Here is a 57,671-nt window from a genome sequence, read left to right as displayed (position 1 = left end):
CGCCGCGGAGATCGCCGGCGGCTTCCGGCTGACGACCGATCGCTTCAAGCGCTGCGGCGGCAAGCTTGCCGATACCGAGACCGGCACCGACGACAACAATGGCTGCGCCCAGACCGGCGGCGAGATGAGACAGACCCTCCATGGGATTCCTCCGTTGAAACTGATGAAATGGTGAAGTAACTGTGACTGACGTGTCTGTCAATGCTCCTGGTGAACGGACATTCCGATAAAGAACGCCGAGAGCATCGTGAAGATATATGCCTGAAGAAGGCACACAAAAATCTTGAGCAGCGACATGAAGAGCAGAAATACCAGCGACAGCGGCGCGACCGCCACGGTGTCGAGTCCGAAAATCAGCGCGTAAAAGGCACCGATCACAAGGCCGCCGGACACCATGTTCGCGAAGAGACGGACGGTCAGGGCGAAGGGCTTTGTGAACATGCCCATCACTTCGATTGGTATCATGATGATGTACAGCGGCCACGGCAAACCGTGAGGCACGATGCCTTTCATGTACCCGAAGACGCCGTTGGCACGCATACCGCCGCCGATCATCATAAGAAATGTGATGATGGCGAGTCCTGCTGTCACCGCGATATTGCCTGTCGAGGTCGCGCCGAAAGGCAGCAGACCAACGAGATTCATCGTCGCGATGAAAAAGAAAAATGTAAGAAGAAGCGGAAGATACCGCTTGGTATCATGGCCCAGGAATGGCGCGGCGACTTCGTCGCGAATAAAAACAATCATCGCCTCGATCATGTTGCCGAAGCCCCTGGGAACAGTCTTGCCCGCGTTTTTACGCGCGGCGAGCACGGTCATGAACACCGTGAGCAGACCGGCGATCCACATGTACACGAGGTGACGTGTCGGCGACAGATTCAGCGAAAAACCGGCAATGTTCACCACCCAATTCGTTGGCAGTTCCACCATTGGAAACGGCCATTCGTGGATATAGGGCGTGTTCTCGACCTTGTGCTCGAGAATCGACATCATCTCTTCTTTCGGCGTGAGACTGCTCACGTCGTGCGCGCCCGCATGATGCGCATCGTCACCGTGAGCCGCTACGGCAGCCGCCGTGTCGGATGTCGAATGCTCCCCGTGACCTGGTTCGTTTCCGGCGCGAAGCTGGAAGCTCGCCAGCAACGCGAGAATACCCGCGAGGGCTGTCAGTCGAGTGAAATATCCGGATTGTGTGCGCATGCGTGTGACGGAGATCGATCGGCTTATTTGCGGACCGGAATTCGCGCCGGTTTCAATTGATCGGTTTTGTGGTTGATGTAGAACACCTCGGCGAACAGCGCGATGGTGTAGAACACCATAAAAGAGCCAACGAAGGGGGCGATTCCGACTGGAGTGAACACGAGGAACAGCGCGATTGCAGCCAGGGAAAGAACGAACCGGACTCCCATTCCGGCCAACAGCAAGAGGATAGACATGCTGACGTTCATCCGGAATGCGCGCTCAATGAACACGTATCCCAAAAATGCATTGGTCAGAGCTAAAATACAACTGGCGAGATATTCTGTGTGATGGGGAAGGTCGAAAACATGCAAAAGGGCGTAGAGAAACATCAATAGCGACAGACTGATGAGGAACAGCGACCGCCCGCGCGCTGCTCCTTCACGTCGAGGAAATTTTAACACCTGAAAGCGGGATGTGCGTGCAAACATGAGCTTATTTCTCCTTAAAGAGTGACTGAGCCGACCTGAAAAAGCCGACCATGGCGATAACAACTCCGAGCACCGCCCCGATGACTGTGCATATGGGACGAAGTTCGAGCCACATATCCAGAGCATATCCAATCCCGAAAAACAGAAGGATCGTGCTGACCAACTGCCAACCGATCTGCGTGTACGGAAGCATGCTTCGAAGCGTTTCGCCGAGCCCGTGACCTTCCGTCTGCTGTTTCAAGGGGTGTGTCATTCCGTGGATGTGCGTTGTTTTCTCAGGTTCTGGAAATAGGATATTGCGAATCCATTATCAGAACAGCAGGTGGGGGTGAAAAAGTGCCCGGTTCGAAAAAAAATTCACAAAGGTGCGGGATAAAAGCGCCCTGCACAGGGAGAAGCGTTGAAATGCGCTTTCCTTCGTGCTGCAACGGAGTTCAGTTTCATGCGGGTCCCTCAGGATTTCCGTGGGGATCTGCGGCGCAGACGCGCCATGATTCTGCGCAGCAGCAGTTTCCAGAGCGAGAGGCCCATCGAATGTGAGGCCTGCAGGAGATATTGGATATCGTGCCTGTCCTCGGGAGCGAGATAATCGAGCAGACTGTGCTGTTCGTCGTTTCCGGCCTCGAGCAGTTGCCGCAGAGATGCGGCGACTTTGGCGTCCAGCGCCTCCAGCCGCACTTTTTGTGCGGGGTCCCGCGTATTCTGCAGGAGGTACTGGAGGTGGTCGTGCAGAATGGTCAGCTTGCGCAGCAGATCGAGCAGGGCCTGCTCGTCGCCGCGTTGCAGAAGCATGTCATGCAGATTCTCGAGCGCGTCGATGTGTGTGCCCCCCGCGGGCAGCATCGAGGCCATATCGATGTCGTCAACGGCGACGTAGACTTCGGAGAGGCGCTCGAGTTCATGCCCGTAGCCCACCACAATTTCCTCGGTCATTGCGTCGACCTGACGGTTCATCTCCGCGCGCAGACTCCTGAGCGATTCCTCATATTTCCGGCGGGCGTTCGGGCTCTGCGCATGTTCGAGCTGTCGCGCGAGTTCCCTTTCGCGCGACTGCATGTCGGCGATCAGCCGATGCTGTGCGGTGTCCTCCTCGAAGATGCGGTCGTGAATCAGACTTTTTGACGCGATCAGTTGGGACTTGCCGATTTTTACGGTGTTGATGATGATCTGATCACCGAGCAGCGAGCGGATCGCCTGCTCGTCGAGCGCGCATGCACCGTCGGTGATGACGAGTATTTCGGTTCCAGAGAGCTGCGGCAGACGCGAAATATCCTCGACGGCCTGCGTGATGGCCTTTGACATCGCGGTTCCATTTCCCAGCGTGTGCAGCCGCATGATGAAGCTGAGCAGACTGTGATAACTCTCCCTGTCGCGCGCTTCGTGCAGTTCTCCCACCTTCACGTCGAAGGTCCGCAGGTGGATGTAGCCGAGTTCCTTCAGGTTGTGCGCAAGAACATGGTAGACGATGGCTTTTGCGAGATTGATCCGGTTGCGCATTGCCATGGAACTCGAGGTGTCGAGAAGGATGTACAATTTTTGCTTGCGGCCGTCCGGCCGGTACTCCTCCTCGTCAGGATCGACGGCATAGTAGGTCGGTTCCTTGGGATATGGGACCCACAGCTCCTTTTTTGCGAGTTTCCGCCAGAGCACGTCCTCGGGCAGCAGCCATTGGCTGTTGTACATACGCGAGACATGTTGCGGTGAACGGATGAGTCCCGCCTCGTCCTCTTCCGACGTGGTCAGAATGACCTGCTGATCCTCGCCTGCCTCCTGCGCCTGGGTGCGCAGGGCCGGGCGCGCGAGCGAGAGTGCGGGCGCAAGCCGGGCCGTGAGTGTGTGATTCGCATCCTCGAGCACCCGCGCGATCTCGAACACGGCGGTGAAATCCGGCGGCAGGTTCTCATAGATATGCTCGAAGAACCCGAGGTCCTCCATCAGATCAAAAAAGTGATCGTAGAGCCCGGCCATTATGCCCAGACGTGAGCGATAGGATGGAAGAGTTCGTGTATCTCCCGCTCCTGCGCGTGCCGCAGATCGAGGATCTCCTCGGTCAGCGGTTCAAAGGTCTTGACATATCCCTCCAGCAGGCGCCTGTTGTGCTCGACCGAAGCGTCGGAGATGCCGAGGGTTTCACGCGCCCATTCCTTCAGTGTACGACGTATGGGCAGACCTTCGAGATCGGTAATGGATTGTTTCAAAAGCTCTGGTTCTGCACGCAGGCGGTCGAGCAGATCCTGGAAATCGAGCATACGCGTGATTTGCTCGAAGGCGCGCGCGGCTCCGAGCTGATGCAGAATCGTATCATACGACTTGAGGAACAGTTCCTTCTGCTCCTGCAGGCCGACGGTCGTGTGCAGATACCAGAGTTTCGCCACGTCCTCCTTGACGACTTCCTCCCTGCCATGCAGGAAGGCGCTGGCGCGGAGCATGTCCAGACTTTTTGTGTACGTGCGCGGAGAGATGTAGAAATCCTTGATCTGCTGCTGCTCCCGCGGTTTCTCCTTCAGGAGCCGGTTCCGCTGAGATTCATAGTGCCGCACGACGGAATTCGCAAAAAAGATGACGTCCTTTGGAATACGTATCGCGTTGACGGGATCACGTCCCGTGATAACGAGGGATGTGCGGCAGAGTACGTCGTACGGGATTTTCTCCGTGGGCTCGACCGCGCGGCCCCCATGTTCTATGTAATTTCGGGCGATTTTGTACTGGACGGATCCCACCTTTTTCGGGATGAACAAGGCCTTGTACACAAAGCGGTCGAGGATTGCCTCGGTGATTTCGCTGACGCGCAGGTAATTGGTGGCGGCGATGACACTGTGCACACGTGCCGGCACCTGCTGCACACCGAGGACAAGAGCGCGTTCGTTGAGGGTGGTGAGCAGCGCGCGCAGCGTATAATCATTCGCGTCGAAGATCTCGTCGATGAAGCCGAATTCCGATTCGACGAGCGAGTCGCGCGTGTTGTGTATGATACGCCCCTGTTTCAACTGCTCGATATCGAGTCCCCCGAAATACGTGTCAGGCTGTTGTTCCTTGGAGGCCTGTACCATAAAGACGTGAGCGCCGCTGAACATCGTAAAAATCTGCTGTGCGAGCAGCGACTTTGCCGCACCAGTGCGGCTCTGTATCAGAGCATGCTCGCGCGTGAGTAGCGCGCAGAAGATCTGATCGATGACCTCCGTTCTATTGATGATGCGACGGTTGACAAATTCGATGGCCCGCCGGAATACATCGATGGTCTGGTCGAACTGAAAAGCATGCGGAACTGCCACTCTATCCCCTGCTGAGAGAGTTGAAGGGAAAAATCACAAACACGGAATATACGGCGCGGAGAAATAATCTCGGCGTATTTTTCAATTCTTCGTGCTGGAGAGGCGGACCCGCATTTTCACCCCGCCGGGCCCGCTGAAGAAACGGGTGGGCATTTTTCCGTGTACGGCTTGACACTCGGCAAATCAGGAGCTACTTTCGCTAAAGTTAGGTGAAGCACTTGCAGTTCTGCTTTAAGTCCACCCGAATCACGGACTCGATCAAACATGCGGATATTCCCCCTATTTTTCCTGATGTTCGTCGGTTTGTGCGGGCAGTACACGGCAGACGCGCAAGTTGCCGGCTCATCGGCGGAACAGGACTTTGCCTTCGCAAGCGGCTTGTTTCGAGATAAAAACTATCAGCTTGCTTTCGAAGAGTTTACGGCACTTGTCGCGCGACACCCCGGCAGCGGACTCGCCGTGGATGCCGCCTATTACGCGGCGGAATGTCAATACCAGCAGGGGTATCTGACCGATGCCGATATCGCCTTCCGCATCTTTGTCGAAAAACATCCCCTTGGAAAACTCGCTGATGACGCGATTTTCCGCCGTGGAGAGATCGCATTCCGGCGCGGGGACCATACGGCCGCGCTCGCGCAGTATGACCGCATCCTCAACGACTATCCCGATGCAAACACCGCCCACGAGGCCGCGTACTGGGCCGGAGAGAGTGCCCTGCATCTCCGCGATTTCGACCGCGCTCGGGCACTGTACCGACGCGCCTACGAGCGCCATCCCGAGGGACGGATCCGCGACTATGCCGCTTTTTCGATCGCGTATGTCGACGAACAGGAGGGTCGGATATCACAGGCGCGCAGCGGATACATTTCTTTCCTCGAACAATTCCCTGGCAGCGCGCTTCAACCCACGGCAAAAACGCGAATCGGCGCGTGTGCATTCGCCGAAAAAGACTACCGCGGTACAATTCAATGGCTCGACTCCCTGGCCGACAGTCCCGATCCCGCCAATGCCTCCGAGCGCCTCTTTCTGCGCGCGGAAGCATATTACCAACTCGGCGAGCATCTGCAGGCCTCACGCCTGTACAGCGCGTTTCTCGATGCGTATCCCACCCACGAACGCGCACGCGCCGTGTACTACGCTCTCGGGTGGTGTTATCTCGAATTGAAAAAATACACCGAGGCCGCCGTGGCCTTCGACAGTGCCGCATTGGGCAGTCCCGAACTTGCCGAAGCGGCACTCTTCCGTAAGGGAATGGTATTACGACTTGACGGCAAGGCCGAACAGTCTGCGGCAATTTTCGAGCGGCTCATAGCAGACCGCCCTTCGGGCATGTATGCCGACAATGCCTCTTTCGAACTGGGAATGAATGCGTTCCAGGCCGAGCGATTCACCGATGCACTGGGCCGCTTCGAACGCGTCATCGATCGTATTCCACGAAGCGATGTGCGCACCGATGCCTGGTTCATGGCGGGCGAATCACTCATGAAATTACGACGTCCCGCGGAAGCCGCCGCGATGTTTGCCGCCGCGGCGGCGGATACCGTGGACGCTCCGGTCCGCACCAACGCACGATTCCGGCTTGGCCATGCTCATTTTGAAGCCGGCCGTTTCGCACAGAGCGCGGCCGCATTCGCATCCTTCATTGATTCACACAGCGGCGATACGCGCTCGGCCGAAGCGCGTCTGTGGCTCGGAGAAGCGCTGTTCCACGCGAAGCGCTACAGCGAGGCGGTGCAGGCATACACGGGCGCGTCGCAGAACACACGCGAGCCGGGACTCCGCCAGGACGCACTCTACGGCACAGGCTGGGCACAGTACAGCGCGGGCCGCTACCGAGAGGCGGAGGCAACATTCCTGTCGTTGATCGATACGTATCGCGGCGGACGCAGGGAAGCGGACGCGCTCGTACGACTGGCGGACGCGCAATACGCGCAGAAAAAGTTCTCGGATGCAGCGCGCAACTACCGCAGTGCCGCAAAGAAATTTCCGAAACACATACTCACTCCGTACGCATTACTACAGCAGGGAAACGCCGAGCATCGCAGCGGGGACACCCCCGCGGGTGTCGCGACACTGCGATCGCTGCTCGCCTCACATCCCGGATCCGATGTGGCGGACAAGGCGCAGTTCAGTCTCGCCTGGTTCTACTTCGAGACACGCGATTACGTGAAGGCGATCACCGAATTCCGCGCTCTCGAGGGCTCGTATCCGACCAGCACCCTTGCGCCGCAGGCGCTGTACGCGATCGGGGACTGCTATTATAACATGGGCCGTTACGCCGACGCCGAAACCGCGTACACACGCATCCTGACCCAGCATCCCGACAGCCGGCTCGTGCCGAATGCCCTGGACGGCATCGCACAATGCCGTCAACTGGCCGGCGACCCGAACGCCGAGAAGTTTCCCGCCGAGTGGCTCGAGAAAAATGGGAACGCTCCGGGCGCCGACGACGTGCTGCTTGCGCTTGCGCGCAGAGCATCCGTCGGAGGCGATGCGACCTCAACACGCGCGATGCTGGCGGATTTCATGGCCAAATATCCCGAAAGTCCTCTGCGCAGCGATGCCATGCTTCTGCGCGCCGAGGCCTATCGCGAGGCGCGCCTGTATGACAGCGCCCGCGCGTCCCTCACGCACCTTTTGGATGCGGGCAATGATGCAGCCGTGCTCGAACGCGCCCGCTTCGCATCGGCGCGCATCGCCATCGACGAACAGGATCCCGAAACGGCGCTGGCTCTCTACGATGCGCTTCAGCGACAGGGTCTCATTGCGCATACCACTGCGGAACTTGAATTCGACCGCGGCCGCGCGCATACAATGAACGGCGCCGACGACGCAGCCCTCGCAGCATACGCTGCCGCACGTGCAGCGGCTGACGAACCGACCTTTGCCGACCGCGGTACCATCGAAGCGGCACGTATACTGGCACGGCGCGGTTCGGTCGATACGGCCCTCGCTCTGCTTGCGCCGATTGCGGCATCGAGAATCGACGACGTGGGGGCTGAAGCGCAGTACCGCACGGGCGACCTGCTGGCTAACGCGCAGCGCAGTGCTGAAGCCGAAAAGGCGTGGCTGCGCGTCGGGTATGTGTATCCCGAGTCCGCGGAATGGTCTGGCAAAGCCCTGCTCGATCTCGGTGCCATGTACGAAGCCCGGGACAAGGGCGCGAAGGCGGCGGAAACATACCGGACGCTGATAGCGAAATACCCCGGGACGGCAGCGGCCGGTGAAGCTCAGAACAGATTGGCGAGAGTCCAGTGACCGGCCGCATCCGACTTTGTTTCGTGGCCGGACTCTGCGCCTTTGCAACCTTTGGCGCACCGGCACAGCACAAGCCCCTACCCCCCACAACCGCGCCGGGCATCGACAGCGTAAAGCGACGCACCGAGACCAAGGCGATCGCCCTGCCCGAATACACCATCACCGGCGCCGACATGATACGGCTGCGGGAAGGCGGCAAGGAAGCGCTCGACGCGTTTGATCCATCCGCCCTGGTAGCCCGTGCGGGACGCGGGATTCGCGAGCTGCCGGAAGGCGCACCGGCCCTCACGCAGCCGGTGCTCGAACAACCGCTGCTGCTCGGACGCGCTGTCAATCTTTTTGCCCGCGCAACACTGGGTCTTTTTGCGACACCCGCGCTCGACGTACGCGCGGCGCAACAGTTCGAACACGGTGACGCCTTCGCTCGCGCTGCACTCGAGAGGAGCAACGGCCACACGGACCACGCCGACCGCTCCTCCGCCTCCATCGAAGGCGGAGGCGGTTCGTTTTTGCCCGCCACCCTCCCCGCATTCTTCGCCCGTTCACGCGTCGAAGGTCAGGCGGCGGCAGAGTACCGCACGTACTCACTCTACGGTGACCGCATCGACCCCGGTTCTCCGGCGCTTCTTTTCTCGCGAAAACGGAGCGGTTTCTCCTTTTCCGGCGGCCTGATTTCGCGTCAGAACCGCGTCGTGGATCACGCGTTCAACTTCGGACTCGAACACACAAATATCCGAGAGGCCCTTGCCGTAGCCGACAGTTTCACCGTGCCAGAAGGCCGTTTTGCCGACACGCGGGTCCACGTCTCCGCCCGCGCTCGCACGCTCCTGCGTGGTTTCCCGCTCGAGGGCGGTTTCGAGGCCTCGATCGAATACTTCCGCGCGCCTCTGGGTAGTGCCACAACGCGCCCCTTCTTTCTCGCCGGAAGCGCACGGTCGCAGTGGTGGATTCGACCGGACCTCTCGCTGGACGGCGGACTTGCACTCACGCTCTATCGTGGCTCCAGCAGCGCCGCGCAGGGGCGCATATATCCGGACATCGAGCTCCGATATTACTGGGACGCCGATCTGTCGGTCGCCGCGGCTGTCACGCCGCGCGTCGAGCGTGTAACCTATCGCGGAATCTTCGACGAGAATCCGTACACATCACTCGACGCGGAATTGCGCCACGATGACATCCCTGTCGCGATCGCCCTGTCGGCCCGCTTCGACGACAGGCGACGTCTCGCCTTCGACGTATCCGCGGAGTATCGCGAGTACGCAACACACGGCGTCTTCATCCGCAGTTCCGAACCATACTCCACGCAATGGGACGTCCGCTATCCAGGCCACGCAAGCATTTTCACCGTACACTCCGACGCGCAATGGCAAGCGACCCGCCTCGATCGTGTCGCGGCCTGTGTGGATCTGCGCAGTTCCTACATCCGCGCGCTCGATGCGGCGGTCCCCTACCTTCCGGCGTTCGAATTGCACGCCGTCTATACGCGTGGTTTCGACATCCCACTTGAAGTGCAGGCCGGTTTGCGCCTTGTGGGTTCTCGCACAGCCGATGCCGTTACGCTCGCGAGCGCGGTGCTGGTCGACGTGCGTGCCGAATACCGACTCACACGGTACGCCGCTGCGTACGCTGCAGTGGAGAATATCTTTGGTTCACGATGGGAACGCTATCGCGGCTACAGCGAACGGCCGCTGTTTCTCGCCGCTGGAATAACCGTCCGACTCTGACCCAATGTTGCGCACAGAACACATACTCTACCGCATCTCGCAGGAGCTGTCGTCGCCGATCGAGCAGGTGGCGCTCGCGTACGGATCAATCGTCACGGCGGTACACACGAGTCTCGCCGCGGGACGCCGCGTCGATTGCGGGCGGCTGGGCCTGCTGTCACTGCACGAGGGACAGATCGTGAAAACACACGCGGCGCAGGACGTGACTGACACGCTGCGGTTCGACGTCGTGTTGCGTGAGTACTGCGTGGCCGCCGACTTTCCGGCAGAGGCCGCTGAGCGCGTGCGGGAACAACTGCTGCTCCACGTATCCGATGCGCTCGATCGACGCGAATCCGTGACCCTGCAGGACCTCGGCATATGGCATCCCGCCGCTCGAGACGGCGTGCCGGCGTTTGTGCCCGCTCCCTTAATCGTACCCGAGCTGCCGCGCGGCGGTGCAAGTTCCGTCACAGCCACGGCGTCAAGCGGCACGGTGGATGTATCCCGGCTGATCGCCGAGGTGCATCGTGAGATGGGCTTTGATCCGCCCGGCGACACGCTGGAACCGGGAGCCATCGATGTTGCCGCGCTCATCCGAGTTGTGCGCAACAACCTGCCCGAGCTGCCCGACGACGGAGCCAGCGACACAGGAACATCGCGTCTCCTTCGCTCGCTCGCGACGGAATCACGCGCCAGTGCCACCGGACTCGGATCGGACGGTCCCTTTGTTGAAGCGGAATCCGCCGGCGACTTTGAGCGCAACCGCGAGCAGCTCTTTCATCCGCCCGAGCAGAAGCACAGGCAACGGAAATCCGCGGCCAGTATCCTCGCCATGCTGTTTCTGGTGATCCTCATTGTGGCCGTGGCCTGGTTCGCCGGATTCTTCGACGAAATGTTTTCATCTCCGGTCGTCGGCATGCCGCCCGATGCGGCGCCAAGCGCCATCCACCAATACCCGCAGTCCTTTCCCACCACGGAGCACGTGTCATGACGCTTCTTGATCTTTTCCTTCGCGGAGGAACCATCATGTGGTTCATTCTCGCAAGTTCCATACTGGCACTGTACATCATCGTGCAGAAGTTCATCGTGCTGTCGCGCGCGAAAGTCGACGGCGGCAAATTCATTTTACAGATCCGCAGCGTGCTGCAGGGCGGCGACATCTCCGCGGCGCTGTCGTTGTGCGCGCAAGCAAATACTCCACTCGCGAGCATATTGCGCAGCGGTCTCCTCAAATTGAAGGGCACCTCGCAAGATGTGCGCGACGCCATCGACGCGGCGGCACGCAACGAGGTGTACAAACTCGAGCGTGGACTCGGACTTCTTGCGTCGGTGGCAGGCATCGCCCCCCTCCTCGGTTTCCTCGGCACCGTGACCGGCATGATCGCCGCGTTCCGCGCCGTGGAGTTGAATCAGGGCATCGTGAATCCGACCATGCTTGCCTCGGGCATCTGGGAGGCGCTCATCACAACAGCGTACGGATTGATCGTCGGTATTCCCGCGTATTTCATGTACAACTATTTTGTGAACCGCATCAGCCATTTCGTGTTCGAGACCGAGAATAGCTGCAACGATTTCCTCGACATCGCCGCCGCCGACACCACGCGCGGCGCGCAGCGCTGACACCGGCGTGGCAGGAGATGTCAGCATGAGAATCAGACTTCCGCAGACACACACAACCCTGTCGGCCTTCAGTTACTCGTCGCTGACGGACATCGTACTGTTGTTGCTCATCTTTTTTCTGCTCACCTCGTCGTTCATCGCGACCAAATCCCTGACCGTGAAATTGCCGGATGCGCGGAACGCGCAGGCGACCGAGCAGGGCACGGTGACCGTGACGTTGGAAAAGAGCGGCCGCATTCTGATCAACGACACCGAGACCACGGCGGAGGCCTTCGCGGGGCAACTGCGCGCCCTGCTCACCGAACCCGCGAAACAAACAATCGTGCTTGCGGCGGACAAGGAAGTGCCGTTTCAGAATGCGGTGCGTATCATGGACGAGGCCAGGGGCCTGGGTGTCGCACGGTTTTTCATCTCGACACGCGAGGCGGCGACAGCGCCATGACCGCGCGATCCGACGATAGGACGAGCTGGGCCGTATCCATCGGCACACACGCGCTGCTGTTTCTTCTTGCGCTGCTGCTCACCGTGCAAAATGAGATACCGCCGCCTTCGGAGGTGGAACTGCTTTTTGCCGCTCCTGCCGCCCCCCCTGACGTTGTTGCACCGGCACCAGAAAAACGAATCGCACCCACGACGCCGGCTATCACACCCGCACCAGCACAGCGCCGCAGTGCCGCTCCCGCCCGCACACCCGCGGCACGCACGACACCCCGGACTCCGGCAGCTTCGGCGCAACGCGCACAGCGTACCTCACCCACGGCGCAACGGACGTCGCCGACCTCAGGAGTACAGAGCCCCGCGCAAGGTTCGAACACACCACCCAAGACCGCTCCCGTGCCTCCGCGTCCTCGAAGCATGGATGCCGTCGATTTTGCGGAACGCGGCAGCAGCAGCGGCACGCGCGGTGCAGCAAGCGACATGCAGACGCGATCGAATCCGGGGGTGCCGGCAGGCACCGGTCAGCGCCGCGAAACCACGCTGCCCGGAATCGAGGGGAGCACGCAACAGCGCGACAAACCCGGCACACCCGACGGTTCCGGCACACAAAACACCGGCGAACTGAGCGCCACACCACGCGCCGGCGTGTCGCTGGACTGGGGCGCGGGTGCTTCACGCACACGCATATCGGGCCAGCTCCCGGCATTCCCGCGCGACGCGCAGCGCAGCGCGCAGGTGCGGGCACGTTTCCGCGTCCGCCCCGACGGCAGCGTGTATGCTGTGACCATCGTGCAGAAGGCGGCGCCCGCGTTTGACGACGCAGTGCTCGCGGCAGTGCGCGCGTGGCGCTTCAATCGCCTACCCGCGAACAGCGCTTCGGGCGATCAGGAAGCGACAGGCGTCTTCAACTTCCGCCTGCAGTAGCGCTCAAGCCGCCGGCGTCTGGGGCTCGGCCCGCCGTCCCTTCTTCGACGTGCGGAAATATGTGAGGTACATGACCGCCTCGAGGCAGGTGACGATGAGCAGCGAGATACCGTCGCTGTCGAGCCACGGACCCACGCCCGTGTCGGGAATCAGGAAGCGCACGATGAAACCGGCGATGGTCCACCCCACAGAAAAAATGACTGCAATGAATGCCAGTGTCATGAAGGCGTCGGAGAGTTTGGTCTCGCTGTAACTCTTCGCGAACGCATACGCAGCGCCGACGATATGGATGTAGAACACGGTGATGGGAATCATGGTCAGTACGCATCCTTGCCGAAGAGGACTGCGCGCACCGTCTTGAAGATGATGCGCATGTCGAGGTTGAAGGACCAGTTTTCGATGTAATAGAGATCGTATTTCGTGCGTTCGATGATCGGCACGTCGCCACGCAGGCCGCTGACCTGCGCCCATCCGGTGAGGCCGGTTTTCAGGCGATGGCGTTCCAGATATTTGGGTACGTAATTCTTGAATTGGCTCACGAATTCCGGTCGTTCCGGACGGGGACCCACAACGCTCATGTGGCCAAACAGAATGTTCAGGAATTGTGGTGTCTCATCGAAGCTGAAACGGCGCAGCCATTTGCCGATGCGGGTGATGCGGGGATCGTTCTTGCGCGTCCACGTCGGGCCGCTGGCCGATTCGGCATCGATGCGCATCGTCCGGAATTTGTACAGTCGAAATTCCCTGCCGTCGAGTCCGATCCGCACCTGCGTGTACAGGATGGGCCGTCCCGATTCGATCCACACCAGCACAGCCACAATCGCGGCGAACGGTGCGCAGAGCAGAAGCACAAGAGAACTGAAGGCGATGTCGAAGGCGCGCTTTGCCACGCGCCCCCAGGTCGTCATCGGAACATCCTTCACGCCCAGAAACGGCAGTCCGAAAAATTCATGCACACGCAGCCGCGTGGGTGAAATGCCGATCACTTCCGACTGCAGCATGAGCTGCACGTTAAGCCCGAGCAGCGCGTTCATCACGGTGTTCACCGCGTCGGGATCGGGCGCATCGAGGCACACCACCACGGTCTCGACACGGTATTCCCGCACCACGGAGGTGAGATCGTCCAGTGAACCGAGCCGTGGAATACCGGGCAGATCGAGCCGTTCGTCTTCTCCCGAAACATATCCAATGATCCGATACCCCGCCGCGGGTTGCTGCGACATCCAGAACGCGAGATTCTGCGCTGTAGCGTTTGATCCGTACAGCAGCACGTTCCGAAGCTCACGTCCACGGCGATACAACCAGCGCTCGTACGAGAGCACCATCACTCGTCCGAAAAAAATGAACCCGATGGAAAGCAGCCAGATGATGAGGAACACCAGGCGCGAGTACGAGAAGTCCCGATACAGGAATGCGAGACTCATCACGGCGAGCATCCCGAATCCCGTGCCGCGCACAATCGCAAAAAACTCCGAGCTGAAATCCGCCGCGCGGCGCGCACGGTAGGTTCGTTTCGAATTAAAAAGCAGTATCCATACGGGCGCGACGAGGAGCGCTCCGTAGAGATATCCTTCGAAGGGCGGATATCCTTTCGTGACGGGGATGATGGTGTGCAGCGGACCGATAAATCGCAGTTGAAACGAGGCGACGAAAGCTCCGACTATGGCGGCAAAGTCGCAGGCCACCATCAGGAAAGGGATGAGCAGATCGTTGCGTCGCGAGCCGGTCATGGCAGTGCTGCGGATCCGGGCGCCGCGCCTAAAATTCCACTTTCAGATTCACGGTTGGGAGGAACGGCAGCATGTCGATGCGCTGTCCCGTGGTCTGGTTGTAGTAGAACATGTTCTTGCGGTTGTACACGTTGATGATGCTGCCCTCGGCGATGATGTTCACCCAGCCGAAGCGGAAGGTCTTCGCGACGTTAAAATCGAGACGGTGATACGAGGGAAGACGGCCGCGGTTTTTATCCCCGAGTATCGTGTAGGGCAGCCCCTTTTCGCCGCCGTATCCCGTTCCATCGAAGAGTCCGCCGAACAACAGGCGATCGTAGAAACCCATGATTTGCGTGAAGGGCAGACCAGACCCGAATTCCCAGCGAAGGCCGATGTCCCATCCCCCACCGGGCCGCACACCCGCGAGAAGATTGAGGTTGTGGCGACGGTCGTAGCGCGGCGAGTACGTGAAGTTCCCGACGCTGCGCTCGGTGAAACTGAGCGTGTACGACAGCCAGCCGTAATACACGGGATGCTTCTCCTCGATGAACAACTCGAGGCCGTAGGAACGTCCGTCGGCGGACACAAAATCCGGATCGCTGGCATCGACCTTGTCGCGATTGTATTCGACAAGATTCGCCATGTCCTTGTAATACGCCTGGACGTTGAAATTCAGTCCCGGAACAAAACCCGCGGTGCCATCCACGGCGAAGATAAAGTGGTCCGCGCGCTGCGACGGCATGTCGGACGAGATCGGAATCCATGTTTCGAAGAGCGACACCACGTCGTCCTCGTTGGTGATCGTCATCATGCGCTGGTGCACGCGCGAGTACGAGAGTTTCACCGAATGCGCGGCCGAGACGTCGTAGCCGACGGAGAGGCGCGGTTCGAAAGCGTCGCCGGAATTTGCAGAGAGCACCGAAAACAGATCGGAGCGGATGCCGGCCTCGATGGAGAACGGATTGAGCTGCTTGAGTTTGTACCGGAACCAGATGCCTGTTTCGCTGTTGCGCTCGCTGATCTCGCGGCGGTAATTCGCGGCGTTTGTAAACGAATACTTGTATTCGGGGAAGCGGAACATAAAACCCGCGCCGTACATATCGCCGCTTTGCTGGAAATATGTGACGCCCCCGTTGAAGTACGAGTCGTTCACCTCCGAGGAGCGCGCGGTGACCGAGGAATTCTCGCGCGGACGCAGCTCGCCGTTGAAGGCGCTCATCGAGAAGGTGGTCTCGATGAGGTATTTGTTCTCGAGCACCTGGAACCAGGTAAGACCGTAGGCGCGGTTGTTCCAGAGGTATTCCGGTTCCACGGCCGACGCGGGGCGGATGATATCACCGCTGAGCAGGGAGTGGAAAGAGATGCGCCCGTTCTCGCCGGTGCTGTGGTTCACACGCGCGATAAGATCGTAGAAGTCGAACGGTGTTTCGCTCTTCACGAACTTCTGCAGCATGTCGTCGAGGAAACTCTTGCGGCCGGCAATCATCCACGATCCGTCCCATGGTGTCGGACCCTCGAGCATCACCTTTCCCGCCACGAGACTCGCGTTCAGTTTTCCCGCGAAGCGGTTCTTGTTGCCCTCGCGCGTGCGGATGTTGATGACCGACGAAAGCCGGTTGCCCCATTGCGCGGGGAAGCCGCCCTTCAGTATCTCGGCCTCCTTGATCGCGTCGGCGTCGAAGATCGAAAAGATGCCGAGCGCGTGGAAGGGATTGTAAATCGTCATGCCGTCGAGCACGATGAGGTTCTGATCGCCGCCGCCGCCGCGCACGTAGAACTGGCTGCTGACGTCGCTCGTCGCCACCACGCCTGGCAGCACGGAGAGAGTGCGGAACAGATCCTTCTCGACGATGGTGGGAACGATTTCGATCTCGCGTATGCCGATCGGCTGCGTCGAAATCTCGGTGTCGTAGCGCACATGGCGTTCGGCCACTTGCTCGACGCCCTCCATCATCACGGGATTGGGCGCGAGAAGAAAGTTCGCGGACACGATTTTACCCGCCTCGATGCGTACCTGCCTCTCGACGGTGCGGTATCCGATGATGGTTGCGCGCACTGTGACGGTACCCGCGGGTATGTTGCCGATGAAGTAAAAACCATTGTGGTCGGTCGCGGCTCCCATGCCTTTCGACACGATCACGATGTTGACCAGCGACAGGCGTTCACCGTTCGCCGAGTCGGAAACAAAACCCTTAACGCCCCCCTTCTGGTCCTGGGAACGGAGCAACGGAACAGACACGACAAGAATGAGGAGCAGGAGCGGAATCAGAGATCGAATTTGCATATTGTATCTGCAGTCGTGGCGGCATACAACACAAACATAGCGCCTGCGTGCTCCGTCAGCATCATCTTCGAAGTGTATGGAACTCACCGACGCACAGCTTCACTTTCTCCTCTCGGATCGTTTTGAAGCCGTACATGCGGCGTACGGTCAATTCCATGAAAAATACAGGGATTCACTCAGAATCCAAACGCATCTGCGTGCCGCCTTTCCCGATCTTCCGCCGGCATTGTTCGCCGCGGCGGCCGAGCAGTGGGAGCTGCGCCGGCGCGCGGCAGGGAAAACGGCCCTTGGTCCACGGGCGCTCTACACACGGACGGGAGCGGAGCAAGCATCGTCCGCCTCCGCTGCGTCCTTCCACGCCTCGCTGTTTGCGGGCCGCGAGGTAGTGCGCGAATGGTGCGCGGGTGTCGGCAGCGACACACACGCGTTTGCGCAAGTCTGCGGCGCCGTCCATGCCGTCGAAGCCGATACCGTTACCGCAGCCCTGCTCGAGCACAACATGCACGCTCTCGGTTGCACGCACGTGTCCGTTATCAAAGCGCGCGCGGAAGACGATGCGGCTACGCGTCCCTTCGCTCCGCACGAAGCCCTCTTTGCCGATCCGTCGCGGCGCAGCGACGGCACGCGTCTCATCGATCCCGAACGCATGTCGCCTCCTCTCTCCTTCTGCCGCGCGGCCGCGACAAAAATCACGGCAGTTGTCAAGATCGCGCCCGCTGCGGATATCCGCGACACCTTCTGGAAAAAATGCTTTCTCGCTGTCGGCGACGAGTGCAAGGAACAACTGCTGCTGCGCGGCTTCGACGTGCCGGACGTCTCGGCAGCGGATGCCGTCACTGGTGAACGGTGGTCTCCTTCACATGAAGCTGCATCCGTCCCTGGTCCGACGCGCCCCAAGTATCTCATCGAACCGCATGCAGCGGTGATACGCACGGGGGCTGTAGCGGAGTATTTCCGTGAGCACAAATCCGTCCCCGTTGATCCACGGATCGCGTACGGCATTTCCGCAACGCTGCCTCGCGCCTCGCGCTGGCACACTGCCTTCGAGGTACTCGAGGTTGTGCCCTATCAGCGCCGCCGCGTGCAGGACGCGATCGATGCGCACGACTTCGGTCCGCATACAGAAATCAAAAAGCGCAGCTTCCGCCTCCTGCCCGAACAGATCCGCGCCAGCTTCCGTTTCCGCGGCCACAGCGCCGGCGTGCTGATCTGCACCCGCATAGGCGACACACACGTAGTGTACCTCTGTAGCCGTGTGGATGGAAGCGGCTCTACGTCGAAATAACACCTGTATACAGAACGCCCGCGGAGAACGACTCCCCGCGGGCGTGAATACCAGTTGAATCGTACGCGGTGTTACTTCTTCAGCTCGGCGAACGCTGAGAGGAAATGCGCTGCCGTCGCGAGACCCTTGTCAAACTGCACCAGATCGAACTTCTCGTTCGGAGCGTGCAGGTTGTCGTCGGGGAGGCCGAAACCCAGAAGCACTGCTTCGACGCCGAGTATGTGCTGGAAGTCCGCAACAACAGGAATTGATCCGCCTTCACGCGTGAAGAAGGGCTCCTTCTTGTACACGGCCTTGATCGCAGCCGACGCCGCCTGCATGCCGACCGATTCGATGGGCGTCAACGCGGGATGTCCGTTGTTGTCGTACAGCTTCACATCGAGTTTCACCGTGGGCGGTGCAACACTCTTGACGTAGGCGGTGAAGAGCTTCGCGATTTTCAGCGGATCCTGATTCGCGACGAGCCGCATCGATACCTTTGCATGCGCTTGCGCGGGGAGCACCGTCTTCACGCCCGGTCCCGTGTGACCGCCCCAGATGCCGTTCACTTCGAAGGTCGGACGCGAGCCCGTGCGCTCGACAGTGGTGTACCCCTGTTCGCCGTGCGGCATGGTGGCGCCGATCGACTTCGCCCACTTTTTGTCGTCGTGTGGAAGTTTTGCAAGCGCCGCACGCTCCTTCTTGGTCAGAGGCACAACGTCCTCGTAGAAACCGGGTATCTTGATCTTGCCGGACTTCGGATCCTTGCATGCGACGAGGATTTCCGACAGCACCTGGATGGGATTCGCGACGCCGCCACCGAAGGTGCCGCTGTGCATGTCGCCCTTCGCCGAGGTGACGGTCATCTCGAGATAGGTGAGACCGCGCAGACCGTAGGTGATGCTCGGCTCCTTGACACCCATCATGTGAGTATCGGAGATCAGAATAACATCGCAGGCGAGCATCTTCTTGTTCTTCTTGACGAAGTCCGCCAGGTTCGTGCTCCCGATTTCCTCCTCGCCCTCGACGATGAACTTCACGTTGACGGGAAGCGCGCCATGCGTCTTCATGAACGCTTCGACGGCTTTGAAGTGGATGAACACCTGCCCCTTGTCGTCGGCTGATCCGCGCGCAAAGATTTTTCCATCGCGCATTACCGGCTCAAAGGGCGGCGAATTCCACAGCTCCAACGGCTCCGCGGGCTGCACATCGTAGTGCCCGTAAATAAGAACCGTCGGTGCGCCCTTCGCGCCGAGCCACTCGCCGGTCACGACCGGATGGCCCTTCGTGGGATGCACTGTCACGTTCTGCATGCCGATGTTTTTGAGCTGTGCTTCGACAAACGCCGCGGCGCGGGCGATGTCGGGTTTGCGCTCGTCGCTCGTGCTGATGCTCGGAATGGAAAGGAAGGTAACGAGGTCCGCAAGAAACGCGTCGCGGTTCGCCGCAAAAAACGCGAGGATGTCTTTCATGCAATGCTCCGATGATGTATGGGGTGCAGTATCCGATGCGCGGAAGAATCGAAACACAAACTACGACATTGTCCGCTCCTGCAAAACACCGTCAATTGAAGTAGAAACGGAACCGGATCGAGGTGGAGATATTCAGATACGATTCGGACACCTCGGAATACGTGCTGGAAAGCGGGTCCTCCTCTCCGATGATGATATAGCTCCAGTGTACGGCGGTCCCGACACTGAACCGTTTCGCAAAGGAGTATTCACCGCCCAGCACGAAACCGAGCAGCGTGTTCGATTGGGATGTGGTGCTCTCCTTGGAGCCCGGCGAGGAGGGTTTGCTTTTTGTAGACGTGGGCGCAAGAGCAAATTCCGGCCCGAGATACAGGGAGACGTTTTCCGCTCCGCCGACTCTGTCGATGAAGTAGTGCACGCCGGCGCCGAGACGCATCTGTGTGAATGACGCGGTGCTTGTCGTTTTATCGAAATATATGCGCTCGTGCGAGCCGGACAGGTACCCCACCTCCGGTTCGATGCGGAAATTTTTTGTCAGGAACACAGGGACGCAGACTGTCGCGAAAGACCACGGCGTGTACGCATGCTCCTGGTCGATGGCATACACTAGGACAGACTGCGACATACTTACACCAAAACCGACACGAATATCCGATTCCTGTGCCTGCGACACCACGGAACCAAGCATACATGCAACAATGAGGACCATCATGACACGTACCATGTGCACCTCGAATTTCAGTAGAAGGATACAGTGAGTATTCGTAACGTTACTCACATTGCGGGCCACAATCAACGCGTGGGAACACGCATTTCCGCGGACATCCGAAATTTCGTCAACAGATGACGCCGCCGCCGAGCACGTCGTCGCCGTCGTAGAAAACGGCCGACTGTCCGGGTGTAATGGCGCGACGCGGGGCGTCGAACACGATACGCAGCGTGCCGTCTGCGTGCGGATGCAGTGTCGCGGACGCTCCCTCGTCCTTGTACCGGATCTTCACACGGGCGCGCAGCGGTGCATCGGGGAACGACCGCTTCTGCATGACAACATCACGCGCGGTGAACGTATCCGTGTACAGATCCGCATCACGGCCCACAGTGACGCGGTTCGACTGCGGATCGATGCCCGTCACATACACAGGCTCGCCGACTGCCACATTCAAACCCCGCCGCTGGCCTATCGTATAAAACGGATATCCGTCGTGTTTCCCGATCACGCGCCCGTCAAACACCACATCACCGTCCCGGACCTTCCCCTGGAGCCCGTCCACGCGCTCCTTCAGAAATCGCGCGTAGTTATTGTCGGACACAAAACAGATCTCGTAACTCTCGCCTTTCCGCGCCGTGTGCAGTCCGAAACGCTGTGCATGCAAGCGCGCCTCGTCCTTGGTGAGACCGCCGAGGGGGAAAAGCGTTCGCGCGAGACTGTCCTGCGACAGCGCCCATAACGCGTACGACTGATCCTTCGACGCGTCGATTCCGCGTGTGATCCAGTGGCGTCCCCCATCGGCGTCGGATCCGACACGTGCGTAGTGCCCCATGGCCACGCGGTCCGCGCCCAGTCCCAGCGATTTTCGGATCAGTTGCTCCCATTTGATTCCACGATTGCAGAGCACGCAGGGATTGGGCGTCGTTCCCGCGAGATAGGCATCCACAAAGGGATTGATGACCTGCTCCATAAACGCGGCGGAAAAATCGAACACATAGTGCGGGATGCCGAGACGTGCGCACACACGGCGGGCATCGTTTATCCCGTCGAGCGAACAACAGCTCGACTCGTTCGCCGTGTTGCCGCCCACATCCTCGAATGCATGTGTCTTGAGGGTGACGCCTATAACCTCATAGCCCTGCTCCACAAGCAATGCCGCGGCCACCGACGAATCCACGCCACCCGACATTCCGACCACAACACGATTGTTCATCACCGTCTGCTTTCTTTTGAGTCAACGTCTTCAGAAGCTCAACACACGGGTGGCTGCAAGTTGTTCCGCAGCGCCGTCGCGGTTACACACCGCCCCGTGTACCGGCAACATGCGCCGCCACTGCGTCGGCCGCAAAAAAGCCGCCACGCACGGCGCTTTCGATGGTTGCCGGCAGGCCGGTGCCTATCCAGTCTCCCGCGAGAAAGAGACCGGCTTCCTCGGTGAGAGCGGCAGGCCGCAGTGTTTCAAGTCCGGGCGATGGCCGGAACGTCGCGGCGCGCTCGCGAATGACGAGCATTCGATGAACGGCACGCGCGGCTGTCTGACCGAACACCGCGGCAATGTCGCGGCGTACGCGGCTCTCCCACTGCGCATTGTCGTCGTCACAGAGCGTGTCGGCGGCCGAAACAGTACAGGTCGACAGCCAGTGGCCATCGGGCGCGCGTCCCTTGTCGAACACCCATTGCACCACCGTGTCGAGCAGCCCCATGATCGGTTCGGTGCTGAGGCGTTCGCGGGACCAAATGTACACCGAGACGATCGGCGAGGGCACAAACGCCGGACACAAGGTTGCGGCCGCCGAGCCGAGCGCGGAGCGCTCCAGAAGGGCACGCGTATCCCACGGAGGCATGGCGAGTACAATGGATTTGGACTCCATCTGCCGTCCGTCCGCGAAGATCAGAGTCCATCCCGAGGCATCACGACGCAGCATTTCGACGCGCGTGTGAGTGAATACGCGCGTTGCGTGCGCTTCGAGGAATGCGGCTGCGGGATCAGCGAACGTGCCGGAAAGGCCGCCTGTGCAGAACAGCAATGCCGACGCTTCGGCGGCACTAAGAAACACCTCGCGCAGTACTCTCGTGAGCAGGGCGGCCGAGGAGTGCGCGGGCCGCGCGTTCAACGTCGCAAGTATCACGGGTTCCCAGAACGCCGACATGGCGTGTGCACCCTGTCCCAGGTCCAGCAGCCACTTGGCGGCGGTGATACCGTCGAGACGCGCGGGATCGGTGTTGCGCAAGACGGCAGCCACCCGCAACACACCAGCCTTGTCGCGCACGCCGAGGAAGTTGTACCCGAGAAAGGCCTGTGCCATACCGAAGGGATGCGGCAGTGATCCCGTCCGTAAAACAGCCCTTCCCCCGCGTGTGTCGCGGAACGGAATACTCATGCGGTCGACTCGCCGCAGTGTGCCGGATGAACCGATCAGTTCCAGGAATTGCAACGTCGACGTATAACAGCCCATCATGAGATGCTGGCCGTTGTCGAGCACCGCGCCGGAGGCGGCATCCGTAAAGGAACGCGCGCGACCGCCGAGATAGGGCCTTCCCTCGACAAGCGCCGCCGTAAATCCGCGACCGGACAGTGAGACCGCGGCCGCAAGGCCGGAAAGTCCGCCGCCGATGACGGCAACGTCGATCATGCGCCGGCGATGGTCCCGAGTGCGGGCCTGCTGAAATACTCGCGCATCGCGATCACAAGTTTGGAGAGAGAGGAGATGGAAATCTTCTCCTCGAACACCGCGTACGAGCGTTGCTCGATCTTGTCGAGGATGCGGTAGTAGATGCGATCCATGATGCGCGCCGAAAAAAATGCGCGGTGGTCCTCTTCCGCCAGCGAGGCGCGCGCCTTTTCGTAATACCGCCTTGCGCGCTCGGCCTCGTAGTGCATGAGCTTGACGAAGTTCTCGTTGTAGACCGACGCAAACAGCTCGTCCTCCGTGTACCCGAAGCGTTCGAAGTCCTCCAGCGGAATGTAGATGCGGTCGCGCAAGGCGTCGCTGCGTACGTCGCGCACGATGTTGGTCAATTGCAGGGCGATGCCGAGGTCGATCGCGTACTGCAGCGTGCGCTTGTTTTTATATCCGAAAATTTCGCTGCACATGAGCCCGACTGTCGACGCGACGCGATAGCAGTATTGCTCGAGATCCTCGAAAGTGTCGTAGCGCTTCTGTTCGAGGTCCATGCGCATGCCGCGTATGAGTTCAAAAAAATGCGCGGCGGGGATATTAAAACGTCCGGCAATGACATTCAGTTTGTTGAGCAGAGGATAGACGCTTTCATTGCGGAAACCCATTTCGAGTTCGTACGTCCATCGCGCAAGCTTGTCGTGTTTGGCCTGCTCGTCGTTGCCCTCGTCGACGATGTCGTCGGTGCAGCGGCAGAAGGCGTACACGGTGTTGATCGCCTCGCGTTTCGGCTCGGGCAGCAGAGAAAACGATATCATAAAATTCGTTTTGCTCTGGCGCGTAATGATGTCCGCGACATCCCTGTCGTGCACGGGTCACCTGTGTGGAATAAGACGTAGCGCTGCGCGGAAAAGTATAGACACGTATTCTGCTTTTGTGAGTGTGGGTCGATTCTCAAATGCAGTATAGTCTCCGCGGGCAATTTTGTCAAGTATGCGGGAGCCCCCGAGCCAGACGGCGCGGATCTCGAGAGCGGGCAGTCCGCGCAGATGCGAAAAGAGTGGCAGTGCGCTGTCGAAGAACAGCCGTGTGCGTTCCACCTGGCGGCGCAGCACGTCGCGCAGCGCGGGCGGCTTGGCCGCGCCGGGCAGGCAATGCTCGGCCGAGAGTCCGGCCGCGCGCAGATCCTCGAGCGGAATGTAGATGCGTCCGCGTGCCGCATCGATCGAGACGTCCTGCCAGAAATTGGCGAGTTGCAGACCGGTGCACAACGCATCGGATGCCGCACAGGCAGCGGGATCCGACACACCGAACAGCGCCAGCATGATACGGCCGACAGGATTCGCTGACCGGCGGCAGTAATCGAGCAACAACGGGAAACTCTCGTAGCGTGTTGTGGTGCAGTCCTGCCTGAACGCATCGAGGAGATCGCGGAACAGCGCGCCGTCGATATCGAAGCACCGGATCGTGTGGTGCAACGCGGGGAAAATGTCGGATGCAAGCCGGTCTATTTCATCGCGTTGTGCGGCGTAGGGCAGGCCGCCCGTGTCCGAGTCGAGATAATCTTCCCAGCGGTTAAGCGCCGCAAGCCGCGCAGCCGTATCAACATCGCCTTCATCGGCGAAATCGTCCGCCGCACGGGCGAAGGCATAGACGGCCGCAACATGCGGACGCAGGCGTCGCGGGAGCAGCACCGACGCCACGGGAAAATTCTCGTAGTGGCTGCGCGCGACCTGTGTACAAGCTGCGTACGAGTGTGCAAGTGCGCGGTATATGTCCGAACTTTTTTCCACGTCGCAATATAGCGGGGAGCGGCACGCTGCGCGACGGACTCTGCAACAATCCCGCTCTTTTTTCGATATTAGAGGATTACCCCCAGCACGGAATCGATATATGAAACCGTTCCCGCCCAGAGATCCCCTGCCCCGCTCCATTTTTATCATCGCAGCGGCGGTGGCGACGGCACATGTGGCCCTGTCGTTCTCGCCGTGGTATGAAATGTTCCGCGACGAATTCTATTATCTGGCCTGCGCGGCGCGCCTCGATGCGGGGTACGTCGATCATCCTCCGCTTTCGGTATGGATGCTTGCGGGTGTTCGCGCGATGCTTGGTGATTCCGTCGCCGCCGTGCGGCTGCTGCCCGCGCTGGCGGCCGGCGCAACGACTGCTGTGGCGGGAATGCTCGCGCGCGCGATGGGCGCGCAAAGGACCGGCATGGTGCTCGCCGCCCTCTTCGCCGCGGGTGTTCCCATCTTGCACGCGCTCGCAAGTTTTTATTCGATGAACGCTTTCGAACCGCTGCTCTGGGGCATCACGTTGTTATGCCTGTTCCGTGCTCTCGATCGGCAACGGCCACGGGACTGGATGTGGCTGGGCCTGCTTCTGGGCATCGGGCTTATGAATAAACACACGATGATACTGCTTCCCGCAGCCTTGCTTCCCGCGCTCCTGCTCACCGGGCAACGCCGGGTGCTCGGCACGAAGGGGCCGTGGATCGCCGCCGCCATCACATGCTGCATCGTTCTGCCGAACATCCTCTGGCAATGGGCGTACGGCTTTCCCTCGCTCGAATTCTATGCCAACGCGACCAAGTACAAGAACATCCCGACCTCGCCTCTCGAAATGGTTTTTCTTCAGTCCATGGTGGGCAATATCTTCTTTCTTCCCGTCTGGATCGCCGGAGTGTGGTGGCTGTTTATCCATGACAGCGGAAGGTGGCGCTTCCTCGGGTGGACCGTGATCGCCACCTACCTGATTTTTCTCGCGACCCAATCAAGCCGTCCCGACCGCATCGCGGGAATCTACGTGTTGTGCGCCGCGGCAGGCGGCGCTGCACTCGGCGCCCGACTCGCTCAACGCGCAGCTCTCGCGCGCACTGGGGCCATCGCGGCGATCACCCTCGCGGGAATTGTCATGCTCCCGCTTGTTCTGCCGCTCTTCCCTCCCGTCACACAATCCCGCGTCATGGGGCTCGCGGGTATGAACCGACAATTCGAGAAGGGCCAGCGCGCACCCCTGCCGCAACATCTTGCGGATCGATTCGGCTGGCGCGACATGGCGGCGAATATTGCGAACGCCTGCGCGCTTCTCACGCCCGAGGAGCGTGCCGTCGCCGCCATAGGCGCAAGCAATTACGGCGAGGCCGGCGCACTCGAGTATTATCGCGAGGAGTACAGTCTCCCGCCGACACTCGCGACACACAATTCGTATTTCCACTGGGGGCCGGGCGCCACGAGCGGCGAGGTGATGATCATGATCGGCACCTCCGAGGAGGAATTGCACGAGATGTTCGAGGACGTGCAGAACACCTGGATCATACACTGGGGCGGCTTCGCGATGGGTTTCGAAAACGACCTTCCCATCTACATCTGCCGCAGGCCGCGTGTGCCGCTCAAGGAACTCTGGCCGAAACTCAAGAAATACGTCTGAGTCCCGGATCAGGCCTCGTGCCGTGTGACAATCGAATCCCGCGGCACGAGGCAGTCGTGCGTCCGCCGTTCGAGCTGTGAAAGCTCGAGAATGTCGTATCGCTCGGCGCGTGCAAACGCGCGGTTGGCCTCGGTGACATCGCGCGTGTTTTGCATACAGGGAAATCGGCCTGCCTCGCCGCAGAGATAGGCGCGGGTTCTGCCCTTCTCGCGCGCCGCGTGGCTCACAACACGCTGCGGATCGGTGACGCCCAGCGCGCCGCCGAGTGTTGCGCCGCTGCGGTTGAGCACGAGGTACGAGTACTTGAGCGAGAGTTTCACCGTACCCGTCGCGCGATCGAGTTCCTCGATCCAGGCCGGACGTTCCCAGCCGTCGTCCGCATGACACCAGTCCTTTTCGGCGTCGAGGGCGGGGCAGACTCCCTGTCTGAAACACGGCGCGGCGATGGTCCACCCGTCCGCCGCGGCACGCGTACGCAGATGCAGAAGCGCGCGCGAGGCGGTGCGAAGCGCTGGTTCGAGCAGCAGCACACTGCCTCCGGGCGCGAGGCGCTCCGTACAGATTTCGAGCAGCCGGTCGCCCGGATCGGACAATTCGTTGAGCGTGTTTGCGACGATGATGAGATCGTAGGAGCCCGCGTCGGTATAGCGGTCGATGTCGCAGAGACGTGTGGATGCGTGGAGCGCACCGTCGAAAACATTTGCGGACAGCCAGCGCGCGCTCTCGTCGGCGAGCGTGAGCGCGGCGCGCGAGACGTCGACAAGCGTGATGTCGAGAGGCACGGGACGCGGTTCGGAACGGTCGGGGCGCAGCCAGGCGGCGAGTCCCCAGAGGCCCGTGCCCGTGCCCGCACCCAAATCCAGCACACGCAGGACGTCGCGTCGCGGCGCCGCGTCCATACGTGCGATTTCGCGCAGCGCCCTGTGCAGTTTCAACATGTTCGCCGTGCCGAAATACACGGCGTAGGCGCGCAGCGCTGTGTCGTCGTTCAGATACGGGCGCGCCGCGCCGGGCGCCTCGTCGTCGAGGCGATTGAACATCGACGACAGGCGTGTGATCGGTTCGGCGAGCGCGCGCAGGCGGCGCCCCTCGAGTGTATCGGCGCCGAACAGCGCGCGCAACAGATCGGAGTGCCAGGACGGGATTCGAAGCATGATATGGTTCCGTGCTGAGGAAGGTGGCGTGATGTTTTTGTGCACGCAGCCGCTGCGTGTGAGATGTTGCTCAATGTTGGCAGAGCGGCCGAGAATGCCAAACGGTGCCGCGGATTTTGCCGTCCGCGACTTTGTGCGCATCTTGCACGATCCGCCTTCGGGCGGCTCACACAATTCGGAGTTGCATGCCTGTTTCTCTCTTCATGTGGATTTCTTTCATCGTGATCGTGCTGGTCATGCTGGCCATCGATCTGAAAATTTTCCACCGGCAGGCCCATCAGGTGCAGCTCCGCGAAGCGGTGATATGGAGCATCGTCTGGATCGTGGTGTCACTGGCTTTCGCCGCGGGGGTGTATGTCGAGCTGGGGCAGGAACCCGCCACGAAGTTCCTGACCGGGTATCTGGTCGAGAAGGCGCTGAGCATGGACAACCTCTTTGTCTTCCTCGTCATCTTCTCGTATTTCGGCGTGCCCGGCGAGTATCAGCACACCGTCCTCTTCTGGGGCATACTCGGCGCGCTGGTGTTCCGCGCGGTGTTCATCGCGGCGGGAGTCACACTCATTCAGTCGCTTTCCTGGAGCATCTACGTGCTGGGCGCCTTCCTGGTGTATACCGGCATTCAACTGGCGCTGAACAAGGACAAGGAATTCCATCCCGAAAAAAACGTCGGGATACGCCTGTTCAAACGCTTCTTCCCCGTGACATCCGAGTATCATGGCGGCGCATTTTTTGTGCGCCTGAACGGTGTTCTGACCGCCACCCCGCTCTTGATCACGCTGATCGTGGTGGAGACGACCGACGTGGTTTTTGCCACCGACTCCATTCCCGCGATACTGGGCATCACCACCGACACCTTCCTCGTGTACAGCTCGAACATCTTCGCCATACTCGGATTACGCGCAATGTATTTTGTGCTTGCGGGCATCATGGGACTGTTCCGTTTCCTGCACTACGGACTATCGCTCATCCTCATCTTTGTCGGAATCAAGATGTTTGCGGGCGACATGCTTCACATGTCGGTGCTTCTTGAGCTGGGCATCGTTGTGGGGATACTCGCCGCGTCGGTGTTGATCTCGCTGTTGATACCGGCGCCGCGGGACGAGACTCCGTCATAGGCCGAAACATCCGCGATTGTTCGGTCACTCGTCCATGGGAAGATCGAAGAGCACGAGTTCCGCCGTCTCCTGCGCCGATATCGCGAGATTGATCTCGTCGCGGACCATAGCCGCGTCCCCAGTCCCTAATATCAAGCCATTCACCGTTGCCGCACCGGCGGCAATAAAGACGTAGGCGCCGCGGCCCGCCTCGAGCGTGTGCTCCACCGTGTTTCCGGCTTCGAGCGACGAAACAAACATCGACGCGTGCTGATGCATGGCCAGCGCATCGCCGCGGGCATCACCATCGACAACACGCAGCAGCGTATTCCGGCGCCGCGCCGCGTCAAACGTGCGCTGATCGTACGACGGCGCAAGGCCGCGCTTGTAGGGCAGCAGCCAGATTTGCAGCAGATGCAGTTCCTTATCGGCCGAGCGGTTGTATTCGGAGTGCACCACGCCCGTACCCGCGCTCATGCGCTGCACGTCACCCGCGCGAATCACGCTGTGTGTGCCCGTGCTGTCGCGGTGCTCCACCTCGCCCGCCAGCACGTAGGTGATGATCTCCATATTGTCGTGCGGGTGCATGCCAAAGCCCGTGCCCGGTGCGACAAAATCGTCGTTCAACACACGCAGGGGGCCAAAATGTATGTGTTCTGGATCGTAATAGCGATTAAACGAAAAACTGTGATAACTCGTCAGCCACCCCATGCGGGTGCTTCCGCGTTCGCCCGCCTTCCGTATCGTAATCATGTGCTCAGCTCCATTCATGCGCGTGTTATTACTTCAAATTCAAAACACATGGCAGAAAAAAAGAGTTCCTACGGATGCGGGGCGAGTCCGAGACCGAGTTTTTTCAGGAGGCGCGCGAGTTCTTCCTGTTCCTTGTGACTGAGGGTTGCGGCAAGATCCGCGATATACGCGGCGTGCGGCGGAAAGATCGACTGGAAGAGGCGCTGCCCTTTTGTCGTGAGCCGCACCGTCACGGAGCGCCGGTCGTTGCCGCTCTGCACGCGTTCGACGAGACCTGCCTTTTCGAGGTTATCCACCACACAAGTCATGTTCCCGCCGCTGACGAGCATCTTGCGCGAGAGTTCGCCGATGGGCATGGCGCCGAGGTGGCCGAGGCATTCGAGCGCACCGAACTGCGGCTGTGTCAGACCCGACTCGCGAATCTGCTGCACAGTCAGCCGGTTGAACGTGGCGTAGGCGCGGGCAAGTTTCACCCACATGTCGAGCGCGCGATCGGCGTCGGAGCCGTATTGTTTTGTTGTTTTCACTGTGCCGGATTGGAAGCGCGGAACATAGCACAGGTAGATGTGAGAGTCAAATCTCGCTCATTGCGCACGGCAGCCCGGTTGTGGATGCGTCCGCTACGAGACGCCCCATTGACGGTGCCCCGTGAAACAATAACACCTTGGACATGGCGCGACAATCACGCCATAATCACGGGTGATTGCCGCGAGGATCCGTTGTGCAGGAGAGTGCGATGGAGCATCAGGTCACCGACAGCGAGCGTGCAGCCCGCCGTGATCCTGCTTGCACAGTGCCTGGAGTCCGTCTAGTTCTGCGAGTGGAGTCCGATGACGTTCCCTTCCGTGTCGGAAAAGATGGCAATAAATCCATGCTCCCCTATCGACATTTTGTCGCTGACCACAGTTCCCCCGTTTGTTATGACCCGCGCGAGGATCACCGCACAATCCTCACAGGAGAAGTACACCAGCGTGCTTCCGCCGGAAGGAGTGTTGGGCATTTTCACCAGTGCACCTGAGGCACCATACGCTGTCATCGACGACGGGAAGGAGCACATCTCCATCCCGGGGAAGCCCTCCGGATCGGGATTCCCCATCGGCGTCATCTGCCATTGGAAAATCGTCTCGTAGAACGCTGTCGCCCGCGCCATATCCTGCACGTATATCTCGAACCAACCAACTGGATTATATTCCATGATCACTCCGTTTCGCTGTAGATATTGGGATAGGTGATATCCATCATAGTCATTTTCCTCCACGAAATCCACTGTGATTTCGTCTGGTCTGAACGAAGCGCGACGCCCACGGGAGTAGGAGCATGACGGTTTAATATACTGCTGCAGCACACACGCCTTCCCTGATGCGAGCGACACCCGTGTTTCCGATTCGAGCACGAAGCCCGCATGGGTCGCGTAGCGGATCAACTCCGACGGCTCCACGAGCCGCATGATGGGTGCAAGCGCATGCAGACTCTCATACGGCGAGGGCGATATTTCTTCGAGACCCGCGACTGGCAATTGCAGGAGCGCACAGAGTCGGCCTCCGGGACGACAGATGCGCGCAAGATTCGCCAGCGCCGCCGGAGGCGCGACGTATTCGAACACAAGCGCTGCATAGATAAGTTCGACCGGCGCGCAGGGCGGGGGCGCTTCCTGAATGTCGGCAACATACAATTCGAGTCCGGCAATGCGGCCGCCGTAACGCGACAACGCTGCCGCGATAAACGCGGGATTGATATCGACACCGACAACACGGCGCATCTCCGGAGTGACACGGTCGAAGCCATTGCCGCCTGCGCAGCCGATCACCGCAACGGAGTCGGGCTTATGGCACCGTACAAGCGCCTCGAATTCGGCCGCGATCATCCCCGCCTGTGCAATAGAGGACATCGCCATGTGGGACTCGTAATCCGAGAGTGGTATGTCGAGCCAGGGATTGTTCATGCGCGATACATCACAGCGAATGTACGCCGTGCGTCATCGAAACGGAATCATGACATGATCACATCCGCGCACTTTGTTTCGTCCATTGGATTCCACTATCCCCCACCCTAGTTTGCTAATCCATACAACTGCGATTTGCACCCATGACTCTGACCCGCATCATCACGCGCCTCGAAGCGCTGCGCAACCCCGTCGCCATCGCCGGAATGGCGCGGTACGGCATACACACGGACAACACCTTCGGTGTGTCGGCAGGAGAACTTCGGGCGCTCGCAAAGGAGATCGGGCGCGACCACATGCTGGCGCTGGAGTTGTGGGATGCGGGCATACGGGAGACACGCATCCTCGCGGCCTTTGTTGATGATCCTGCCGCGGTGGACCGCGCACAGATGGAGCGCTGGGCCTCCGCCTTCGATTCGTGGGATGTGTGCGACGGCTGCTGCATTCACCTCTTCCGGAAAACGCGGCACGCGCACGACATGGCGCGCGAATGGACAACACGGAACGAGGAGTTCGTGAAACGCGCCGGCTTCGCGATGATCGCAACCCTTGGAGTTCACGATAAAAAGGCGGACGACGCCGTGTTTGTGCGCTACCTCGACGATATCGCGCGCGAGGCCGACGACGAGCGCAACTTCGTGAAGAAGGCCGTCAATTGGGCCCTACGACAGATTGGAAAGCGGAACGCACGGCTGCATCCGCATGCAGTGGCCGTGGCGGAACAACTTGCTCTGCGTGAGAGCCGCGCAGCCCGGTGGATCGCGAAGGATGCGTTGCGGGAGCTGCGTGGGGACGCAGTGCTTGAGCGAGTACGGGCGAAGGGAACCTAATCGGCTTCAAGTTGCTTAGTCCTCACGGGAGTGTGAGGAGTCAGGATGAAGGAGACAGGAGACAGGCACGTACTCGATTGGTGTCTCCTGACTCCTGTTTCCTGTATCCTCACGGGAGTGTGAGGAGTCAGGATGAAGGAGACAGGTCTTTACTTGATAACGCGTGTCTCCTGACTCCTGTCTCCTGTATCCTCACGGGAGTGTGAGGAGTCAGGATGAAGGAGACAGGAGACAAGCACGTACTCGATTGGCGTCTCCTGACTCCTGTTTCCTGTATCCTCACGGGAGTGTGAGGAATCAGAAGAAAGGAGTCAGGAGCGCGACCCTCTCAGAATAAGACAACTACCAGTCGCAGCCGAGGATGGTACCGTTGTGACCCACGGCCCACATACGTTTGGGCGAAGAATAACAGATGCCGACGAGTGTCTCTTCGGTGGGACGCGCGAGGCGCACCCACGTCTTGCCGCCTGTCTGCGTCGTCAGCACGGTGCCTTCGGCACCGATGATGGTGCCGCGCATCGGATCAGCAAAATCGATGTTGATCAGCGGCAGGTACACGTTTGTAGGAATCTGTTCCCACGTCGTGCCGCCGTCTTCCGTCATGAGCATCACGCCGCGCGCGCCGCATACCCAGCCCTTGTCGCGGGAAAGGAATTTTGCGGAGAGCAGATCCTCGGTCACTGTCGACTGCTGCAGCTTCCAGGTGTTGCCGTTGTCGCAGGAGATTGCAATAAGACCGCCCGCACCCACGATGGACCAGCAGCCCTTGCCGATGGATACGACGTCGAAGAGGTCCTTCGATGCGGGTCCCAAGATTTTGGTCCAGGTCTGTCCGCCATCGAGTGTGGAATACACGGCGCCCTTGTCACCGACGGCAAGTCCGGTCTTGGTATCGCTGAAAGCGATGCCGTTGAGATTTTCCGGCTTGTCCGACATCTGCAGCGACCAGCTCATGCCACCGTCGTTCGAGTAGCCGATCTGTCCGCGGTTCCCTGCAACCCAGCCCTCGCGGTCGTTTACAAAGTCCATCGCATTCCATTCCAGCGTGTTCTGGAAGCGGGAGGAAGTCCACGTGTCGCCGCCGTCGGCGGTGACGAGGAAGTCGCCGTCACGTCCCATCGCCCAGCCGTTTTTCTCACCGACGAAGTCGACGGCATAAAACAGCGAGCGCGGACCGCGCGACACACTCTTCCAGGAATCGCCCCAGTCGGTGGAACGGAGCAGCGTGCCCTCGGTGCCGAGCACCACGCCGGTCCCCTGCGCGCTGAACGACACGTCCATAAGATCAGCGTCGGTGCCGCTCTGGACCTTGCTCCACGTCGTGCCCTTGTCGGTGGTCTTGATGATCACGCCGCCCTCACCGACGGCCCAGCCACGGCTGTCGTCGATGAAGAACATCGAAATCAGCGTGACACCGGTCTTGGAATCGATGAGATTCCACTTCTCGCCGCGGTCCGTGGTTTTCAGCATAAGGCCGTTGCCGCCGCAGATAAAGCGCACGGTGTTGTTGACGTAGTATATGTACTCGGGGTTGCCGGGGAGGTCGAAATTTTTCTTGTTCCAGCTCGCGCCGCCGTCGGTTGTCTCGAGGATGAGGCCGCGCTGATCCTTCCAACCCATCGCCCAGCCGCGCTTGTCGTCGTCGAAGTAAATCGAACGGAGGAACTGCGGTTCGGCATAGGAGCGGTCGGTCCAGACGTCGCCGCCGTTGGTGGTGTGGAGGATGAGACCGCCCACGCCGCAGGCCCAACCGACCTGACGGCTGAAAAAGTTGATCGCGTAAATACGCTTGGTGGTGCCGGTGTTCTGACGCTTCCAGGTACGACCGCCGTCGGTGCTGCGCGAGATGATGCCGTCCTCGCCGCATGCCCAGCCGTATTCGTTGTCGATGAAACTCTCGTCGTGGAAGGAGATGTCGGTGTTGCTCTGCGTGAGGTTCCAGGTCAGACCGTCGTCCGTCGACCGAATGATACGTCCCTGGTCGCCGACGATGACAATCACGTTGTCGGCGGGCCGCTGGATGGAGTTGTTGGTGTTGCCGTGCGGGAGGGGGTTCTTCCACGTCCACGTCTGCGCGTGGGCGCTGCCTGCGCAAGCAAGCAAGAGCGCGGCTGTCAGAATCCGGGTCCAGGCGGACGGAATGAGCGTATCAAGTCCGAAACGACGGCGCATGGAGACATTCCTTGATTGATGATGAAATCGGAGGAGGGGTACAGAATGATCGGAAGAAAATACAGGCAATTCGTCTGAAAACAAAGCTGGCGGACGGGAATCCGCGATCGCAGCCGGCCGCGGATATGAATCGGACCCGATTTTTCGTAAAATTGTCGTTTGACCCTGTTCGAGGCCCCATGACACATCATCGCAGCACCCGCGCGCTCATTTTCTTCGCAGCCATGTGCCTGTTGGCCTGCGGTTGCAACCCGGAAAAATCGGCGAAGCAATCAGCACTGCGTGTCGTTACAAGCATCACCCCTCTCGGACATCTCGTGCGCGCGATCGGCGGCAAACGGGTGGATGTTGTGGTTGTCGTCCCGCCGGGGTCGAATCCTCATACCTTCGATCTCACGCCTGAGGTACTGCGCAACACGCGCGACGCGCGCCTTCTGGTGCAGGTGGGGGCGGGATTCGAATACTGGTCCGATAAACTGCGCGCCAACATACACAGCGACCACTTCGAGATCGTCTCGATGCTGGAGCCCGCCATGCCGTGGCGTATCGACGGACGCGAAGCACCGCGGGTCGCCGCCTCGGAAAGTGAAGGCGATGACGTGCATGAGAATCCGCACTTCTGGCTCGATCCCGTGCGCATGATCGAGGCCGCACAGCGTGTGCGCACGGCGTTGATACGTGTCGATCCGTCACACGCCGTGGAATACAACGACAATGCCGCGCGCTTCATCACATCGCTCCGCGAACTCGACCGGGAGATCGCGCGCGAGACCGCCGGCTGGCGCATGCGCGGCTATATCGCACAGCACGCCTCGTGGGAATATTTCGCGTTTCGCTACGGGCTGACGCAGGAAGGATTGATCGAGCGTTCGCCCGGACGCGAAGCGACTCCGAAGGAACTGGCGGAACTGCTCCGTGTCATGGCGCGCAGCGGCGCGGGTGTGATCTTAGCGGAGACCGTCTCGTCGACCAAGGCGGCCGACGCGCTTGCGCAGGAATCGGGCGCGCGCGTGGTGTTGCTCGATCCCGTTGGGAGTCCGGACTTCGGCGCGACGTACGAGGAGTGGCTGCGGACGAATGTGCGGCGCATGGCGGACGTGATGCGATGACGGGCAGCGGCGACATCGACGTCTCGCTTCGCGCGGTGACGGTGCTGTATCAGGGCCGTCGCGCTGTGGAGGATGTGACCTTCGATGTCGAGCGCGGCGCATTTTGCGGCATCATCGGTCCCAACGGTTCGGGCAAGACCACTCTGGTCAAGACTATACTCGGACTGCTGCGCCCCTTCGCGGGCGAGGTGCGCGTCTTCGGACTGGCGCCCGACGAACTCGGCGCGCAGCGTGCGCGCATCGGGTACGTCCCCCAGCAGACACGCATCGATTTTGATTTCCCGCTCCGCGTCTCCGACGTGGTGGCCACGGGATTGTTCGGCAGCATGGGTCTCGGCCGACGCCTGCGCCCTGTCCATCACGATGCGGTGGGTACGGCACTCGAGCGGTTGCGTATCAGCGACCTCGCACACCGCCCCATCGGTGAACTGTCGGGTGGGCAACGGCAACGCGCGCTCATCGCGCGGGCCCTCGTGCAAAAACCCTCGCTGCTGATTCTCGACGAACCCACCGCGGCTTTGGACCACAGCGCGATGGAAGGACTCTACGAGTGGCTGCATCAGGTGAACGAGGAAGACCGGCTGACGATTCTTCTCGTGTCCCACGACATGGGCGTAGTGAGCCGCTACGTGGATTCGATCGCGTGTATGAACACGCGCCTCGTGGCGCACGGACGGCCTGCGGACATGTTTACGGGCGAAACGCTGGAACAGATGTACGGCTGCGGTGCGGTACTGTTCGGGCACGGCGAGATGCCGCACATGGTTGTCGGCGATGAGGGGCACCGGCACAGCCACGGCGCTTCCGGCAGCGACGGAGGCGCCGCATGACCGAGTTGCTCGGTTATGCCTTCATGCAGAAGGCCCTGCTTGTGGCGATGCTCGTGGGCGGCGTCTGTGCCCTCATCGGCGTGTACGTGGTGCTCAACGGGCTTTCCTTCATCGGCGCGGGTATATCCCACTCGGCCTTCGGAGGCGTGGCGCTGGGCCTGGCACTCGGCGTGGATCCCCTGCTGGCCGCCCTCGTGTTCAGCGTGGGCACCGCGCTCAGCATCGGCGCTGTGAGCGAACGCGGCGAGATAAAAAAGGATACAGCGGTCGGAATATTTTTCGCGGCCACGATGGCTCTCGGCATCGCCGTTATCAGCACGATGAAAGGCTTTTACACGGACCTCTTCGGCTACCTCTTCGGCAACATCCTCGCGGTGACCGCGGGCGACATCATCTGGAGCGCGGCGCTCACTTTTGTGATACTTGGCATCGTCGCGCTGTACTGGAAGGAACTGCTGGCTCTGAGTTTCGACGCCGAACACGCCCGCGTCATGGGGCTCCCGACACGGCTGCTCTCGTATCTGCTGCTCGCGCTGATGGCTGTCACCATCGTCATTTCGGTGAAGTCCGTGGGCGTCGTGCTTGTATCCGCCCTCATCGTCACTCCGGCCGCGTCGGCCTATCAGCTCACGCGACGTTTCGGCTGGATGATGACACTCTCCGTGCTCTTCGGTATTGGCGCCTCAGTGGGCGGCCTTCTGCTCGCTTATCAATTCAACATGCCGTCGGGCGCAACCATCGTGCTCCTCGCGACGGCGCTGTTCGTCCTTGCCTGGCTGCTGTCGCCGCGACGCCGACGATAACAAGAGCGTGGAAAGTAGCAGCGTGGAGAAGTAGCAAGGTAGCAAAGTGGAAACGTGGCAAACTCACATCGGTGCTACTTTACCACCTTGCTACTTTGCTACTTTACGTTGCCCGAATCCCACGGGATCAGCGCGTGAAGATGAACGGCGCCAGTACGGTCACGGCGATGAGAACGAGCTTTTTCAAACCACTCGCTTTGTAGTCGGCCGTCGATTTGCGGTTCAGTGTGCTTTTTGTGCGTTCGCGCAGGAAGGGCAGAAAGTTGAGCGGGAGTGTCGCCGCAAAGAGGATGACCTGCACATAGAGCAGGAGCTGCCCCATACGCGCGCGCTCGGCGGTGAAATGCAGGATCAGGGCGATAAGCGCCGCGCCAGTTAAGGCGAATACGAGCGCGTCGAAGAGGTCGGGTTTCCCGGTTTTGTAGAAGCGCAGCTCGGCTTCCTTGTATTTGCCCGGAGCAATCAACGCCCGCACCGCCTGCATGGCGGAATACGCGGCGTACAGCGAGAGAGTGGCGATTTCGTAGGGTTGCATGCGCGTCCGTCTAAGTTCTTTGCGAATATACACACTCCTGAAAGAAATCCGGTCCGTTTTGTCAGGATTTGGGGATGCCGATTGTCTGTTATTTGACGGATCGGATCCGGTCTCCCACGACCGGATATTTTCCTGTTTCATATCTTTTTTTGTAAGTTTGATCGGATCCGCAACACACGCGCCGTGTCCGATCCGCGCAGCACCTCCCAAACGATATCTCCATACCATTAAAGGAGTTCCACTGATGCGCATCGCGACACAGCGTTTTCTCCCGCTCGTCATCGGCTCGTTTGCCCTTGTGTTGCTTCTTTCGTCGTGCAAGGACGAACCGGGCACGGCACCCGCACTGGGCGACACCATCACGGGCATCGCGAAGGATGAACAGGGATACGGCGTGCCGAACGCCATCGTGACCGCCGTGACCTCGGCGAACGCGTTGGTCGCCGTCGACACCAGCGACGACTTCGGCATCTTTACACTCTCGACCCTGCCCACCGACAAATCGGGCCTGATTGTCCGCGTGTCACATGGCGACTTCAAGTCGTATGTCGCGCCGCTGCAGTCCGTCAGCGGAGGAGGAGGCGCCGTGCTGCTGATGACTCACGTCGACAGCGCCTGCGGCAGTCTGAAGCTCACCATCCGCGATATCACAACACTCGCCGCGCTGAGCGGCGCCGAAGTGCGCCTGAAGCGCAACGGCGTGCTCGTCAGCACCACCACCACCGACGCGACAGGATACCTCGAATTCAATTACCTCATCGCGGGCAGCTACTCGCTCCGCATCGCGAAGACGGGATACCGCGTCGTCGAGCGGAACGCCACGATACAGTTCTGCGACAGCACAAGCATGGACATCCGCATGGAAGCGACCACCACGGGTGGTGAAGATTCCTGCTGCCGCGGCGTGCTGACGGTGATCGCGCGCAGCGCGGCCAACAACGCCATCCTGATCGGCGCGTCCATCAAGGTGCAGAAACAGGGCGGCGACGCGCGCTACAAATCATCCACCGACAGCGGCGCGGTGTTTTATGAGATGTGCCCGGGCACGTACTGGGTGCGCATCGCCAAGGACGGCTATCAGGTGCAGGAGTTCGACGTGGTCATGGGCTGCAGCGAGATCAAACAGGTTGATCGCTCACTCACGGCCGCCGCGGGCGACTCGTGCTGCCATTCCGTGCTCACCATCATTCCGATGAGTCAGGCCAACAACAGCGTGCTCGTCGGCGCGTCGGTGAAGCTGAGCAAGGGCGGCACCACGTACGGTCCGCAGACGACGACCCAGGCCGGCACAAGTTTCGACGGCCTCTGCCCCGGCACCTACGCGGTGCGCATACAGAAAGAGGGCTTCCTCGTGAAGGAATACGAGATCGCGGTCGGATGCAACGAAACCAAGACCGACGATCCCCGCCTGCAGTCCTCCGGAAGCAACGACAGTTGCTGCCAGGGTTCGATCAACTTCACGATTATCGACTCCACCACACGCGCTGCGTTGAACGGCGCCACCGTGAAGCTCTGGAAGGGCAGCTCGCTTGTCGCCACGCAGAGCACCGGCGGAGACAATCGCGGCGCGGGCCAGGTGCTCTTCACGAACCGTTGCGAGGGTGAGTACCAGATCTCCATCATCAAGACGGGCTACAAGTCGCGCGAGTTCGGTTTCCGCATCGGCTGCAACGAGCAGTACTCACATACGCTCGGACTGCTGCAGCAGTCGGTCGACAGTTGCGACAACGCGACGTTGAAGGTGCGTGTGAAGGATTCCACCACAAACACGTGGCTCAACGACGCGTTGGTGGAAATCGGCACAAGCAGCGCCTGGTTGTACTCGGGCTACACGGCGTCGGAAGGCACCTACATCAAGCAGGGCCTACGCGCGCCGATGACGTACGTGGTGCGTGTCAGCAAGAACGGATACACGACTAAGCAGTACGAGGTCCGCTTCGTGGAATGCAACACGATCATCAAGGAAGTGTTCCTGGCGCCCTGACCGCTCGCTGAAGAACATGGAAAAGGCCGCTCGTCGAGCGGCCTTTTTATTTTCGGACCACTGTGTCTTTATTCGCCGGGGACGTCCGCGTATTTGACGATCACACCCTTCCCCGTCTGCCCGTTCACGCGCACCTCGAGGTCGCGCGGGGCGCGCACGTGTTTGACGAAGGTCGATTCCGCGACGGTCTCGAGTCCGTTGAGCCAGTCCCAGTCTATCACATCCGATTCCTTGTAATGCCGAAGTGTGAAGTACGCGATGCGGAAGGACGTGAGATTCTGAAAGAAATGCGAGCCCTGCGAGGGATCCGGAATCATGTTCGGCAGGGAATTCTCGACGATGGCGCGCGCCGAGGAGATGTTGGTGAACTTGACGGGAATGCCGAGCCAGGGATCGCTGGAGCCCCAGCGGCCGGGTCCGATGAGCAGATACTGCCGGCCTTCGTCGGTGAGCGCGCGGTTCATGGCGTCGATCTCGACGGCCATGTCGCGGGTCTTCGCGTGATCGAACACATCGGGTTTCACGAACACGATGTCGCTGAGCCGCGACACGCCGTTGCCGAGGGCCTTGTCGCTCTGCAGAAGCAGGTCCGCGGCATCCACCGCGCGCGCTTCCGTCTCGAAGAATCCTTCCTCCTTGACCATGGGCCGCACCTGCAGGAAGCTGAAGTCCGCAGGCAGGCCGCTCTCGTCGTCGAGCGTGCCCGCGAATTCTATCTCCACCGGACAGTTCATCGCCGTCTCGCAGAGTCGCAGCAGCAGGCGCACAACTTTGTTGACGGGCACGATGTCGGACTGCAGCAGCGGCGCGAAGTTGATCACGCGGTGTCCGGTGCGGAAGGTGCCCTCGTACAGCGCGTCGTTCTGGAAATCATACGTCGAGGCGAGGAAACGCAGCGAGTTGTGCCGCTCGGCCACCTTGATGTCGACAGAGACGAGGTTCTGGTCCTCCACAGGATGGCGCATGACGATATCGCCGCCGAGATCCAGCGCATAGAAACGGCGCTGCGAGTTGTTGAAGTAGTCCTTCTGCGACATGAACTGCGGCAGCACCGCGGGATACTCGGGGCAGTAGGTGACGCTCAATCCCCCGTCGACGATGGTCTTGCCGAGACCGACGGCGAGGTTCACGATGCCGTCGTCCTGTTTCGCGTCGCCGAACGGGTAGTAGTTGTACGAGCGGGCCACACCCGAGAAGTGCGGGTAGAAAAAGTGGTCGTAGCGTTTGCCGGTGATCTGCTGTATCACCACGGCCATCTTCTCCTCCTCCATGCGGTGGCCCGTGGCCTCGATATAGTTTTTCGCGCCGCGGAAGTAGGTGGAGGCGAAGACGAACTTGATGGCCTGCACGAGGCGCTGATAGCGCACCTCGGGATTGCGGTTGCTGTTGGGCAGCATCAACGTGGAATAGATTCCCGCGAAGGGCTGGTACAGCGTGTCCTCGAGCAGCGACGACGAGCGCACCGCAAGCGGATAGTGGTTGGCGCTGATGATGAGGCGCAGATCCTCCTCGATCTCGCGTGGAAATTTTGCATGCAGGAAATGATCGACGATTTCCTCGTCCGAAATATTCTGCACCGCGATGGGCAGCAGCCCGTTCATCTCCATGAACTCGGTGAACACGTCGGTGCATATCACGTATGTTTTCGGAATCGCGATGCGCACGCGCGGGAAGTACTCGGGTTTGAGATAGGTTTTAAAGATCGTGTCGATGAAGGCGAGGCCGCGGGCCTTGCCGCCCAGCGATCCGCCGCCGATGCGCTGGAACTTCGCGTGCGGATCGTACTCGTCGCGCGAGAAATCGGAGATGATACCGCGGTTGTCGTGGATCACGAGCTGGTCGATCTGATCGATCATGTAGGCGCGCAGTTCCTCGGGATCGGCGAACTGCGTGATCTTGATCGGCTTCAGCATCTCGGCGAGCTGGAAGCGAGTGCGCGCCATGAGCCAGTTCGAGAAGTGATTGTTCGAGGCGTGATACAGCAGGCAGGAATCGGGCACCTCGCGCAGCTTGCGGCGCAGTTCGCGGATGTTGCGCGCGCGCTCGACCTCGGTGCCGTCGGGCAGGCGGAAGATGAACTCCCCGAAACCGAAGTTCTGTTTCATGAACTCCCGCACCTCCTGCAGCAGCGTGCGGCTGTACTTGTCGACGAAGGTGCAGTTCTGCGCCTCGACGCTTTCCTGCAGCTCGACCTGCGCCGACTGCACAAGTATCGGCAGATCCTTCATCTCGGCGCGCACGCGTTCGATGAAGGTGAGGCCCGCGTTCTCCTTCAGTTCATCGCCGATGCGGAACTTCAGGTCGGTGACGATGCCCAGCAGCACGCCGCGGTATTTTTTGAAGAAGTCCCACGCCTCCTCGTAGGTGGTCGCATGCAGGATTTTCGGGCGCGCGCGCTGCCGCAGCAGCTTGTCGGCGAAGTTCTTGCCCTCCTCGATAAGGTTCTGTCCCTGCTGTATCATTTCGGTGTAGATCAGCGGCATGTACGAGGAATAAAACATCGGCGAGTCCTCGACAAGGATCATGGCCCGGACGCCGAAGTCGAGGCAGTCGATGGGCGCGTTCTCGAGATCCTCGAACACCTTGATCAGCGCGAGGAAGAGCTTGCGGTCGCCCGACCAGATGAAGGTGCGGTCGAAGAGCGAGAGGTTGTCGCGCTCGAGCAGCATCTGGAATTCGCGCGACTGATACGCGAGCAGCACGAGGGTCAGATCTGGCGCGATCTTGCGCGCCTCGACGCAGAAGGTGCGCAGCCGCATGTCGCCGAGGCGCTGCATCGTGATCACGAGGTCGAAGGGCTGCCTGCGCAGCGCGTCGAGCGCCGCCTCGCCCGAATACACGCGCGTGATGAGCGGCGCGTAATGCAGGTTGAGATCGAGGTACTCGCTGATGATGGCCTCGGTGAGCTGGCCGTCGTCGACGAGCGTGTAAAAATCGTAGCGGCTGGAGACAAGCAGGATGTTGTTGATGCGCACGCGCATCAGATCCTTGAAGTCCAGTTCGTGTGTATCGACGAAATGCGAGGGGATGCCCGCATCGAGGATCACATCCTTGAGTTCGTCGCGTTTGAGCAGTTCGCGTTTCATGGTGTCGCCCTGTGCCTGCCGGCCGTGGCCGTCGTGCGCGGGAATATCGTCGGGAGGAAATGCGCGGAGGCGCGTGGTTGTGCCGCAATTTACGCTTCGCCCGCGCAGCGACACAAATACCCCTAAATGCACTCTATTTGTCCTCAAAGCCCTTTCTTTTTGGTTGCGCGCTTGTGTAGCTTTGCACTGTTCTTCCGCGACACATCACCCCCACATATCTCCACCCACTCCCCCCTCACATTTTCAGGAGATCGTATGTCAGCCGCTTTTGAATCCTTCATGTCGGAAGTCAAGGCGAAGAATCCGAACCAGCCCGAGTTCATCCAGGCTGTCGAGGAAGTTGTCGGTTCTATCTTCCCTGTCATCGAGAAGCACCCTGAGTATCGCAAAGCAAAGATCCTGGAGCGCATCACCGAACCGGAGCGGGTATTGATGTTCCGTGTGCCGTGGGTGGACGACAACGGTGATGTGCAAGTGAACCGCGGGTATCGCATCGAATTCAACAGCGCGATCGGGCCCTACAAGGGCGGTCTGCGTTTTCACCCGAGTGTCAATCTCAGCATTTTGAAGTTCCTCGGATTCGAGCAGGTGTTCAAAAACTCCCTCACCACGCTCCCGATGGGCGGCGGCAAGGGCGGTTCCGATTTTGATCCGAAAGGCAAGACCGATCTCGAAGTGATGCGTTTCACGCAGAGCTTCATGACCGAGTTGTACCGTCACATCGGTCCGAACACCGACGTGCCCGCCGGCGACATCGGCGTGGGCGGCCGTGAAATCGGCTTTATGTACGGCCAGTACAAGCGCATCGTGAATCGTTTCGAGTGTGTGCTCACGGGCAAGGGCCTCTCGTGGGGCGGCTCGCTCATCCGTCCGGAAGCCACCGGTTACGGCGCGGTGTACTTCGCGGCGAACATGCTCGGCACACGCGGCCTGAGCATCGAAGGCAAGACGGTCGTCGTGTCGGGTTCCGGCAACGTCGCCCAGTATGCGGTCGAGAAAGTGAATCAGCTCGGCGGCAAGTGCGTCACCCTTTCCGATTCGAACGGCTGGATCCACGACCCGAACGGCATCACCGGCGAGAAGTGGGAATTCGTGATGGATCTGAAGAACAACCGCCGCGGCCGCATCAGCGAGTATGCGGACAAGTATCCGGGCGTCGAATATCACGAGAGCGGCAGCGTGTGGGACGTGCCGTGCGACATCGCACTCCCCTGCGCGACGCAGAACGAACTCGACGGCGCAAACGCCGAGACACTCGTGAAGAACGGCTGCTTCTGCGTATCGGAAGGCGCAAACATGCCGACCACACCCGAAGGAATCAAGGTGTTCATCGACAATAATATTCTGTACGGTCCGGGCAAGGCGGCAAACGCGGGCGGCGTTGCAACCTCCGGTCTTGAAATGAGCCAGAACTCCATTCGCATGAGCTGGACGCGCGAGGAAGTGGACCGCCATCTCTTCAACATCATGAAGAGCATCCACGAAGCCAGCGTCCATGCCGCCAACGAATACGGCACGCCGGGCAACTACGTCAACGGCGCAAACATCGCCGGCTTCATCAAGGTTGCCGACGCCATGATGGCGCAGGGTATCGTCTGATCCCCTTCTCTCATCAACACGCTGTTACACACAAGGCGCCCCGCGGGGCGCCTTGTGTTTTATCGAGCAGCGAACATGGAGGAAGGTAGCAAAGTAGCAAGGTAGGAAAGTGGAATGTGCGGCTGTCGGCACGCGCCGCTTTGCTACTTTCCACTTTGCTACTTTCCACGTCGCGTCATTCCCACACCGCTTCCGTTCAATGCGGCTTCTCCAGCCGCTTATGCGTCTCGTTGACGATCATCAGCGCGGCGGAGCCGTAATGCACGTGGTATTCCGCAATCATCTCGCCGTTGATGATGACGGGATCGGTGGCGACGTGGGTCTTGGCGGTTTCGATGTCGGGCACGTTGAGGATGAAGGCGCCGCGCCAGCCTTCGACGCCGTCGAACGGGCCGGCGTGCACCAGCACACCCGCCTCCGCGAGACGGTTCATGTTCGCAAAATGGCCCTTGAACATCTCGTCGCGTTCCGGTCCCTTGGGCACGGGCGTGGGGCCGGTCTTCAACAGCACAAACACGTACTTCTTCATGCCGCGCGCATCCGCGCCCAGGCGTTTCGCGAGTGTGCTGTCGTAGTCCGTCGAGGACGTCTGCGCACAAACCGTTGCGGTGCAGGCCACCCAGACGCAAAGGAGCAAAGGTCTAACGAGATGATGTGTCACACCGAGCTTGGCGAGGTGCGACCGCCTGAGTGAGTTCCGGGGCACCGTGCGCGTGGCCAAAATCACGAGTTGCTGCAGAGTGTGCATGTGCGCTCCTTTCAGACGTGCTGGTCCACAAGGATGGGATTGCCGTCGGGATCGTGCACGACGAAGTAGGCCGGACCCGTCGTGCTCTCGTCGGCCTCCACCACAAGCTGCACACCTTGCTCCTTGAGGCGTTTCTGCAATTCGCGCACATCGGTGAAACCGGGCACGAGCTGCGCGCTCTGATCCCAGCCCGGATTAAATGTGAGCATGTTTTTGTCGAACATGCCCTGGAACAGGCCGATCACGTGTTCGCCGTTTTTCAGCACGATCCAGTTCTGCGTGATGTCGCCACCCTTGTATGTAAAACCGAATTTTTCGTAGAACGCGACCGAGGCATGTATGTCTTTCACTGTGAGACTGATGGAAAATGCGCCGAGCTGCATGGGACCTCCTTGTGAATTTCAGTATGTGGGGAATCGTCCGGAAAATACATGCCGGCACTTCCGTTGCAAAACAGTGGAAGCGGAGGGAAGGCCGCCCGGACGATGGAGCAGCGACGTGTTGTACGGTCGCCCGCGGTGGATCAGCCGCGGCTCTTTTTCATCACCACACCTTCGCCGCTGCGGCCGTCCACAAGAATGCGGAGGTCGTCGTCGAGGCGCACGTGGCGCGTGAAACGCGCCTCCGTTTCCGCGGCGGCGGCATCGAGCCAGGCCCAGTCGATCTCCTGCCCCGCCGTGTAGTGGCGCAGCGTGAAATACATGATGTGGAACGACGTGAGATTCTGGAAGAAGTGTGAACCCTGCGAGGGATCGATGATCATGTTCGGCAGCGAGGTCTCCACGATCGCGCGCGCGCCGGAGATGTCGGGGAATTTTACCGGTATGCCGAGCGACGGATCGGACGAACCCCAGCGGCCCGGACCGATGAGCAGGTACGGCCGCTGTTCACGCACAAGCTGCGCGTTCAACGCGGCGATCTCCTTCACCATCTCGCGCGTGCGCATCGCGTCGAACACCTCCGGTTTGACGTACACCACGTCGCGCACCGTGTGCACGCCGTTGCCCAGCGCCTGCGTGGTGCGCAGCAGCACATCGCCCTGATCAAGCGACGACAGATCGACTGCCGGACCACCCTCCTGCTTCACCATCGGCCGCACCTGCAGGAAACTGAACTGCGCGGGCATGGCCTCCTTTTCGCCGAGCCGCACGGCAAACTCCATCTCCACCGGACAGTTCATCGCCGTCTCGCAGATCGACACCAGCATACGCACCACATCGGTGAGCGGCATCACGCGCGACTTGAGCAGCGGCGCAAAGTTGATGACACGCGGACCCTTGCGGAACACACCCTCGTACATGCAGTCGTTCTCGGCCGAATACGTGGACGCGATATGTGTCAGCGCTCCGTGCCGCTCGGCGTCCTGAATGTTGAGCCGCACCATGTACTCGTCCTCGGTCGGATATTTTCGGACGATATCCGAACGCAGATCGACCGCCCAGAACATCGTCTGCGAATTCTGAAACAGATCCTTCGTGGTGCCGAACTGCGGATGCACCGTGGGATACACGGGGCAGAACTGCAGACTCACACCGTTGTCGACAATGGTCTTGCCGAGACCAAGGGCGAGATTCACCACACCGTCCTTCTGTTTCGCCTTGCCTAAGGGATAGTAGTTGAACGAGCGCGCGACGCCCGAGATGTGCGGATAGAAATACCGGTCGTGTTTTGTGCCGACCATCTCCTGCACAATCACGGCCATCTTTTCTTCCTCGATGCGGTTGCCCGTTGCCTCGATGTAATTCTTTGCACCGCGGAACCACGTGGATGCAAACACAAATTTCACCGCCTGCGTCAGGTTGTGGAAGCGCACGGCGAAGTCGGGATTGCTGTTCGGGATCATCACCGTCGCGTAGATGCCGGCAAAGGGCTGATAGAGCGCGTCCTCGAGCAGCGACGACGAGCGCACCGCCAGCGGGAAGCGGGCCTTTTGCAGGATGGCGCGCAGATCGCCCAGCACCGTCGGGGGCAGATCCGCATGCAGGAACGCGCGTACCACCTGCTCGTCCGACACATTTTCGAAGGCGAGTGGAAGCAGATCGTTCTGTGCGACAAACTGCGAGAACACATCGGTGCCGAGCACGATGGTGCGCGGAATCGAGATGTGCACGCCCGGGAAATAGTCCGGCTCCATATATTTTTTCAGCACGCTGTCGACAAAGGCGAGTCCGCGTGCCTTGCCGCCGAGCGAACCGCCGCCGATACGCGACACCACGGCATCGATGTCGAATTCGCCGCGCGCAAAATCGGAGATGACCCCCTGCTGATCGACCTGTATCTGCAGCGACACCTCGGCAATGAGGTAGGCGCGCAGATCGGCAGCGCTCGCGAAGTGGCTGATCTTCACGGGCTTGATACGACGCGCGAGTGTGAAGTGTGTGCGCGCGAGCAACCAGTTCGAGAAGTGATCCCGCGAGGCATGGTGCATGAGGGCCTCCTCGGGCACGTCGCGCAGGCGGTCGCGCAGCTCGCGCAGATTGCGCGCGCGGGCCACCTCGGAGCCGTCGGGAAGCTGGAAGACAAAGTCGCCGAAGCCGAAGTTCTGTTTGATGAATTCTCCGACCTCCTGCAGCAGCGAGCGCGAGTTCTTGTTCACAAACGCGATATTGCCCGCCTCGATTTCGGGCAGGTGCTGCGTTTCCGACGACTGCACAAGCACGGGCAGCTCGGGATTGTCCTGCAGCACCATGCGCGCGAAGCGCAGCCCCGCGTCGCCCGCCTCGCGCCCCTCCATCAGCACGCGCATGTCGGTGATCACACCGAGCAGCGTGCCGCGGTATTTCTCGTAATAGGCGCAGGCCTCCTCGTACGACACCGCGTGAAGGATTTTCGGGCGCGCCTTCTGGCGCATGTAGCGGTCCGCAAAGTTTTTCCCCTCCTCGATGAGCGAGTGTCCCTGCTTGATCAGCTCGGTATAGATCAGCGGGAGATAGGAGGAGTAAAACGCGGGCGAATCCTCGAGCAGAAGAATGGTGCGGACGCCGAACTGCAGGCAGTCGATGGCCGCGTTGCGCATATCCTCGATGAGTTTGATGATGGCGAGAAAGATGCGGCGGTCGCCCATCCAGATGAACACCTTGTCGAGCAAGGCGAGATTCTCCTGTGCAAGCGAAAGCTGAAGTTCGCGCGACTGATACGCGAGCAGCACGACAGGCAGTTCGGGATATGTGGCGCGCACGGCCTCGCAGAACGACGACAGATCCATGTCGCCGAGGCGCAGCATGGTGATGACAAGATCGTACTCCTGCGCCTGCAGCGCGGCCAGCGCGGCCTCGCCGGAATTGACACGCGTGAGATGCGGGGCGTAGTGCAGATTGAGTTCGAGAAACTCGCTGAAGATCGCCTCGGAGAGCTGACCGTCCTCCACAATCGTGTAATAATCGTAGAGACTCGAGACGAGCAGTATGTTCGTGATCCGATACCGCATCAGATCACGGAACTCCATCGCCTGGCCCGAACCCGGTTTGACGCCGTACAGCCCGATGACATCGGTGACTTCGTCGCGTTTTATTCGAGAGTCTTTCATGCGTCAACCGTGATTGAGTGCCAAGCAGAGACCATCTCTAATTTTCCCCGGAGGCACGTGCGCGCAAGAGTTCGGACGTGCTGAAACCTATAAAAAAATTCCGTCCCGATCGGAAGTGATCGAGCCGCCATGCGAGATCGAGACGGAATAATGTGAATATTTTTTCAATACTGAAGCCCGCCTCGAAGAAGGGCCGCGACGCGATTCCGACAGGCACGGTCTGCATGGCGCCGGTACTGCTACGCATCGACGTCCATCCCGCTCCGCCAAAAAAAATGAGTTCCCACGAGGCCGCACCGAGGACCGGGATATTTCCGAGCGGAAGAATCGAGAAAGGCAGGCGTCCCAGATTCTGTTCCACAAAGATTGACGCAGCCGCATCACCACCAAACTCGCGGAAGCCGAGCGTCCGAAAACGCGCGGGTGCGGTTATGTAGTTGCTCGATCCGGTGAGGTGGAAGAGATCCTGTGTCGGAAGCCGCTGTGTGCTCCACCGCGCGGATACATCCAGAGTGCTGCGGCCGAGTATTCCGAGGTCGATGGTACCGGAAAGTCCCGCGCTGAGTGTCAGGTACGACCATCGATCATGCTCCGTATCCGCCTGTGTCCACGTGATTCCGGCCTTGGGAACGATGTCGGCCTCGCCGCTTCGTCTGACGACGCCCGCATCGTCGATGCGCGGACGAAAATCCAGTTCACTCTCAAAACCGAGGGACAGGAATTTTCCCTCATTGATCGGGGGATTGGCACGGAAGCGTGTATCCTTTCCTGCGAGGCTCCACTGTGTATTTGTTGCCACCGACGTGTGCTCCTCCAACGAAACAGAGAGACTGCTGTGCAGGGTATTCACTAGATAGGCATCCAGGAGAATCCCACCTCCCGTGCTGCGGTAATAATCGCGCGGATCCTCCTTGACAAACAGATTCAGTGCCGTCGTGGCCGAGGTGCCCATGAGGTGCTGATCCTCGTCGATGGAGGCGAGCCGGCTGTACGCGGAAGCCACCAAAAACATTCCCGTGCGGAGGTGCAAGTACGGCGACACTGCGGCGTGCCATTTTACACGCGCATCGCTGAGGCCGTACCCGAATCCGAAGCCGGCCCCGCGGAGCGAATATGCCGGTGAGGAGACCGAAAACGGCGCATACACCGCATGCCCTTCAACACGATTGTAGTGATACATCGTAAGCAATCCCGGCAGTGAATACGAAACACTTCCACCGTCCAGCGTTGTGCCCGTGAATACTTCGGCCGCGCTGTATCGCCTCGCTTGGATGGTTTCGACGAGATGCACGCTGTCGCCCTTCGTATAGGCGCGCAGTTCCTCCTCTGTATTCGGGATACGCTGCTGCATACGCCACGACGTGGAATCAAACAGATCCGCGCCCTCGAGCACTTTGACGCGGATGCCGTCCATCATCTCCTCGTTCTCCGGTTTGTTCACGCGGTAGTTCTGGATGATCGAGAACATGCGGCCCTCGGCCGTGACCTCGATCCCCACGATGGAGGCCGTCATGTGGGCGTACAGCGAAACATCCGACGGCAGCCAGAACTCGTCGTCGACAAGACTGTATTGCTGGCGGAAGCTCACGGTATCGATCATTGGTGGCAACGCCGCTTCATTAAAGACGATATCAACGCTGTTGAGCAGGTAGCTGCCATCGGTGATATAGATGGTGCCCGCAACCAGCGGTTTGGCGGCGCTGCGCGGTGTAATGCGGATGATATACACCGTGGTGGAATCGATGGACGTCTCGCCCATGAGTGTGTAATAGTACGCGGAGAGACCGTCCTCCGAAATCGGTCCAATAACCGATACACGTTTGCCGATTTGTACACGGTCGCGGGAGAAGTTTGCACGGGCTGTGATACTTGTGAGCGTATTCGTCGGTCCATCGAGATCCGAACTCCTGCGCGCCTCAATAATCTCCTTGTACTGATCGGGCTTTGCCCAATATGCCTGCGTCAGCGATTCGCCCACGGTAGGAAGACGAAGGTCCGGATCTCTCTCGCCCGCCTCGCGGTCGTCCAACGACAGTATCCGCAGCACCGTTTTTGTGTGTGTGGTCGCGGCATAGTTAAATAGCCGCTGCTCGAGCAGACGCTTCTTCTCGATGGCCTTGCGGATGATGGGCACCGCCGGATCCTCTCCGGCTGTGACGGTGACTCCGCGCATTTTGATAGCGGTCTGCCGCAGCATGATGCGCATGTCCGACAGCGTATCGCCCGGGTGAATTTGCATGGTGACGGAGGAGTACCCGACGCGGCTGAAACGCAGGCGGTGCGCACTTGTGTCGAGGGGGAGCACGAAACGCCCTTCAAGATCGCTGGTGGTGCCCTTCGAACTGCCGAGGATCAACACATGGGTAAACGGCAGCGGCTTGCCACCGTCCCGGTCCACAACAATGCCCGAAGCTCGACGCTGCTGCGCACCGGCACCGCACACAAACAGTGCATACAGCAGCACGGCACAGACAATCTCATACTGTCTTGTGATACGACGCATCTATCAACGTGCTACTTTCACCGTTCCACTTTCAACGTTCAACATTCTTCATCCCTACACCCAGCCGCGCAGCTTGCACGCCTCGGCGACGCGCGAGATGGCGATCATGTAGGCGGCGTCGCGCAGCGAGAGCCGGCGCTTGCGCGCGATGTCGGCCACGGCGTCGTAGGCGTCGGTCATCTTCGAATCGAGTTTGCTGAGCACCTCGTCGCGCGTCCAGTAATAGTTCATGTTGCTCTGCACCTGCTCGAAATAGCTGCAGGTCACGCCGCCCGCGTTTGCGAGGAAATCGGGCACAATCACCACGCCGCGCTTGTGCAGCACCCCGTCGGCCTCGGGCGTCGTCGGACCGTTGGCGCCTTCGGCGATGAGCTGCACCGAGGGGCGGATCTTGTCGACATTGAGCGCGTTGATCTGATTCTCGAGCGCCGCGGGAATCAACACATCGGCATCCTGTTCGAGCCAGGCGTCGCCGTCCAGCACATCAAAGCCGAGTTCCGGCGCCTTGCCGCGGTCGATCTCGCCGAACTTGTTCGTGATACCGCGCAGCACCTGCAGATCGATGCCGTCCTTGCGGCGGAACGTGAAGGCGCGCTGCTCGCGCTGATCCCAGCACGACACCGCGATGACCTTGCCGCCGTACGAGATAAACAGCTCGATCGCGTACTGCGCCACATTGCCGAAGCCCTGCACGCTGGCGGTGGAACCCGCGATGGCGAGGTCGCGCTCGCGCATGGCTTCGCGCAGCGTGTACACAAGACCGTATCCCGTGGCTTCCGTGCGTCCGAGCGAGCCGCCGAGACCGACCGGCTTGCCGGTGATAAAACCCGGCTCCTTGCGGCCTGTGATGTGCTCGTACTCGTCGAGCATCCACACCATGTGCTGCGACGATGTCATGACATCCGGCGCGGGCACGTCCTGATACGCGCCGATATACTCGACGATCTTGCGCACCCAGCCGCGGCACAGTGCCTCCTGCTCGCGCATGGAGAGATTGTGCGGATCGCAGATCACGCCGCCCTTCCCGCCGCCGAGCGGGATGTCGACCACCGCGGTCTTCCACGTCATCCACATCGCGAGGGCGCGCACGGTGTCGATGGTCTCGTGCGGATGGAAACGGATGCCGCCCTTGCTCGGACCGCGCGCGTCGTTGTGCTGCACGCGGAAACCGCGGAACACGCGGTAACTGCCGTCGTCCATACGGATGGGAATATTGAAATGGAATTCACGATCGGGGGTGCGGAGCAGCTCGCGCGTGGCATCGTCGAGCGAGAGTTTTTCGGCGATGCTGTCGAATTGCTGCTGCGCCATGCGGAACGGATTAAACGATTCTTGGGCCATGGGAGCGTCCTTTTAAAGGATAAGAGTACCGTAAACTACCATAATTCCGCGCGCGCGCCAAAGCCCCGGAGGGTGTCATTTGACGCGCCGAAGACGTAATTTCCCGCACCATCCCCTTCGCGACCCACCGCAGCGCCTCCATCCCATGAAACATCAGAGCAAGGACATCAACGATCTGCTCACCGTCCTCGGCGAACGAGCAAAGGAGTTGAGCTGCCTCTACGGCATCGAGGAACTTCTCACCGCGCGCGACGAGACACTGGAGGACGTGCTCGTCGAGGTGGCGCGCGCGATACCCGAGGGATGGCAGTATCCGGACCTCTGCTGCGCGCGCATCCGCTACGGCGAGGCGGTGTTCACCAGCGAAAACTTCGCCGTGACACGCTGGCTGCAGCGCTCGGATATCAGCGTGCAGGACGCCGTGGAGGGCGTTGTGGAAGTGTACTACACAAAGGAGCTTCCACCCGCCGACGAGGGTCCCTTCCTCAAGGAGGAGCGCCGGCTGCTCAACTCCATCGCGGAACGCATCGCGCATTTTATCCTGCATCAGCGCCTGAAAAACGTGTTCTTCGAGTGGGAGACCTTCCGCACGGAACGCACTGGCAAGGAGCGCAGCGAATGGATGGTTGTGCTGGGCGTACTGCGCAAGACCGACCAGAGTCTGTACACACGCATTTCGCGGCGCATGCTGAACCACCTCTGCCGCATCGGCATCAAGGAGGCATCGACGCTGCTGCAGAGTTTCAACGTGACCGAACAGCCCGGCGACGATCCCGCCTTCGGCACCAACAAGCCGCAGCAGCGCGAGGAACTGCACAACTTCATCATCACGAGCGACGAGATCTTCATCATCGCCTCGAATTACCTGAGCGATGACGACATCCTGATGAACATCCAGAAGTGGATCAAGGACGACAAGGCCGCCTTCCTCGTGAATGCCGTCGAAAGTCTCGACACCTCGCTGGCCGAAATATCGGATGCACTCGGGCGCTATTACCATCTGTTCCCGTCGGGACTCGAGCTTTCACCCTCCACCGACAAGGTGCTGCGCGTGTCGTTGATTCGGCGCTTCTTCAACGACCAGCTCAGCTTCATCAACATCGCGAAGAAGTACATCGAGATACGCGACTTCTACGACCTCCTGCACCGCATCATCTACCACCAGAAGAGCCACGGCAAACTGGGCGGCAAAAGCGCGGGACTTTTTCTCGCGACACAGATCGTGCGCCGGGCCGCGGGACAAAATCCCCTGCTCGAAAACGTGCGCACTCCGAAGACCTGGTACGTCGTCTCCGACGGCATCCTGAACTTCATCCACTACAACAATCTCGAGGAAGTGTTCAATCAGAAGTACCTCGACATCGACCAGGTGCGCGACGAATATCCGCACCTCGTGCAGGTGTTCAAGAACTCGTACTTCACCACCGAGATCATCAAGGGCCTGTCGATGGCGCTCGACGATCTCGGCGACCGCCCCATCATCGTGCGCAGTTCGAGTCTGCTCGAGGACAGCATGAGCGCCGCGTTTTCGGGCAAGTACAAGAGTCTCTTCCTCGCGAACGCGGGGAGCAAGGGCGAACGCCTCGCGGCGCTGATGGACGCCATCGCCGAGGTGTACGCGTCGATATTCGGACCCGATCCCATCGAATACCGATCCGAACGCGGACTGCTCGACTTCCACGAGGAGATGGGCATCATGATTCAGGAGGTTGTCGGCACACAGGTCGGCAAGTACTTCCTGCCCGCCTTCGCGGGCGTGGCGTTCAGCAACAACGAATTCCGCTGGTCGCCGCGCATACGGCGCGAGGACGGACTCATCCGCATGGTGCCCGGACTCGGCACACGCGCGGTGGACCGGCTGAGCGACGACTTCCCCATCCTCATCGCGCCGGGCCAGCCGAATCTGCGCGTGAACGTGTCGCCCGAGGAGATGCTGCGGTATTCCCCCAAGAAGATGGACGTCATCAATCTGGATACGTGCAGCTTCGAGACCGTGGACGTGCAGGAATTCCTGCGCGAGTACGGCAACGAGTTCCCGCAGGTCCATCGCATCGTGTCGCTGTACGAAGAGGATCACATGCGGCAGCCGGTGGGTCTGCACATCGACTTCGAGCGCGAGACCGCGGCGGTGACGTTCGACGGACTGATCACGCGCTCGAATTTTGTGAAACAGTTGCACGCCATCGTCCGCTTGCTGCAGGAGAGCATCGACACGCCGGTCGACATCGAATTCGCGAGCGACGGCGACGTGCTGTATCTGCTCCAGTGCAGGCCGCAGAGTTTCACACGCGGAAGCGCGCCGGCCTCGATACCGCGCGACGTGTCGAATCACCGGAAGATTTTCACGGCCAACCGTTTCATCTCGAACGGCGTGGTGCCCGACATCACACACATCGTGTACGTGGATCCGCAGCAGTACTCGTATCTGCCCGACAGAAACGATCTGCTCGAAGTGGGGCGCGCCATCGGGCGGCTGAACAATCTTCTGCCGAAGCGGCAGTTCATTCTGATGGGTCCGGGCCGCTGGGGCAGCCGCGGCGATATCAAGCTGGGCGTGGCCGTGTCGTACTCCGACATCAACAACACCGCCGTGCTCATCGAAATCGCGCGCAAGACCGGCAACTACGTACCCGACCTCTCCTTCGGCACACACTTTTTCCAGGATCTTGTCGAGGCCTCGATACGCTATCTGCCGCTGTATCCCGACGATCCGGGCGTGATTTTCAACGAGGGTTTCCTGCATCACATGCCGAATGTGCTGGCGGAACTGCTGCCGGAGTTCGAACACCTCAAGGACACGATTCGTGTCATCGACGTTCCGCGCTGCACCGACGGCATGGTGATGCGAGTGCTGATGAACGCCGACCTCGAGGAGGCGATGGGCTATCTGACACCGGTGCGCAAGAACCGCGCCGTGTACGCCGAGAACACCGAGGAAGAAGTGCACGAGATCGAGGACCACTGGAGCTGGCGCCTGCGCATGGCCGAACGCATCGCCGCGCAGATTGATCCGCGCCGATTTGATGTGAAGTCTGCCTACGTCTTCGGAAGCACGAAGAACGGCAGCGCGGGTCCGGGCAGCGACATCGATCTCATTTTCCACGTGGGTGGTGATCTCGAGGCGCGCGCACAACTGGCGTTGTGGTTGAACGGGTGGAGTCTGTGCTTGGCCGAGATGAATTACCTGCGCACCGGCTACAAGAACAGCGGTCTGCTCGACGTGCATTACGTGACCGACGACGACATCGCGGCGCGCACGAGTTACGCCAGCAAGATCGGCGCGATCACCGACGCCGCGCGGGAGTTGCCGCTTTCGAGGAGATAGGAGATAGGAGCGGGAGAGCGGGACAGCGGGAGAGCGGGACAGCGGGAGCGGAACAACGAAATAGTGTCTCGCTGAGTCCCGCGTAGCGGGAAAGCGCGACGTGACAGCGGGACAGCGGGACAGCGGGAGCGGAACAACGAAATAGTGTCTCGCTGAGCGGAGTCGAAGCGCGACGCGACAGCGGGACAGCGCGACAGCGGGAGAGCGCGACAGCGGGAGCGGAACAACGAAATAGTGTCTCGCTGAGCGGAGTCGAAGCGCGACGTGACAGCGGGACAGCGGGAGCGGAACAACGAAATAGTGTCTCGCTGAGCGGAGTCGAAGCGCGACGTGACAGCGGGACAGCGGGAGAGCGGGACTGTTACCCTCACCCCGGCCCTCTCCCGTTCCGGGAGACGGTGACTGGTCTGTTCTGTGCGGTGTTTTGCTTGTGTTCTGCGGCGGTGTCGGGCGACCGCCGGTCGCCCCTGTCGGATGTCATACGCGGTTTGCGCACACGCGGATCGGTGACTGGTCTGTTCTGCGCAGTGTTTTGCGCGTGTTCCGCGGCGGTGTCGGGCGACCGCCGGTCGCCCCTGTCGGATGTCATACGCGGTTTGCGCACACGCGGAACGGATCGCAGTAAGAATCGGACAGGTGTGTCGTTTTATCGTCTAATCGTCTGATCGTCTAATCGTCTGATCGTCTGATCGTCTAATCGTCTGCTCGTCTAACCGTCCAATCGTCTCATCGTACGTTGAGCCCGCGAAGCGGGCGACATTCACCAACCCACGCCGTGAGGCGTGGGACACGACGCGGCATCGAAGTCCACAGAGCCCCGCGAAGCGAGGCAGCATTCCAGGACGTTGAGCCTTGGGAACACATCTTTCGCGAGAGCACAAGAACAAATACCCGGAATTTCTTCTGCAGTTTGCACGCGAGGATGATGCATTCACATGTGGCGAATCCGACCTCTGAATGCCGCCCCTCCGGGGCTCTTCATTTCCTGTCACACGCCGCACTCCCACGCCTCACGGCGTGGGTTGGTGAATGTCGCCCCTCCGGGGCTCAGGAAATCGTGGAAGGTCGCAAAGTGGAAAAGTGGGAAGTATCCAAGTTCTATCGCGCGCTACCATCTACCGATCTACCAACTACCAACTACCAGCTACCCATCTACCCATTCCGAGAGAGCACAAGAACCAATCCCGGGTAATTCTTCGCACCGAGCCTTTGATCCGATGCACTCACTTTTTCACGTCGTGCAACGGCATTTAAATCCTATGCAATGACGTTTCAATCCCGCGCAATGACGTTTCAATCCTTTGCAATGATGTTTCAATCCTATGTAATGACGTTTTCACGCGCTGCAAAATCGTTTTCACGTCGTGCAATGGCATTTCAATCCTACACAATGACGTTTCAATCCTTTGCAATGACGTTTCAATCCTATGTAATGACGTTTTCACGCGCTGCAAAATCGTTTTCACGTCGTGCAATGGCATTTCAATCCGCCGCAATGGCATTTCAATCCGTTGCGATGGCATTTCAATCCGTCGCCGTCCCAACTCCCTACTCCCCACTCCCCACTCCCAACTCCCCACTCCCCACTCCCCCGGCCCGTCGTGCCTCGACAAGCTCGGGGTGACACAGCGTTCTGGTCCCGCTGTCCCGCTGTCACGTCGCGCTTCGACTCCGCTCAGCGAGACACTATTTCGTTGTTCCGCTCTCCCGCTATCCCGCTGTCCCGCTGTCCCGCTGTCACGTCGCTCTTTCCCGCTGCGCGGGACTCAGCGAGACACTATTTCGTTGTTCCGCTCCCGCTGTCCCGCTGTCCCGCTGTCCCGTCGCGCTTCGACTCCGCTCAGCGAGACACTATTTCGTTGTTCCGCTCCCGCTGTCCCGCTGTCACGTCGCGCTTCGACTCCGCTCAGCGAGACACTCTTTCGTTGTTCCGCTCTCCCGCTATCCCGCTGTCCCGCTGT

Annotated in this window: 44 protein-coding genes and 1 pseudogene (1 of these 45 running past the window's edge); 16 read left to right on the top strand and 29 right to left on the bottom strand. The window is 60.2% G+C overall.

The annotated features are described in order from the left end of the window. From atpE to HY962_16430, 6 genes are all read right to left on the bottom strand, one after another. Positions 1-142 carry the 5' portion of an ATP synthase F0 subunit C gene (atpE, locus tag HY962_16455; GenBank protein ID MBI5648523.1) on the bottom strand. It extends 80 nt beyond the left edge of the window, so only the first 142 of its 222 coding nucleotides appear in the window; its start codon is at positions 140-142; its stop codon lies beyond the left edge, outside the window. A 56-nt stretch (positions 143-198) separates the two neighbouring features. Continuing rightward, positions 199-1,200 (bottom strand): F0F1 ATP synthase subunit A, encoded by a 1,002-nt coding sequence (gene atpB, locus HY962_16450; GenBank protein MBI5648522.1) that lies wholly within the window; start codon positions 1,198-1,200, stop codon positions 199-201. A 23-nt stretch (positions 1,201-1,223) separates the two neighbouring features. Continuing rightward, positions 1,224-1,670 (bottom strand): hypothetical protein, encoded by a 447-nt coding sequence (locus HY962_16445; protein ID MBI5648521.1) that lies wholly within the window; start codon positions 1,668-1,670, stop codon positions 1,224-1,226. Between the two features lie 4 nt (positions 1,671-1,674). Next, positions 1,675-1,923, bottom strand: a complete 249-nt coding sequence (locus HY962_16440; protein ID MBI5648520.1) for an AtpZ/AtpI family protein — start codon at positions 1,921-1,923, stop codon at positions 1,675-1,677. Between the two features lie 200 nt (positions 1,924-2,123). Beyond that, positions 2,124-3,638, bottom strand: a complete 1,515-nt coding sequence (locus HY962_16435) for a VWA domain-containing protein (protein ID MBI5648519.1) — start codon at positions 3,636-3,638, stop codon at positions 2,124-2,126. Continuing rightward, complete coding sequence (locus tag HY962_16430) at positions 3,638-4,942, bottom strand: AAA family ATPase (protein ID MBI5648518.1); 1,305 nt, start codon at positions 4,940-4,942, stop codon at positions 3,638-3,640. Before HY962_16430 ends, HY962_16435 begins: the two co-directional genes overlap by 1 nt. Before the next feature lie 264 nt (positions 4,943-5,206). Between HY962_16430 and HY962_16425 the strand changes: the two genes are divergently transcribed. From HY962_16425 to HY962_16400, 6 genes are read left to right on the top strand one after another with little or no spacing between them, the layout of a single operon-like run. Next, positions 5,207-8,200 carry a tetratricopeptide repeat protein gene (locus HY962_16425; GenBank protein MBI5648517.1) on the top strand — a complete coding sequence of 998 codons (2,994 nt, stop codon included), beginning with the start codon at positions 5,207-5,209 and terminating at the stop codon, positions 8,198-8,200. Further along, positions 8,197-9,924, top strand: coding sequence for a hypothetical protein (locus HY962_16420; protein MBI5648516.1), 1,728 nt, complete (start codon positions 8,197-8,199; stop codon positions 9,922-9,924). The genes HY962_16425 and HY962_16420 overlap by 4 nt, the downstream gene beginning before the upstream one ends. 4 nt (positions 9,925-9,928) lie before the next feature. After that, positions 9,929-10,897, top strand: a complete 969-nt coding sequence (locus HY962_16415) for a hypothetical protein (protein MBI5648515.1) — start codon at positions 9,929-9,931, stop codon at positions 10,895-10,897. Further along, on the top strand, positions 10,894-11,526 hold the full coding sequence (locus HY962_16410) for a MotA/TolQ/ExbB proton channel family protein (GenBank protein ID MBI5648514.1): 633 nt from the start codon (positions 10,894-10,896) through the stop codon (positions 11,524-11,526). Before HY962_16415 ends, HY962_16410 begins: the two co-directional genes overlap by 4 nt. 25 nt (positions 11,527-11,551) lie before the next feature. Next, the gene (locus tag HY962_16405; protein ID MBI5648513.1) at positions 11,552-11,968 is read left to right on the top strand and encodes a biopolymer transporter ExbD; all 417 of its coding nucleotides are present in this window, start codon (positions 11,552-11,554) and stop codon (positions 11,966-11,968) included. Beyond that, on the top strand, positions 11,965-12,888 hold the full coding sequence (locus HY962_16400; protein MBI5648512.1) for a TonB family protein: 924 nt from the start codon (positions 11,965-11,967) through the stop codon (positions 12,886-12,888). Before HY962_16405 ends, HY962_16400 begins: the two co-directional genes overlap by 4 nt. A 3-nt stretch (positions 12,889-12,891) precedes the next feature. On the opposite strand, the gene HY962_16395 is transcribed toward HY962_16400, so the two are convergent. Genes HY962_16395 through HY962_16385 form a run of 3 tightly spaced genes read right to left on the bottom strand, consistent with a single transcriptional unit; the run spans position 12,892 to position 16,884 of the window. Then, positions 12,892-13,203 carry a hypothetical protein gene (locus tag HY962_16395; GenBank protein MBI5648511.1) on the bottom strand — a complete coding sequence of 104 codons (312 nt, stop codon included), beginning with the start codon at positions 13,201-13,203 and terminating at the stop codon, positions 12,892-12,894. Positions 13,204-13,205: 2 nt separating this feature from the next. Then, positions 13,206-14,618, bottom strand: a complete 1,413-nt coding sequence (locus HY962_16390) for an undecaprenyl-phosphate glucose phosphotransferase (protein ID MBI5648510.1) — start codon at positions 14,616-14,618, stop codon at positions 13,206-13,208. A gap of 28 nt (positions 14,619-14,646) precedes the next feature. After that, positions 14,647-16,884: a TonB-dependent receptor gene (locus tag HY962_16385; GenBank protein ID MBI5648509.1), complete on the bottom strand. Its 2,238-nt coding sequence runs from the start codon at positions 16,882-16,884 to the stop codon at positions 14,647-14,649. A 76-nt stretch (positions 16,885-16,960) separates the two neighbouring features. On the opposite strand from HY962_16385, the gene HY962_16380 reads away from it, so the two are divergent. Then, entirely contained in the window at positions 16,961-18,169 is a 1,209-nt protein-coding gene (locus HY962_16380; protein ID MBI5648508.1) for a hypothetical protein, read from the top strand. A 71-nt stretch (positions 18,170-18,240) separates the two neighbouring features. On the opposite strand, the gene HY962_16375 is transcribed toward HY962_16380, so the two are convergent. The 6 genes from HY962_16375 to hpnC all read right to left on the bottom strand — a co-directional run bounded on the left by HY962_16375 (position 18,241) and on the right by hpnC (position 24,881). Continuing rightward, positions 18,241-19,620 (bottom strand): dipeptidase, encoded by a 1,380-nt coding sequence (locus HY962_16375; protein ID MBI5648507.1) that lies wholly within the window; start codon positions 19,618-19,620, stop codon positions 18,241-18,243. A 91-nt stretch (positions 19,621-19,711) separates the two neighbouring features. Next, the gene (locus HY962_16370; GenBank protein ID MBI5648506.1) at positions 19,712-20,344 is read right to left on the bottom strand and encodes an outer membrane beta-barrel protein; all 633 of its coding nucleotides are present in this window, start codon (positions 20,342-20,344) and stop codon (positions 19,712-19,714) included. Between the two features lie 112 nt (positions 20,345-20,456). Further along, a complete protein-coding gene (gene mnmA / locus HY962_16365; GenBank protein MBI5648505.1) occupies positions 20,457-21,542 on the bottom strand; it encodes a tRNA 2-thiouridine(34) synthase MnmA in 1,086 nt (361 codons plus the stop codon). 82 nt (positions 21,543-21,624) lie between these two features. Further along, entirely contained in the window at positions 21,625-22,962 is a 1,338-nt protein-coding gene (locus tag HY962_16360; protein MBI5648504.1) for an FAD-dependent oxidoreductase, read from the bottom strand. Next, positions 22,959-23,765 (bottom strand): presqualene diphosphate synthase HpnD, encoded by an 807-nt coding sequence (gene hpnD, locus HY962_16355; protein MBI5648503.1) that lies wholly within the window; start codon positions 23,763-23,765, stop codon positions 22,959-22,961. The genes HY962_16360 and hpnD overlap by 4 nt, the downstream gene beginning before the upstream one ends. A 57-nt stretch (positions 23,766-23,822) precedes the next feature. Then, positions 23,823-24,881, bottom strand: a complete 1,059-nt coding sequence (hpnC, locus tag HY962_16350; protein MBI5648502.1) for a squalene synthase HpnC — start codon at positions 24,879-24,881, stop codon at positions 23,823-23,825. Here hpnC and HY962_16345 point away from each other — a divergent pair. Next, positions 24,841-26,376 carry a glycosyltransferase family 39 protein gene (locus HY962_16345; protein ID MBI5648501.1) on the top strand — a complete coding sequence of 512 codons (1,536 nt, stop codon included), beginning with the start codon at positions 24,841-24,843 and terminating at the stop codon, positions 26,374-26,376. The genes hpnC and HY962_16345 overlap by 41 nt on opposite strands. 8 nt (positions 26,377-26,384) lie before the next feature. On the opposite strand, the gene HY962_16340 is transcribed toward HY962_16345, so the two are convergent. Next, entirely contained in the window at positions 26,385-27,530 is a 1,146-nt protein-coding gene (locus HY962_16340) for a methyltransferase domain-containing protein (GenBank protein ID MBI5648500.1), read from the bottom strand. Between the two features lie 185 nt (positions 27,531-27,715). Here HY962_16340 and HY962_16335 point away from each other — a divergent pair, with 185 nt between their 5' ends. Next, on the top strand, positions 27,716-28,645 hold the full coding sequence (locus HY962_16335; protein ID MBI5648499.1) for a TerC family protein: 930 nt from the start codon (positions 27,716-27,718) through the stop codon (positions 28,643-28,645). A gap of 24 nt (positions 28,646-28,669) precedes the next feature. Here HY962_16335 and HY962_16330 read toward each other — a convergent pair whose 3' ends face one another. The 4 genes and pseudogenes from HY962_16330 to HY962_16315 form a co-directional block, all read right to left on the bottom strand. Continuing rightward, complete coding sequence (locus tag HY962_16330; protein ID MBI5648498.1) at positions 28,670-29,377, bottom strand: pirin family protein; 708 nt, start codon at positions 29,375-29,377, stop codon at positions 28,670-28,672. 68 nt (positions 29,378-29,445) lie between these two features. After that, positions 29,446-29,856 carry a MarR family transcriptional regulator gene (locus HY962_16325; GenBank protein MBI5648497.1) on the bottom strand — a complete coding sequence of 137 codons (411 nt, stop codon included), beginning with the start codon at positions 29,854-29,856 and terminating at the stop codon, positions 29,446-29,448. 329 nt (positions 29,857-30,185) lie between these two features. Beyond that, positions 30,186-30,572, bottom strand: a complete 387-nt coding sequence (locus HY962_16320; protein MBI5648496.1) for a VOC family protein — start codon at positions 30,570-30,572, stop codon at positions 30,186-30,188. 129 nt (positions 30,573-30,701) lie between these two features. Next, a pseudogene (locus tag HY962_16315) lies at positions 30,702-31,319 on the bottom strand (class I SAM-dependent methyltransferase). Between the two features lie 143 nt (positions 31,320-31,462). Here HY962_16315 and HY962_16310 point away from each other — a divergent pair. Beyond that, entirely contained in the window at positions 31,463-32,149 is a 687-nt protein-coding gene (locus HY962_16310; protein ID MBI5648495.1) for a DNA alkylation repair protein, read from the top strand. Between the two features lie 342 nt (positions 32,150-32,491). On the opposite strand, the gene HY962_16305 is transcribed toward HY962_16310, so the two are convergent. After that, a complete protein-coding gene (locus HY962_16305; GenBank protein ID MBI5648494.1) occupies positions 32,492-34,321 on the bottom strand; it encodes a hypothetical protein in 1,830 nt (609 codons plus the stop codon). A 179-nt stretch (positions 34,322-34,500) separates the two neighbouring features. Between HY962_16305 and HY962_16300 the strand changes: the two genes are divergently transcribed. Genes HY962_16300 through HY962_16290 form a run of 3 tightly spaced genes read left to right on the top strand, consistent with a single transcriptional unit; the run spans position 34,501 to position 37,063 of the window. After that, a complete protein-coding gene (locus tag HY962_16300; protein ID MBI5648493.1) occupies positions 34,501-35,430 on the top strand; it encodes a zinc ABC transporter substrate-binding protein in 930 nt (309 codons plus the stop codon). Beyond that, complete coding sequence (locus HY962_16295; GenBank protein MBI5648492.1) at positions 35,385-36,260, top strand: metal ABC transporter ATP-binding protein; 876 nt, start codon at positions 35,385-35,387, stop codon at positions 36,258-36,260. Before HY962_16300 ends, HY962_16295 begins: the two co-directional genes overlap by 46 nt. Then, positions 36,257-37,063 (top strand): metal ABC transporter permease, encoded by an 807-nt coding sequence (locus tag HY962_16290; GenBank protein ID MBI5648491.1) that lies wholly within the window; start codon positions 36,257-36,259, stop codon positions 37,061-37,063. Before HY962_16295 ends, HY962_16290 begins: the two co-directional genes overlap by 4 nt. A gap of 127 nt (positions 37,064-37,190) precedes the next feature. Here HY962_16290 and HY962_16285 read toward each other — a convergent pair whose 3' ends face one another. Beyond that, a complete protein-coding gene (locus HY962_16285; protein ID MBI5648490.1) occupies positions 37,191-37,598 on the bottom strand; it encodes a hypothetical protein in 408 nt (135 codons plus the stop codon). Positions 37,599-37,842: 244 nt separating this feature from the next. Here HY962_16285 and HY962_16280 point away from each other — a divergent pair, with 244 nt between their 5' ends. After that, the gene (locus tag HY962_16280; GenBank protein MBI5648489.1) at positions 37,843-39,582 is read left to right on the top strand and encodes a carboxypeptidase regulatory-like domain-containing protein; all 1,740 of its coding nucleotides are present in this window, start codon (positions 37,843-37,845) and stop codon (positions 39,580-39,582) included. 68 nt (positions 39,583-39,650) lie between these two features. Here the strand turns inward: HY962_16280 and HY962_16275 are convergent, their stop codons facing one another. Continuing rightward, complete coding sequence (locus tag HY962_16275) at positions 39,651-42,800, bottom strand: histidine kinase (protein ID MBI5648488.1); 3,150 nt, start codon at positions 42,798-42,800, stop codon at positions 39,651-39,653. A 123-nt stretch (positions 42,801-42,923) separates the two neighbouring features. Here HY962_16275 and gdhA point away from each other — a divergent pair, with 123 nt between their 5' ends. After that, positions 42,924-44,267: an NADP-specific glutamate dehydrogenase gene (gene gdhA, locus HY962_16270; protein MBI5648487.1), complete on the top strand. Its 1,344-nt coding sequence runs from the start codon at positions 42,924-42,926 to the stop codon at positions 44,265-44,267. Positions 44,268-44,463: 196 nt separating this feature from the next. Here the strand turns inward: gdhA and HY962_16265 are convergent, their stop codons facing one another. From HY962_16265 to HY962_16245, 5 genes are all read right to left on the bottom strand, one after another. Next, positions 44,464-45,015, bottom strand: coding sequence for a hypothetical protein (locus HY962_16265; GenBank protein MBI5648486.1), 552 nt, complete (start codon positions 45,013-45,015; stop codon positions 44,464-44,466). An 11-nt stretch (positions 45,016-45,026) separates the two neighbouring features. Further along, entirely contained in the window at positions 45,027-45,398 is a 372-nt protein-coding gene (locus tag HY962_16260) for a VOC family protein (GenBank protein ID MBI5648485.1), read from the bottom strand. Between the two features lie 140 nt (positions 45,399-45,538). After that, complete coding sequence (locus tag HY962_16255) at positions 45,539-48,541, bottom strand: histidine kinase (protein ID MBI5648484.1); 3,003 nt, start codon at positions 48,539-48,541, stop codon at positions 45,539-45,541. Between the two features lie 37 nt (positions 48,542-48,578). Next, positions 48,579-51,044: a carboxypeptidase-like regulatory domain-containing protein gene (locus HY962_16250; GenBank protein ID MBI5648483.1), complete on the bottom strand. Its 2,466-nt coding sequence runs from the start codon at positions 51,042-51,044 to the stop codon at positions 48,579-48,581. A 54-nt stretch (positions 51,045-51,098) separates the two neighbouring features. Continuing rightward, positions 51,099-52,385: a Glu/Leu/Phe/Val dehydrogenase gene (locus HY962_16245; GenBank protein MBI5648482.1), complete on the bottom strand. Its 1,287-nt coding sequence runs from the start codon at positions 52,383-52,385 to the stop codon at positions 51,099-51,101. A 145-nt stretch (positions 52,386-52,530) separates the two neighbouring features. Between HY962_16245 and HY962_16240 the strand changes: the two genes are divergently transcribed. After that, the gene (locus tag HY962_16240) at positions 52,531-55,710 is read left to right on the top strand and encodes a nucleotidyltransferase domain-containing protein (protein MBI5648481.1); all 3,180 of its coding nucleotides are present in this window, start codon (positions 52,531-52,533) and stop codon (positions 55,708-55,710) included. Positions 55,711-56,077: 367 nt separating this feature from the next. Here HY962_16240 and HY962_16235 read toward each other — a convergent pair whose 3' ends face one another. After that, positions 56,078-56,299 (bottom strand): hypothetical protein, encoded by a 222-nt coding sequence (locus HY962_16235; protein MBI5648480.1) that lies wholly within the window; start codon positions 56,297-56,299, stop codon positions 56,078-56,080. Between the last annotated feature and the right edge of the window lie 1,372 nt (positions 56,300-57,671).

Source organism: Ignavibacteriota bacterium, assembly GCA_016218045.1.
Lineage (GTDB): Bacteria > Bacteroidota > Ignavibacteria > SZUA-365 > SZUA-365 > JACRFB01.
The sequence above is the reverse complement of the archived record's forward strand: the minus strand, read 5'-3'. Positions and strand labels throughout refer to the sequence as shown.

Excerpts from the sequence above, each read along its gene's own strand:
- HY962_16280 (MBI5648489.1), top strand. The coding sequence starts at position 37,843 with ATGCGCATCGCGACACAGCGTTTTCTCCCGCTCGTCATCGGCTCGTTT.
- HY962_16400 (MBI5648512.1), top strand. The coding sequence starts at position 11,965 with ATGACCGCGCGATCCGACGATAGGACGAGCTGGGCCGTATCCATCGGC.
- HY962_16335 (MBI5648499.1), top strand. The coding sequence starts at position 27,716 with ATGCCTGTTTCTCTCTTCATGTGGATTTCTTTCATCGTGATCGTGCTG.
- HY962_16240 (MBI5648481.1), top strand. The coding sequence starts at position 52,531 with ATGAAACATCAGAGCAAGGACATCAACGATCTGCTCACCGTCCTCGGC.
- HY962_16390 (MBI5648510.1), bottom strand. The coding sequence starts at position 14,618 with ATGACCGGCTCGCGACGCAACGATCTGCTCATCCCTTTCCTGATGGTG.
- HY962_16300 (MBI5648493.1), top strand. The coding sequence starts at position 34,501 with ATGACACATCATCGCAGCACCCGCGCGCTCATTTTCTTCGCAGCCATG.
- hpnC (MBI5648502.1), bottom strand. The coding sequence starts at position 24,881 with ATGGAGCGGGGCAGGGGATCTCTGGGCGGGAACGGTTTCATATATCGA.
- HY962_16425 (MBI5648517.1), top strand. The coding sequence starts at position 5,207 with ATGCGGATATTCCCCCTATTTTTCCTGATGTTCGTCGGTTTGTGCGGG.
- HY962_16340 (MBI5648500.1), bottom strand. The coding sequence starts at position 27,530 with ATGCTTCGAATCCCGTCCTGGCACTCCGATCTGTTGCGCGCGCTGTTC.
- gdhA (MBI5648487.1), top strand. The coding sequence starts at position 42,924 with ATGTCAGCCGCTTTTGAATCCTTCATGTCGGAAGTCAAGGCGAAGAAT.
- HY962_16385 (MBI5648509.1), bottom strand. The coding sequence starts at position 16,884 with ATGCAAATTCGATCTCTGATTCCGCTCCTGCTCCTCATTCTTGTCGTG.
- mnmA (MBI5648505.1), bottom strand. The coding sequence starts at position 21,542 with ATGAACAATCGTGTTGTGGTCGGAATGTCGGGTGGCGTGGATTCGTCG.
- HY962_16395 (MBI5648511.1), bottom strand. The coding sequence starts at position 13,203 with ATGATTCCCATCACCGTGTTCTACATCCATATCGTCGGCGCTGCGTAT.
- HY962_16445 (MBI5648521.1), bottom strand. The coding sequence starts at position 1,670 with ATGTTTGCACGCACATCCCGCTTTCAGGTGTTAAAATTTCCTCGACGT.
- HY962_16325 (MBI5648497.1), bottom strand. The coding sequence starts at position 29,856 with ATGTGGGTGAAACTTGCCCGCGCCTACGCCACGTTCAACCGGCTGACT.
- HY962_16265 (MBI5648486.1), bottom strand. The coding sequence starts at position 45,015 with ATGCACACTCTGCAGCAACTCGTGATTTTGGCCACGCGCACGGTGCCC.
- HY962_16410 (MBI5648514.1), top strand. The coding sequence starts at position 10,894 with ATGACGCTTCTTGATCTTTTCCTTCGCGGAGGAACCATCATGTGGTTC.
- HY962_16435 (MBI5648519.1), bottom strand. The coding sequence starts at position 3,638 with ATGGCCGGGCTCTACGATCACTTTTTTGATCTGATGGAGGACCTCGGG.
- HY962_16440 (MBI5648520.1), bottom strand. The coding sequence starts at position 1,923 with ATGACACACCCCTTGAAACAGCAGACGGAAGGTCACGGGCTCGGCGAA.
- HY962_16255 (MBI5648484.1), bottom strand. The coding sequence starts at position 48,541 with ATGAAAGACTCTCGAATAAAACGCGACGAAGTCACCGATGTCATCGGG.
- HY962_16330 (MBI5648498.1), bottom strand. The coding sequence starts at position 29,377 with ATGATTACGATACGGAAGGCGGGCGAACGCGGAAGCACCCGCATGGGG.
- HY962_16320 (MBI5648496.1), bottom strand. The coding sequence starts at position 30,572 with ATGGAATATAATCCAGTTGGTTGGTTCGAGATATACGTGCAGGATATG.
- HY962_16305 (MBI5648494.1), bottom strand. The coding sequence starts at position 34,321 with ATGCGCCGTCGTTTCGGACTTGATACGCTCATTCCGTCCGCCTGGACC.
- HY962_16245 (MBI5648482.1), bottom strand. The coding sequence starts at position 52,385 with ATGGCCCAAGAATCGTTTAATCCGTTCCGCATGGCGCAGCAGCAATTC.
- HY962_16370 (MBI5648506.1), bottom strand. The coding sequence starts at position 20,344 with ATGGTACGTGTCATGATGGTCCTCATTGTTGCATGTATGCTTGGTTCC.
- HY962_16285 (MBI5648490.1), bottom strand. The coding sequence starts at position 37,598 with ATGCAACCCTACGAAATCGCCACTCTCTCGCTGTACGCCGCGTATTCC.
- HY962_16260 (MBI5648485.1), bottom strand. The coding sequence starts at position 45,398 with ATGCAGCTCGGCGCATTTTCCATCAGTCTCACAGTGAAAGACATACAT.
- HY962_16250 (MBI5648483.1), bottom strand. The coding sequence starts at position 51,044 with ATGCGTCGTATCACAAGACAGTATGAGATTGTCTGTGCCGTGCTGCTG.
- HY962_16235 (MBI5648480.1), bottom strand. The coding sequence starts at position 56,299 with ATGACATCCGACAGGGGCGACCGGCGGTCGCCCGACACCGCCGCGGAA.
- HY962_16360 (MBI5648504.1), bottom strand. The coding sequence starts at position 22,962 with ATGATCGACGTTGCCGTCATCGGCGGCGGACTTTCCGGCCTTGCGGCC.
- hpnD (MBI5648503.1), bottom strand. The coding sequence starts at position 23,765 with ATGATATCGTTTTCTCTGCTGCCCGAGCCGAAACGCGAGGCGATCAAC.
- HY962_16375 (MBI5648507.1), bottom strand. The coding sequence starts at position 19,620 with ATGAAAGACATCCTCGCGTTTTTTGCGGCGAACCGCGACGCGTTTCTT.
- atpB (MBI5648522.1), bottom strand. The coding sequence starts at position 1,200 with ATGCGCACACAATCCGGATATTTCACTCGACTGACAGCCCTCGCGGGT.
- HY962_16405 (MBI5648513.1), top strand. The coding sequence starts at position 11,552 with ATGAGAATCAGACTTCCGCAGACACACACAACCCTGTCGGCCTTCAGT.
- HY962_16310 (MBI5648495.1), top strand. The coding sequence starts at position 31,463 with ATGACTCTGACCCGCATCATCACGCGCCTCGAAGCGCTGCGCAACCCC.
- HY962_16290 (MBI5648491.1), top strand. The coding sequence starts at position 36,257 with ATGACCGAGTTGCTCGGTTATGCCTTCATGCAGAAGGCCCTGCTTGTG.
- HY962_16380 (MBI5648508.1), top strand. The coding sequence starts at position 16,961 with ATGGAACTCACCGACGCACAGCTTCACTTTCTCCTCTCGGATCGTTTT.
- HY962_16345 (MBI5648501.1), top strand. The coding sequence starts at position 24,841 with ATGAAACCGTTCCCGCCCAGAGATCCCCTGCCCCGCTCCATTTTTATC.
- HY962_16415 (MBI5648515.1), top strand. The coding sequence starts at position 9,929 with ATGTTGCGCACAGAACACATACTCTACCGCATCTCGCAGGAGCTGTCG.